Genomic DNA, 41478 nt, shown 5'->3' with positions numbered 1-41478 from the left:
TATTAACAGAATTATCGGTGCGTATGAGACCGGTGCGACTTTGGAACAATCAACCACGCTGAGATTCAAACTATTCAGCAATAGCCCCCAAAAAGTCTCATACCGTCATTTCGACAGGAATCGACAAACAACCATGAGCCGGCTTACCAATGCCAATCACAGTACTGTTCAACTGCTGAATGAAGAAAACCCGGATGCTGATTCTGAAGAAGTTCCTAAATTAAATCCATTGCGTTTGGATGACAACCTCCGCAGCCTAAATCCGATTCCGGGATCAAACAACCTGCTTGCAATTACAAATTCCAACACACTTTACCTGGTTGGAAACAAACAAATTCTTTGGAATAAATCATTGGAATCCGAACCGATCGGTTCTCCAGTTTTCATCGGCAATGGAATTTTCTTAAGTACTAAAACCGGCATCCTGGGCTTCGACCGTGCAGGAAATAACCTGGCAGGTTTTCCAATCTCATGTAATAATGTTTCAAGCAACTTATTCTCCTATTACTGGAATGGTAAAGACTATATTTCCTTTGTGGCAGACGGACAGGTCCAGGGCTACGGAACGAATGGGAAACAAAGTTTTAAAGTCGGAGTGAACGGAACACTGCAAAAAGAGGCTCAGTTGGCTATTCAGGGAAAAAGAGGCGAATTAATTGCTCACATCTGTACCAATTCCAATTGGTCCAGTATTTCCATCAAGCGAAAACGCGTTATCAAATCTCAAAATTTAAGCGAAGGTGAATGGCATCTGGTAAAAGCGAACGGAACCATCAGTCTGCTCGGCCTGACTAAAAAACAATTTGTACGTTTAACTGAAAACGGAACCAGAGCAATGCTGGTAGGCAATGTCTCTTCTATTCTGAACTCCCAATCTTTCGGAGATGAACAGCTGTTCTTCCTAAACCAGCAGAATACTATTTATGTGATTAACGGTACCGGCACGATCCTGGGCCAGTTTAACGCTACGATTACCAATATTGATGACGCTTCCCTGGTAAAATTGCCAAATGGCAAAACTGTTGTTGGTATTATAGATGGAATTGCCAATAATTGTTATATTTATACGATACGTGGAAATGAACTAAATAAAGAAAACTACGAAGGCTCCAATAAAATTGTTTTCCAAAAACAGGCAGATGGAACGATTTTGTTAGTTTCGCAGGCTAATGGCTATTTAATTCGTTATCCATTGAACTATTAAAAGACTACTTATGAAGAAACAGTTACGTAAATTAACTTTCTTAGCTTTTTCATGCGTTACCGCTATGACCGCGTTTTCCCAAAACTATTTGGGTGTACACAGCAGTAACTATGCCGGAGTTATGGGATTAGACGTGCAGCCTGCCAGTTTCGTTGACGGAAGATTTATAGTCGACATCAACCTGGCAAGTGCAAATGTCGGAGCCTGGCAAAATGCCAAGTATTTTAAAACGGATGTAATGCCGAAATGGTGGTTGAAATCTTTCAAGAAAGACACCATGTGGATGCAGCCCGACAGTACTTTGTACGACCGTTCCATTTTTGATCTTTACGATTATACCAAAACAGGAATTAAGACAAGAGGTGTTTATTTGAACTATCAAATTGACGTTTTGAACTTTGCCTTCCACATCAATCCTAAAATTGCTGTTGGTTTTGCAGCTAAAAGCAGGATGATCACAAACATTGATGATATCGACCCGAAACTGGCGAAATTAGCCCAGGAAGGATTGGATTTCGCCTCACTTTGGAACCTTCAACTGAACGATAAATTGGTTACTGCCAACATGATGGCATGGAATGAATATGGTATCAATTACGGTCAGGTAGTAATGGACAACGGACCGCATTTCCTAAAAGTCGGCGGACGTGTAAAATTACTTCAGGGAGTTGCTTCAGCGTATACCTATACGGACGAACTGGATTATGAGCTTTTAAATAAAGACACCGCAACAACTTTAAGAGGAAACGTAAAATATGGTTACTCGGATAACCTGGACGACGACCTGAAAGATTTTAACGCCAGTACTTTCTTTAAATCCGCATCAAAACTAGGTTTTGGTCTGGACCTGGGAGTTGTGTACGAATGGCGTCCGAAATACAAAGAATTCAAATACGAAATGGATGGCGAAACAGATCTTTGGATGCGCAACGAGAATAAATATGAATTGCGTGCCGGAGTTTCCGTTTTAGATATCGGTGGTATGAAATTTACAAAAGGCGGTCAAAGCCGTGACTTTTCTGTAAACACAACTACTCTTGACCTTCGTATTTTTAAGGATGCAAACTCCTTTGCTGCATTCGATTCAATCGTAGACAGCTTGATTACAAATGATCCGGGATGGACAGAAAATGAAGGAGTTGGCCAGTCTTACTACATGAATACGCCAACTGCATTGAATATCCAATTGGATTACCACATTTGGAAATGGTTCTACATCAATGCGACAGGTAACATTAACATGATCGGTAAGAAAAATCCTTCACGTGTAAAAACTCCGAATCAATTTGCCATCACACCGAGCTTCGATTACGCCTGGTTCGGGTTATACGTACCGATCTCGGTAAATAATTACTCAGGCTGGAAAGCTGGTATTGCTTCCAGATTAGGACCTATTACAGTTGGAGTTGTCGATTTCAATTCGCTTTTTGCAAGAGGAAAAGTACGCGGAACAGAGTTCTTTGTAGGACTTCGTTTACCAATCCTTTACACGAAACCGGATGACAGAGACGGCGACAAAGTTTCCGATAAGAAAGATGAGTGCGTTGAAACTCCTGGAGTTTGGGCATTCAAAGGTTGTCCGGATACAGATGGTGACGGAATCAAGGATGTGGAAGACTTATGTCCTGAAACTCCGGGATTAGCAGAATTCCAGGGATGTCCTGACCGTGACGGTGATAAAATTCCTGATAAAGACGATGCATGTCCTGATTTGGCAGGTTTAGCAGCATTCAGAGGATGTCCTGATACGGATGAGGATGGGATCATTGATCCGAACGACAGCTGTCCTACTGTGAAAGGTTTACCGGCATTCAACGGTTGTCCTGACAGAGACGGTGACGGAATCCAGGATTCTGAAGATGCTTGTCCGGATCTTCCTGGTCCATTGGCTTACCAGGGATGTCCTGATACAGATAACGATGGATTATTCGACAATGTAGATAAGTGTCCTACAATCTACGGATCGAAAGAAAACGAAGGTTGTCCTTGGCCGGATACAGATGGTGACGGATTGTATGATAAAGATGATGATTGTCCTACAATTCCTGGTGTTATTGAAAATCGCGGATGTCCTAAGATCGAGAAAGAAGAACAAGAGATCCTGAATACTGCATTCGAAAACTTAGAGTTCCAGTCAGGAAAAGCAGTCATCCTTGCAACTTCATTCAAATCATTGGATGACCTGGCAGCATTGCTGATCAAGAAACCAGAGTGGAAACTGCAAATTGCAGGTCACACAGATAGTAAAGGTGATCCAAAGAAAAACATGAAACTATCTAAGGACCGTGCTGAAGCCGTTAAGAAATACTTAGCTGCTAAAGGAGTAGATGCAACTCGATTGAAAGCAGAATGGTATGGTCAAACCAAACCAATCGCAACGAATGCAACGCCGGAAGGTCGTCAGAAAAACAGACGTGTAGAAATGAATGTGATCTTCCAATAGGAAATCACTGAATATCAACAAGTAGGGCTGCGATTAATCGCAGCCCTACTTGTTTTTTATTTACCCAAGACTTCTTTCCGGTGGGCCAATCCCCAATAATGCAATTCCTCTATCACCTTCTCCAGCGACTTTCCATGTTCGGTAATCGTGTATTGAACCGTGGGTGGAAAGGTATCAAACACTTCGCGGGTAATCAGTTTATTGGATTCCAATAACTTCAATTCACGCGACAAAGTTTTATCGGTGATCCCGGAAACTTCTCTTCCAAGCTCCTTGAACCTTTTCGATCCGGTTGACAATGCGAATAAGATTAATAGTTTCCACCTTCCTTCCACTGCTTCCAGCGCATCTTTGATCGATAAAATATTCTTCGGGCATCCACCTGTTGACAACATAACTCCTTGTTTTAATCCATTACTCCCATTTTGGATAGTGCTATCCAAACGGAAAGTGCTTTCGTTTGGATAGCAAACCTACATACTTTTATCCGAAAATTAAAACAGAACAGTTTATGAAAAAAACAACACACATATTACTTTGGATCGCACAAATACTTCTATCGTTAAGTTTAATTTGGGCTGCATATGTCAAATTGTTCCGGTCAATCGAACAGTTGGAAGTCATGTGGCCGTGGACAGGTGAAGTTTCACCGGAACTGGTAAGATTTACAGGAATTATAGATCTTTTTGGAGCACTGGGAGTACTTCTACCCGCTTTATTCCGGTTCAAAACCATTCTTACCCCAATTGCGGCTGCGGGTATCGTTTTATTAATGATTAGTGCAGGTATTTTTCATATTTGCCGCGGAGAAGCCTCACAAATCGGGTTCAACATTGTATTCGGTGCCATTGCCGCTTTTGTTGCATACGGAAGATTTAGGCTTGTTCCAATTTATAGCAAATAGAACAAATAGCAAAAAGGTCGATTTTAGTGAATCGACCTTTTCTACAATATTTTCCTTACGACCGCGCTAACGCTTACGCAATAGCTTCAGCGAAGGCGCAACGCTTGTCTGTATCAAATCGAAAGCAGTGCTTTCTCTTATTTCATAAGATTCACATGCCCCACGTATTCAAGGCGATGGTCTTTATCCCGTTCTTTCACAACAATTTTCCAGGTATAAGTACCTTCCTTGCAAAGCTGTCCTCCGTAAGTTCCGTCCCAACCTACTTCTATGCTGTGGGATTCAAACAAAACTTCTCCCCAGCGGTTAAAAATCAGCAAAGTATAATTTTGTCCGTCAAATGCGGAATTAAGAACCGGGAAGAAGACATTATTGTGTTCATCTCCATCCGGAGTGAAAGTATTCGGTACATAAAGAATCAGATCATCCACCACAGAAACTACCGCAACAGCACTGTCCATACAGCCTCCCTCTCCATAAGCATATAAAACTACATGGTACACGCCGGGTTCTTCCGTAAAGGCATGTAGCGGACTTATCTGAGTCGAAGTTGTTCCGTCTCCGAATTCCCAAACATACGACGTGGCATTCGATGATGTATTCGTGAAATTAAATACCGGGTATAAAACGGTTTGCTCGTAAACGTCCACATTAAAAGAGGCATTTACCTCCGAAGTAATCGTAATCATATCGGTCTGAGTAATCGATCCGGTACAACCACTCGGATCAGTAACTGTCAAAGTCACATCATAGCTTCCCGGTGAAGTAAATTGTTGGGTAACAGATCCACAACCGACCTGGGTTCCTCCTCCTTCAAACGTCCAGACACAATTGGTTGAAGACGAACTGCTGTTTGTGAAAGTAATCTCAATGGGTGCACATCCTCCCGAAATATTGCTGGTAAAGTCAACCGGCAGGGAAGTATAAGATACCACAACCGGTTTGATGTCAGCACACCCACCCGGACTTAACAAACGTATGTAATATGTTCCTGCAGCAGTAACTGCATTCGGATTGGCAAGCGGAACAGTGCAGGCTGCATCGGTAAAATATCCGAGTGTTCCCGAACCTGCATTGATCGTAACTACTCCCGGAGCCGTTAAATCCACTGTAGCAGGCGAACAAACTGCAGCCGGATTGGTAACTGTGATTTGCGGTCCTGGTACCACTGTTACAGTTGTTGTAACTGTAGAATTACAACCAACCAATGAAGTCAAAGTACACTGATAAGTGAAGGTTCCTGTTGTAGTCGGAGTAATCGACAAGGTGTTTGAAGTTCCGAGTACTGTTCCGGGAGCAGATGTTTCCACCCAGGAATAACTCGCTGCTCCAACCGGTGCCGTGAGTACAGATGTTTGATACTGGCACACATCCGGAGGCGAAACAATATCCATCGGAGCACAGGTTGCATCCAGGTAAGCATAGGCATAGTGCGCTCCCTGCGAACAATCGCCGACTGTAAATCGAATGGTAATACAAGAACCGATATAAGGAGTTAAATCAAGCATCACCGGGGTCCAATTTTTATAGAACACTCCTGAGTTACCAATTTGCGTAAAGCCCGGAATTCCCGGTCCACCCGTTACCAATAAATTACCACAGGCAATCGGGTTCCCAAAGCAGTCCTGGGCATCAATTTGAAAATAAGGTTGCTCCTGGGTTAAATGCGGAACTGTATCCAATATTAAATCACCGTCAATATCTTCAAGTGTATATGCATTTTGCAATACTGCCGCATAGTAATAGGTAAACAAAGCATTGGATGATGTAACCTGGAATTTTTGTTCGATCCGTGAGCCTCCAAAAGCACCGTTCGGTCCGTCTCCTAAACGAATTGAATTCGTATTTCCCGAAATCAACGGACAAACCTGATCAATCGGAGCCTGGATATCTGTTCCTCCAGTGGTAATATCGTGTTGTCCTGAGTTCATTGTAAAGAACATCGGGGTATAAATAGGTGTTAAATCCCCTACCGAACCGATCTGCATGGAATGTCCCCATGAACCGGACCAACCTGAAGTGCTTCCCAAATCAAAACCGATATTGGTACATGCCGGTTGAGTAACTGAAACCGGAGGTGACGGAACAACATTTGTAATCTGGATCGCATAATCAAACCCTGTTAAATCGCCGTTATCAATCCAAAACAAGTAACATTCGCCAGGTATAGGATCAAACGGAGCTCCAAAGGTCCCGGAATTATCTCCAAAAATTTGTGTTGAGGCCACAACATCAAGTGTTGCAGCATTATAAATCGTGATTTGCGGTGCTACCGGATTTCCCGTACCTCCCGGAGTAAATGAAAGGGTTGTCCAAATCGTCGCACTTGAAGTTGCACAATAATAATAGAACCAATCCGGTCCATCATCAAAAGCTGAATTAGGATCATCAAAATCATTCGTTGCAAAAACCGTCGAACCAAGTGAATTAAACGGTAATGAAGAAATCGGAAAGAGCGTTGCCCCAAAATCATCATCACCACCTTGAGAAAAGGCAGCAAGACTAAAAAGAGAAAAAAACGCTATAAGCGTGTAGTACCTAAGAATAATATTTTTCATAACGGAAAGAGGTGGTATTCGATTTAATTTGCTTTTGGATTTTTATAGATATAATACATTTCCATCCGTTGAATGAACAGATAGATCATCTTATGGGTTGTGGCTTCTTTGAATGTGATCGAAATATCGGACCCATTGATATCAACCCCCGTAATCGCATTCAGGGATTCCATATAATTTTCCAACTCAGCTAAAACAACAGTTTCAAGCGGAGATTTCAGGTGGTAAACAACAGTTGCAGATCCAACCCCCGAAACATTCGGGTTAGCATAGTCAATATCTGCATGTGTTTCAATCTGTTGACCGTATGCTGTGAATGCAGAAAAGAAGAATAACGCAGCAGTAAAGTACAAACAGTTAATGAAATTTGTGTTCATTAAATGATTAATTTAGTTCAGTTCCGCAAAGTTGACGAAAAAAACACTCTTAGGTTGTCTTTTTCTATAAATTAATCTCTTTTTAACAATCGTAACCCAACTCAATATGAGTCATTTCCAGTTAAATGAATAGAACTAAATCGATTTTAACAAACAATAACCAAAACAGCCTTCCATTGCACAAAATTGCGTTCATTGTTGTTTATGACTGTACTTCCATCGAATCGTCAACGTTTGCTGACTCTTACTTCAGCAAATTCACATGCCCTATATACTCGTTGTGCTTATCCTTATCTCGTTCCTTAATCACAATCTTCCAGGTATAAACACCTTCCTTACACAATTGTCCCAGGTACGTTCCATCCCAACCGAAATCTACGTTATGTGATTCAAATAATACTTCTCCCCAACGATCAAAGATTAACAAAGTATAATTTTGTCCGTCAAACCCGGAACTGAAAACCGGGAAGAACACATTGTTGAATTCGTCACCATCCGGAGTAAAAGTATTCGGTACATAGAAAATCAATTCGTCTACAACGGAAACAACTGCAACCGCACTGTCCAGGCATCCCGCCGGATTTGTAGCGTAAAGAATAATCTGGTATACTCCCGGTTTGTCATCATAAGTATGTGTAGGATTGGTTTGATTGGAATTAGTTCCATCTCCAAATTCCCAGCTATAAGAAGTTGCATTTATGGAAGTATTCGAAAAGTGGAAGACCGGGTTTAAAATAGTTTGTTCGTACACATCAACTCCAAAAGACGCTTCTACTTCCGGGAAAATGGTAATCATTCCGGGATTCGTCAGGGAATTGGTACAGCCGTTTGCATCCGTAACCGTTAAGGTCACATCAAATGAACCTGCGGTAGTAAACTGATGAGTAACAGGACCGCAACCCGATTGAGTTCCCCCGCCTCCAAATGTCCAGACGCAATTTACAGAACCGGCCTGATTGTCGTTTGTGAAGGTAATAGAAACCGGTGCACAACCGGATGCAGTGCTGCTTTGGAAGGATACTACCGGCAAAGGATTGATCGTTACCGAAACCGCATCTGTCGACTGGCAGCCCAAAGCATTTGTTACTGTAACAGTATAGGAATTAGTTCCTGCAGTTAGGGTACTTACGGTCGGATTCGAAACGGATGCATCGTTTAAACCCGTAGACGGACTCCAGGAATAGGTATTTCCTGCAACCGGAGCAGAACCAACCTGGTTTCCTGTCAGTGAATTGATACATAAACTAATGTCATTTCCGGCATTTGCAACAGGATTGTTGCTCACTCCGATAGTGAATGTCATGCTTGCCCCAGAACAACCATTCAATGTCGGGATGACTGTTACGGTTCCGCTAATTGGAGTTGTACCCGGATTTACGGATGTAAATGCAGGAATATCACCTGATCCGCTTGCTCCTAAACCAATGGATGTATTGGAATTCGTCCATGCATATGTTGCTCCGGTCGGAGTTGACGAAAATGAAGGAATAACCACATTATCTCCCGGACAAACCAATACATTCGAAACCGGGTCCATAACCGGGTTGGGGTTAACAGTTATTGTAATCGATCCTGTGAGTGTATTGCTGCAAGAAGCCGGAGCTGCCGATTGAGCTGAAACCAAGGTATAGGTTGTCGTAGCATTCAATACTCCAGTATTTATTGTTGCATTTCCAGCGGCATTCAGAACTACGTTCGAGTTGCTTGTTCCATTTGAATACACGACTGTCGCATTCGGTGTTCCCGAAATCGTAAAGGTTGTAGCATTTCCTGCACAAAGTGTAGAAGCTCCCGAAATCGTTGCAGTTGGTAAAGCATTAACCGTCACTGTTTCGGTCTGTGAACAGCCATTGCTGTTTGTATAGGTAATGGTTGTGGTTCCGGCTGAAACTCCTGTTACCAAACCAGTATTCGAAATTGTCGCAACAGCCGTATTCGAAGAAGTCCATGGAGTGGTCGCATTTGCAGTTGGAGATCCCGTTAATTGAGTAGTTGCACCTGCACATAAGCTAAAAGTCCCTGTAATTGTCGGCAACGGATTGATTGTGACAACTGCAGTACTTTGACAAGAAGACGAATTCGTAAAAGTAATTGTTGTTGTACCTGCTGAAACTCCTGTCACCAACCCTGTATTAGAAACGGTTGCAACCGCAGTATTGGAAGATGTCCATGGATTGGTCGCATTCGGGGTTCCTGTAGCCGATAATTGTGTGGTTGCTCCCACACAAGCACTCAATGTTCCACCTATTGCCGGATTTCCAACTACATTCAGGGTCATTGTATTGGAACAACCATTGGAATTCGTATAGGTAATCGTTGTCGAACCAACGGATACACCGGTAACTAATCCGGTATTGGAAACGGTAGCAACGGCAGTGTTCGAAGAAACCCATGGATTGGTTGCATTTGCGGTTCCCGAACCTGTCAGCTGAGATGTTCCGCCAATACACACATCTGAACCCGTCACTGTTGGCAGCGGATTTACGGTTACAACTTCGGCATCCAGGCATCCGCTGGAATTTGTATAGGTAATTGTCGTGGTTCCGGCACTTAAAGAAGTAACTAATCCGGTATTGGAAACGGTGGCAACTGCTGTATTCGAAGAAACCCACGGATTGGTCGCATTAGCAGTTCCTGTTCCGCTTAATTGAGTTGTGGCTCCGATACAAACCGTCAGGTTACCGGAAATACTTGCTCCCGAAGTGATTGTTATTACCTGCGTGACAGGACACCCATCAGAGTTCATATAAGTAATTGTACTGGTTCCGGGTGCAACTCCGGTTATCAAACCTGTTGATGAAACAGTAGCAACTGCCGTATTCGAAGAGGTCCATGGACTAGCAGCAGCGGGTGTACCGCTTCCGGTTAATTGAGTAGTAGATCCTGCACAAGCTGTGAACGTTCCTCCTATCGTTGGAGTTGGATTTACCGTAATGTTAAAGTTCTGCGAAGTTCCGGGACAACCATTCAACGTGGGTGTTACGGTGATAGTTGCCGTTACCGGTGAAGCTGTTGCATTCGTTGCTGTAAATGCGCCGATGTTACCAGTTCCGCTTGCTCCCAAACCGATGGATGTCGTATTATTCGTCCAATCAAAAGTGGTTGTAGCAGTATTATTTCCGGTGAAAGTAACCGCTGTGGTAGATGCATTCGCACAAACGGTTTGCGGTGCCGGTGCATTCACTGTCGGAATAGGATTTACAGTAATGGTAAAGTTTTGAGGCGTTCCGGGACAACCGTTTAATGTTGGTGTTACTGTAATGGTCGCAATAACCGGTGAAGCAGTTGTATTCGTTGCTGTAAATGCCCCGATGTTACCTGTTCCGCTTGCTCCCAAACCAATGGATGTCGTATTATTCGTCCAATCAAAAGTGGTTGTAGCAGTATTATTTCCCGTGAAAGTAACCGCTGATGTAGATGCATTTGCACAAACTGTTTGAGGAGTTACCGTATTTACCGTAGGTAATGGATTTACCGTAATGGTAAAGTTCTGCGGGGTACCGGTACAACCATTCAACGTGGGGGTTACTGTAATAGTTGCCGTTACCGGCGAAGCTGTTGCATTCGTTGCTGTAAATGCTCCGATGTTACCAGTTCCGCTTGCTCCCAAACCGATGGATGTGGTGTTGTTTGTCCAGTTGAAGGTTGTTGTGGCGGTATTGTTTCCGGTGAAAGTAACCGCTGTTGTAGATGCATTCGCACAAACGGTTTGCGGTGCCGGTGCATTCACTGTCGGAATAGGATTTACAGTAATGGTAAAGTTTTGAGGCGTTCCGGGACAACCGCTTAATGTTGGTGTTACTGTGATCGTCGCTGTAACTGGTGAAGCAGCTGCATTTGTTGCTGTAAATGCTCCGATGTTACCTGTTCCGCTTGCTCCCAAACCGATGGATGTCGTATTATTCGTCCAATCAAAAGTGGTTGTAGCAGTATTATTTCCCGTGAAAGTAACAGCTGTGGTAGATGCATTTGCACAAACTGTTTGAGGGGTTACGGCATTCACAGTTGGAGTCTGAGTAACTGTAATGGTTGCCGAACCTGACTGGTTTTGCGAACATCCCATTGTACTGGTCACACTTACTAAATTGTAGGTAAATGTTCCTGCGGTTGTCGTTGGAGCTGTCACTGTTGCGGTCGTTCCGGCTCCGCTGCTCACTGTTTGGTTTGCTCCGCCGTTGATGTTGTAGGTAAAAGTATATGGAGCTGTTCCATTTGCCCCCGTAAAGGTAATTGTAGGTGCCGTTGCATTCTGACAAACCGTTGTTGTTCCTGCAATGGTTGCAGTCGGGAGCGGATTCACTGTAATAACCACATTATCTGTTGAAGTACAGCCACCAATCGGGTTGGTTGCAGTCAAAGTATAAGTTGTTGTTGCAGTTGGTGAAACTGTTGGATTTAATGTCGTTGAATTGGTCATATTTGTCGTAGGCGACCAGGCGAAAGTTGTTGGCACAAAATTATTGAAGGTAATCGACCAATCAGTTAATGTTCCCACATCTCCGGTTGCCAGGTCGTACACCTGCAAGGTCCAAACCCCATTGACAGCGCATGAATTTAAAAGCGAAAATGCCTGCTCAGGAGTAAAACTTCCCGAAAAAGGTGCAGTTCCGGTGGTAATCGACGGCGCTCCGGTCGGTACAAATGTGGTATTTGTATAGTTAGCTCCTGCCCCGCCATTATCAGAAGAAAGATCAATGGTACTACCATTCGGACAGCGAAGCCAAATCGTAATATCACCGTCATAGGTATGGGTAATATTTGCATTGACCGAAACTATCGGCAGAACTCCGGCTGTTTGTGGCGTAATTCCACTAACCGTTATGGTTGAATTAACCGGGGTTACACTTCCGTCGTTCAGGGGAAAATCTGTTGTATTTGTAAATGTGACCGGATTATTCACTCCGGAGGGCGCAAGGGTTGCATTTAAATTCACGCTTCCCCCGGGACAAATCGATTGGTTAGTCGTTACAACATTAACCGCCGGACTTGCATTAACAATTACGGTAACCGGTTCGATTTCATAACAGCCATTCGCGTTCAGGATTTGAATATAATACGTCCCGCTTGCAGTAACAGCCCCCGGAGCTGCTATCGGCACCGTACAGGCCGCATCCGAAAAATATCCGATTGTCCCGGAACCTGAATTGATTGTGACCACACTTGCACTTGTCAGGTCAACGGTTGCAGGTGAACAAACTGCAGGCGGATTGGTAACAGTAATTTGCGGTGTCGGCAAAACGGTAACAGAAGTCGTCAACGTAGAATTACAACCTGCCAGGGAAGTCATCGTGCATTGATAATTGAACGTTCCGGTAGTTGCTGGAGTTACCGACAAAGTATTTGATGTACCTAAAACCGTTCCCGGAGCAGATGTTTCAACCCAGGAATAAGTTGCGGCGCCTGCCGGAGCTGTTAAAGTTGATGTCTCGAATTGACAAATATTCGGCGGAGCAACAATACTCATCGGTGCACAGGTGGCATCCAGGTATGCATAGGCATAATGCGCCCCGATAGAACAGTCTCCAACGGTAAACCGCATAGTTACACAAGATCCGATGTAAGGAGTTAAATCAAGCATCACCGGGGTCCAGTCTTTCCAATATGTTCCGCTGGTCCCAATTTGAGTAAACCCCGGTATTCCGGGACCTCCGGTAACCAATAGATTCCCGCAGGTGATGGGTGTTCCGGCACAATCCAATGCTTCTATCCGAAAGTACGGCTGTTCCTGATCTGTATGGGCTGTAGAGCCTGAAGCTCCACCATCCTGGATCACCAATGCGTAATAGTAAATAAACAGTGCGTTAGATGCTGTTACCTGGAATTTTTGTTCAACGCTCGCTCCTCCATAAGCTGCATTCGGTCCGTCGCCTAATAGCAACGAATTAGTATTTCCCGGTATTTGAGGACAAACCGTTTGAATTGGAGCCTGTACATCCGTTCCCGGAGTGGTTATTGTATGATGCCCGCCTGTTGTATTGTAAAAAATCGGTGTATATGTTGGTGTTGGCTGCGGAGCAATCCCGGTCTGCATGGAATGTCCCCATGAGCCAAGCCACCCGGAAGTTGATCCGCCATCAAACCCGATGTTCGTACAAGCCGGCTGTGTTGGGTTTACCGGATGTACTGGAACTGTATTCGAAATTTGGATATTATAGTTAAATCCCGCCGGACCTCCGACACCGTCATTATCCACCACGAAATAGTAGCACTGGCCGGCTGTCGGTGTAAAAGGAATTCCATAAGTTCCTGAAATATCGCCAAACACCTGGGTTTGACCATACAAAAATCCGGTTCCGTCTATAACCGATATGGACGGCATTACCGGGTTTGCCAAGCCTCCGGGTGTAAATGTGATTGTCACCCATAAAGTTGCATTGCTTGGAGCACAGTAATAATAATACCAGTCCGGACCATCATCAAATGTTGTTCCCGCAGCATCGAAATTATTCACGGCACCGATTGTGGAACCCGAAGCATTCAACGGAACGGAAATTGGAACTGAAGTTGCTCCTGCCTGGGTATCTGCACCCTGTGAGAAACCTGTGAAACCTAAAAAAATAAATAGAGGGAGAATAAAGTAACCCCAAAAAGTAGTTGTTTTCATAACCGGAGAGAGTAGTATTATGGTTTACCTGTTTTTTGGCTTATTGATGTATAACATCTCCATTCGCTGAATGAAGAGATAAATCATTTCGTTGGTGGTCGGTTCTTTGAACTCAATGGAAATATCCAACCCATTGACCTCAACCTGAGTGATCGCATTCATGGATTCGAGGTAAATTGTTAGTTCATCCAATACAGTAGCTGCCAGTGCCGATGTCAAATGGTACACGATTGTTGGAGATCCGACTCCCGTTACATGCGGATTCGCATAAACGGCATCTTCGTGTTTTTCAACCTGTTGGCTATAACTAGGGAACGCGAAAGATAAGGAGAGCGTAGTAGTAAAGCACAAACAGTTAATGAAATGATTTTTCATTAAATGAGTATTTTAGTTCTTGACAAATGTGACGAAAAAATTTAGCACTAGTTGTCTCTTTTTCAAATAAATTCCATTTTTTAACAGTTTATTTTAAATTTTATGTGTGATAATTCACATTAAAATCACGCTGTTCGTCTTTGTTTTCAAGGCATTCGTCGAAATAGGATCAGCATCAGCAAACAAATTGTAATTTCGTAGTATGATAGAAAAAATCATTCAAAAAAGACTAAATCACTGGTTACTAAGCATCTTATCCGGAATCCTTCTAACCGTTTCATTTCCTGAAACCGGAAGTATTACTCCCTTAGCTTTTGTTGCATGGATCCCATTGCTGCTCGTAGAGTCTTATTTTCACTCAAAACGCAAAGCGTTCAGCCTATTTATACAAGCTTATCTGACCTTCTTCATTTACAATGTCGGAACTACCTGGTGGGTTTATTACGCCAGCGAGGAAGGCGCATACCTGGCTTTTTTTGCAAATAGTTTGTTAATGTCCATTGCCTTCCTGCTTTATCACCTTCTAAAACGAAAATTGGGTGTCAAATGGAATGGCCCAATCCTCATTTGCGTTTGGCTGAGCTTTGAATTTTTACATTTCCATTGGGAATTATCCTGGCCGTGGCTGACTTTAGGAAATGTTTTCGCTCCACGGGTTTCATGGGTGCAGTGGTATTCCATTACCGGTGTACTGGGGGGATCATTGTGGATACTGGTAATGAACCTGCTTATTTACAAATTGGTCGTTCAACCCAAAAAACTGCTGAAAAACTCGTATTTCATTAGTGCAGCAATCTTGTTGTTTGCTCCGCTCTGTTTTTCCTGGATCCTGTATTTTTCAAAAGACGTCAAGGGGACACCTTACAATGTGGTGATCATTCAACCGAATATTGACCCGTATGGCGAGAAATTCGTACTGGACAACGGTGAACAATTAAAATCAATTTTAGACCAGGCCGACCAGGTTGTTTCCAAAGAAACACAAATGGTTATCGCTCCGGAAACATCGCTTTATCCGACTGCAAAAATTTACGAAACCGGTTTGCGTAAAGAAGTTTTCTTTCACGTGATCAATGAGCACCGCGCTAAATGGTCAAATGCAGGGTTATTGATCGGAGCAACTACTTTTAAGGTATTTGAGGGTAAAAATTCCCCGGCCAGCAAGTTTATCCCGCAATTGAATTCCTATGTGGAAGATTACAATTCCTCTGTGCTTTTCGATAATACTTCAAATCCCAAGATCATTCACAAGTCAAAACTGGTTTTGGGAGTAGAAAAAATTCCGTTTGTAGGGATTTTCCCGTTCCTGGAAGACCTGGCGGTTGAAATGGAAGGCGGCTCCGGAAGTTTGGGCACAGAGACCGAGCCTAAGATTTTTGAGAAAAACCGGGTAAAATTCTCACCGGTAGTTTGTTACGAGTCTATTTACGGGGGTTTTATGGCAAAACAGGCTAAAAACGGCTCTCAATTTATAGCAATCATTACCAACGATGGCTGGTGGAAGGACACCCCAGGGTACAAACAACATTTTCAATTTGCGCGCTTAAGAGCGATTGAGAACAACAAATACGTCGTTAGGTCTGCAAACACCGGTAAATCAGGAATTATATCCAACCGCGGGGATGTTTTGAAGGAAACGAAATGGTGGGTAAAGGATCAATTTAATTATACGATCCAGCTCAATTCCAAACGAACGCTTTACCAGGCTTTGGGTGATTTCATCGGTTATTTTGCATTGGTTGGATTCGGAATGTTCATTATACTGCGTATTCTCCGCATTTTCCAGGGAAATAAAAGATAATTGCCCCACTCTTTTTTTACCGCAACTACACAAATACCGGCTATTCAAATGCCAGGAAACCGTATTTATCCCTTTTATTCGACGCCGCAAAGATAACCTGGCGTGTTTTGTAATTCACACTGGAAAGCTTCAGGCAGACGAATGCACCGATTGCATCATAGGTGGAGAACATGCTCCGCTCCGTTTCACCGTTTTGAAGATTAACACTCGTTCTTGCAAGACAATATTCCCTGTATCTCAAAGAATTCGAGAACGCAATCCGGGTTCCTCGGTACCCTCCTACCTGGTCGTAATTTTGAATATGATCATTAAAAAAGATAACCAGGTTTCCTTTACTGATATAACTAATCAATGAGGAATATTGGCCAAAGTCATTGACTGACTCCTGCTTCTTAGGTATTTTCCGGAACCAGTTGAGCTCTCCCTGGTTTGAAATGGAATAAACAACGCAGTCGTTGTAATTGTAATAGTTCGTAACCTGGCTCATTCCTCTTGAATCGGTGGTGTTTACCTCATAAATGTAATACTGCTCTGCAAGTACGGTAATGGATCCGTCGGGAAGTAAAATAACATTCCTGAAGGCATAATTAAGCAATTCATTATTGACATTCTGGTAACTGTAAATATCATCCGACTGTGGATTTTCCTGTTCCAGTATTTCTTTCGGGAACTCCAAAAACTTCGGCAATCCCAGTTCATTGGATTTCAGAGAAAAAGCAGCGTAAAAAACACCTTTCGCACCTTTGGAATCTTCGCCTCCCCAGGTACCGGTTACCATTGCCGTTGTATCGGAAGATGTAATCATAAAATTATAGACCTTTCGCTGTTCCAAATCCAGTTCGTACATCCTCGTGGAATCCTCCGGGCTCATGTGGATCAAAACAGATTTATCCACCTGACCGAAATCCTTCCAGAAACTGTAATATGCTTTGGAGAAAACGGAGATTCCCAGGAAATAATCCCCTTTATCGGTTAAATGTCTTGCTTCAACAGCTGAAAGCCTGGAATCGTAAGGTATTTCGTATTCACCTTCCCGCACGGAAATCATTTTCTCATTCAACACATTGTACCCGAAACGATCATAGGTTTCTTTCTTTGCCGGAATCAGGTAATCCACCACCAAAAATTTGTTTCCCGGGGAAACTTTCGTAGTAACCAACACATTCCTGCTCCAGCCTTTCGGGACCACATAAGAAGCAACTACCAGCGGCGGACCAAGCGGATCCACATCGTCGTCATATTCCTGCATGTATAAAGTAACCGAAGGACCTATCTTATCCGAAAAAAGTCCGAATAAACGGTTTGAGAACAAAAACATATCTTCCAGTGTGACCATTTTCTGATCAATCCGGGGTTCTATTCTTTTGGAAAGGATTTCTTTACCATTTTCGAACCGGGAAATTTTAGCTGAAGGCATCAATGAAGCATTCGCATAATGGAATGTAAAAAAAACTCCGTTATCCTTCGGCAAAACAGCCAGTGTATTGACCCGGGCCAAATTCTCAGGTCCCCAGTCGATTTGAGGCGGAACCTGGGCCCAAAGAAAATGATTCAGTAATAGAAAAACAGTAAGTTGAATGAATCGCAAGGCTTTTTTTCTGTAATATAAGAAAAACCTAAAAGCGTACTCCATTCCGGACAAAATTAATATCCAATAAAACTTAAAAGATTCCTTAAACCAGTTTTACCCCGGTATAATTGGAAGGAGTGATCTCTTTCAAACGTGCTTTCATGGCATCATCCACCTCCAGCGTGTCGATAAAATCATGAACCGTCTGACGGGTCACTTTTTCATTTTTGCGTGTCAATCCTTTCAATGCTTCGTAAGGTTTCGGGAAACCGATACTTCTCAAAATAGTTTGGATAGCTTCAGCCACTACCGCCCAGTTATCTTCCAAATCCTGCTCAATAGCTGCCTGGTTCAAAAGTAACTTATTCAAACCTGCGATTGTTGCTTTGAAAGAGATCAAAGAATGGGCAAGCGGCATTCCGATTGCTCTCAAAACCGTTGAATCCGTCAAATCACGCTGCAGCCTGGAAACAGGTAGTTTTGCTGAAAGGTGTTCATAAAGTGCATTCGCAATCCCGATATTCCCTTCCGAATTTTCGAAATCGATCGGGTTTACTTTATGCGGCATAGCTGATGAACCAACTTCGCCTTCTTTCAATTTCTGCTTGAAATATTCCATGGAAATGTAAGTCCACATGTCGCGGTCCAAATCCAGGATTATGGTATTGATGCGCTTCAGGCAGTCAAATAAATTAGCCAATTGGTCGTAGTTCTCGATCTGTGTTGTCAACTGACTTCTTGTCAAGCCCAATTGTTCGTTTACAAATTTATTGGAGAAAGCTACCCAATCCGTTTCAGGGAAAGCCACCTGGTGTGCATTGAAATTCCCGGTTGCACCACCGAATTTAGCAGCGTATGGGATTGTTTTCAAAATTTCCAGCTGTGTTTCCAAACGGTAAACGAAAACCCCCATTTCTTTTCCAAGTATTGTCGGAGAAGCCGGCTGACCGTGAGTTCTTGCCAATAGAGCAATTCCCGACCAGTTGTTCGTATATCCTTTCAGAACAGTGATTAATTCATTCAAGGCTGGAATGTACACCTCATTCACTGCTTCTTTTAAGCTCAACGGAATGGAAGTATTGTTGATATCCTGTGATGTCAGGCCGAAATGGATAAACTCCAGGTAATTTTCCAATCCCAGGTTTTGCATTTTATCCTTCAGGAAATATTCCACCGCTTTTACATCGTGGTTGGTTGTTTTTTCAATGTTCTTAATCTCCAATGCATCTGCTTCGGAAAAAGCAGTAACGATTTCTCTCAACTGAGGAAAAATGGAAGACGGTACTTCTTTCAACGGGCCAATTCCCGCTTCTACCAGGGCAATAAAGTACTCAACCTCTACATGAACTCTGTATTTGATCAATCCGAATTCGGAAAAATAAGGAGCCAGCTCGCTAACTTTTGAGCGGTAACGTCCATCAACCGGACTAATTGCTGTTAACGAGGTAAGAGACATTGAATTACTCATAGGATCATTTTTGAAAGGTGCAAAGATATACGTTAATTACGAATTATGAATTAGGAATTACGAATTCACACCCACTCTATAAAATGACAGCCGCAGTTATTTGATTTTAAGCATTTGATCTCATTGCACCTAATTGAGAAAAGAACTTGGTTTTGATTAAATCAGCTGTTGCTGATTAACTCGGATCCAATAATTAGGAATTCGTAATTAGGAATTCGTAATTTTGAGATATGCGATTCATCAAAAACCTTTTTATTGGTTATAAAGCTTATGTCAAGGCTTTTCGCTTAATCATCGATTATAAACTGTACTTCTACATTATTTTTCCGGCTGTCCTGATGCTGGGAATTTACCAGCTTGGTTTCAGGATCCATCTTCACGAACCGAAAGCAACCGCTACAAGCATGAACGGTATTATCTGGTACCTGATCAAATTGCTTTTTGAGATCCTGGTAGCCACCACCCTGATGCGTTTCGCCAAATACCTCGTCGTCATCCTTTTAGCGCCGTTATTCTCAAAGATTTCCCAAAAAGTGGAATTCATCCTGACCGGAAACCGGTACCGATTCAATTTTAATCAGCTGGTCAACGACATCAGGCGCGGATTGAAGATCGGAGTCCGCAACATCATGTGGGAAGTATTCTTTTTCACCGTTATTTTCCTGGTAGGGCTCATCGGCTGGGGGGATTTCAGCGTTAGTCCCGTGCGCCATGTGCTATTCTTTATCAGTTTCTATTACTACGGTTTTTCATTCATGGATTATATTCACGAGCGTCTGCAGATGAATGTGCAGGAAAGTACGCAATTAGCCAGGGAAAATCGGGGAATAGCGCTTTCTATCGGGTCGGTGTATTCCATTTTGATCTGGAATTTTATTGATTTGAACACGCTTTTCGACTGGTCTGGCTTCGGAGCTGATCCCGGACAATTCCTGCTTACTTTCGCTACCAATCTGATGCTTTGGTTTTGCGCTTCTTTTGCACCAATCTGGGCCATAGTTGCGGCAACTATTGCCATGCACGACCTGCTCGACCTTAAAACACACCGGAAAGACGAAGTTGCAGAAAACACGATGGGTTAAAAAGGTTCAAAGGGTTCAAAAAGTTCAAAGATTGAAACAATTGAACTTTTCAATTTTTTTGAACTTTTGAACAATCAACCAATAGGTTGTATTTCCAATTTTTTGTCTTATTTTGTCTTCGAATTATACAACAACAACATATGAAAATCCTATTCGGAACTTTATTATTACTACTCTGCGCAACCAAATCGTTCGCTTTTACTTCCATTTCGAAGGATAGCGTAACCGGAATTATTGACAAATCCGCGGCTTTGATCAAGATTGACCAGGGAAAACAACTGGTTGCAGAAAATAAAATCCGTGAAGCCCTGTTGGTATTCCGTGAAGCCGCCATTAAAGATCCGAATACGTGGAAAGCTTCTTTCTGGATCGCTTTCTGCCACTACAGGCTAAAAAATTTCGGATATGCCAAACAATACGGTTTGGATGCTATTGCGAAAGGACCGGACGATGTGGACGCCGAAGTTTATGACATCCTGGGAACAGCTTGTCACAATATGAATGAATTGGACGACGCTGAAAACTATTTCCAAACTGCCATGAAGTTGCTTCCCAAAGCACGTATCAAAGAACTCAACACCGAGAACAAACTGGCTTCCGTACAGTTTGCCAAAGCGAACAAAGCTGCAAACTTAAGAGTCCCTTTAATGGGTGATGTGAATTCCGGGTATAATGATTATGCTCCTGTTTTCACTGCTGACGGAAAACGCATTTATTTCACTTCCAGAAGAGCCAATACAACCGGAGGAATGATGAACCCGGACGACCAGGAATATTTCGAAGATGTTTACACCGGTATCTGGAATGAAAAAATGTTGAAATACGATAGTGTAAATAACAATGTAGACCGCATCAACGGACCCGGATTTGAATCTATGGCATGGCTCTCCAAAGATGGTCTGCATGCAATCGTAACTATGAATAATACGGCTACAAAAGCTAAAAAAGTGACCGGATCTTCCGATATCGCCGAAGTGGAATTTACCAAAAAAGGAAAGTGGAACGTGCCGAAAGTCATTTCCAACAAATCTATCAATACCAGTTTCTTTGAAGGTTCAGCAACGCTTACTGCCGACGGAAATACGATGTATTTTACTTCCGACAGAAAAGGAGATAAGCGATCTACGGATATTTACGTGGTGCAGCGTAACGGAAAGTCCTGGGGAGAAGCAAAAATCCTGAGTGACAGCGTAAATACAACCATGCGTGAAACAACACCATATATTTCTCCGGACGGAAGATTCTTATTCTTCAGTTCCGAAGGTCATATCGGAATGGGCGGATTAGATGTGTTTGTTTCCGAGAACACAGGCTCCGGATGGACAAAAGCGAAAAACCTGGGTCCGTTGGTAAATTCTGTAAACGACGACACACATTTCGTAATCTACAAAGAATTAGGAAAAGCATATCTAAGCGGACTAACCGTAAATGACAAGAAAAGTAGTATTGACATTTACGAAATTGATTTAAGCAAATTGGTATTGCCGGTAAAACTTTAATCACTCATTGAACGAATTGAACACATAAACGTACCTGATTGGGTACGTTTTTTTTTACAGCTAACTATGAAAAAATTAATACCAATCTTATTGCTTCTTCCGGTCTTCGGATGGAGTCAGAAAGAAACCAAATCGGATCGCATGCCGCCTGTAGCTTCAGCGATGGCGCATGCTCCCATTCAGAAGGTGACCGTATTTAAGGAAGGAGCGCAGGTTGAGCATTCCAGGGAATTGAACCTGAGTTCCGGAAAACAACTTGTCATCTTCCAAAAACTAACAGATTACCTGGACCCGAGTTCTATTCAGTTGAAATGCTCACAGGGAGCGACCATCCTGAGTGTGCGAACCCGCAAAAACTTCGACGATAAAACCATTGCGGAAACGGAATTAAGCGAAAAAAACGACCGTAAAAAAGTATTGGAGAAACAAGAACGCAGCTTACGTGATGAATACAAAGTATTGCTTTTGGACGAACAACTTCTTCTGAAGAACAACAGTTTGAGCAGCCAGCAGCAGGCTATGAAAATTGCGGAGCTTAAAGAAGCCTCGACTTTCTTCCATGCAAAACTGTCCGAGATTAATACGCGGAAATCACAACTGGATTCCGAAATCGAAGCAGTTGTTCGCAAGATCAATACCATCGAACAGGAAATCAATACCCGCAAAGGATTGCCCGTAGTAAACTACACAGAAATAGAAGTAGAACTGGATGTGGAAAAAGCCGGGAATATTGATTTCGATTTCACTTACATCACCCACAAAGCATCCTGGAAACCTTATTACGACATGCGCAGCAACGGAGTTGGTGCTCCGGTACTATTGGAAGCAAAAGGATTGGTATCCCAAAATACCGGCATCGACTGGAAAAACGTAAAATTAATCCTTTCCACAAACGATCCCTACGACAATACCCAGGAACCAAAAATTGATCCGTGGTATGTGAATTATCACACTCCGGCTCCGAGAAAGCAGGTTATTGACCGGTACATTCCGGAATACAACTTCGACGGAGAAACCATCCATGGAGAGGTCACCGACGCAACGACCGGAGAACCTTTGGCTTTTGCAAAAATTTCCATGAATAACAATCCGCTGAACAGTTTTACAACAGATGCAACCGGGCATTTCTCCTTCTCAGTTCCCAGGGGCGAAAGGAGTTATACGATTTCGTATTTAGGATACAATTCACAATATGTCAACATCAACGCGCCTTACATTAAAACACAGTTGTATCCGGAAGCAGTTGCCATGGAAGAGCTTAAATCAACAACCGAGGATGTTATTTATTCTGCAGCTCCTATAAGCAAAGGATCTGTAAGCGAAAGCTATATGTATGAATCGGACTTAAGTGAAATCCGGTTAACTTCTGCAGATCGCAAAACCCGTTCAAAAGGTAAAAGAGAAACTTCTGTAGCAGCTTATGATGCAAACACCACCGGAGCATATGCAGTTTCCATTGCCGAACAAGTTGAAAAAGACCTGCGCATGGAATTCCAGATCGAAACGCCGTTCTCCGTTCCTTCCGATGACGCGGATCACCGGGTAGCCATTGCAACCTATCAAATGAAAGCAGATTACGAATACCATGCTGTTCCTAAACTGGACGAGTCGGTTTATTTGGTAGCACAGATTTCCGGCTGGGAGAAATTGAATTTGCTAAATGGTGAATCGAATCTTTATTTCGACAGAACATACATTGGGAAAAGCTACATTGATGTAAACTCCTCTAAAGATACATTGAGCTTCTCCTTAGGAAAGGATAAGAAAATGGTAGTTTCCCGTAAACGCAGTGAAGAAATGAGTAAAACACGTCTTCTTGGAAACCGCTACAAATACGAAGTAACCTGGGATTTCACCATCCGGAACAACGGCGGAGCAGCCATTCCGATGATTATTAAGGACCATTTTCCGATCTCTGTCAATGAGGACATCAAAGTGAAACAAGGCTCCTACGAGGGTGCTGTTTTAGACGAAAAAACAGGAATTCTGACCTGGAAATTCACGACCAATAAAGGTGAAACGAAACAATTTAAGTTTGATTACCAGGTGGATTATGGGAAAAACCAACCAGTATACCTGGAGTAATTTGCAGGACCTTATAAAACTTCAAAAGCATCCGTCAACTGACGGATGCTTTTACCTGATTATGAAGAAAAATTACTATTACACACCAACCTGCCATTGACACTTGTAGAAACCAAAAACCTTGCGGCGTAATGATATTTTGTCAAACACAGAAAGAGTGGCAATAAATATGCTGTTACTTAAATAAATCTTGGAACTTAGTAGTAAGTTATAGACGTGTCTATTAGTGTTTCAGCCTTACGAATTTAGAAAAGGAAATGTTAATATTCAAGGTGTCATCATTAAATCGCGTGAATATGTGATAAGTGGTTAATTTTAAATCTAAACGGCTTAATCTGATTACAAACGATTGAAACACTTCCAGAAATCGGGGTAACTCTTTGATACTGAGTCGGCATTTGTTAGAATCGTGTTACCTGATGCAATGGTTCCGGCGATACCGAGGCACATCGCGATACGGTGGTCGTGATGCGAATCAACCTCCGCTCCATGCAATTTTCCTGTTCCGTGTATCAGCATTAAATCATCCTCCAGCTCAATCCGCAATCCCATCTTTCCAAACTCGCTTTGCAATGCTGTTCCCCGATCACTTTCTTTATGGATCAGTCGTTTTGCCCCGTGAATCCTTGTTATTCCATTACATTTGGATGCCAAAACAACCAGTGCCGGAAACAAGTCCGGACAATCTGAAGCATCAAATTCAAAGGCTTGAAGATTCGAACCGTCAACCCGGATTGCACCTTCACCTATAGACAGCCTGCATCCCGCACTCATCAAAGCCTTCAGCAACTCTTTATCGGCCTGCAAACTACGCATATTCAGTCCTGATATAACAAGCGGGTGACCGATCGCCGCAGCAACCAACCAGTAACTTGCAGAGCTCCAATCCGATTCAATGGAATAATCAGCTGCCCGGTAATTCTGATTTCCGGCAATATGGAAGACATTTGCTTCGTTTTCAATGGTTATCCCGAATTGCTCCAATGTATGGATAGTCATTTGAATATAAGGTCCCGATTTCATATCAACAACCCGCAAAGTGCTTGACGTCTCACTTTTCGGAAGTGCCATGAGCAAACCCGAAATAAATTGAGAACTCAATGAACCGTCAACTTCCGTGTCTCTTCCTTTGAGCGGTCCTTTTACTTCTATGGAAAGAAAGCCCTTATTAGTTGAAACTTCAGCGCCGAATTGAGGCAGTACCTCATCAAAGAAATTCATCGGTCGGGATAACAAGCTTCCTCTTCCCGTAAGCCGCACTTTTTGATCAAATGCTGCAGAAATACAGGTCAGCAAACGCAGCCCCAGTCCGGATTCACCAGCAGACAATTCCAGGTTCTCCGGAATATTTTTTATTCCAGTAATAGAAACAGTGTGAGTAGTTAAAGAAGAATTCTGTTTCGCATTCTCATTCTGTATAACCGCTCCCATTTGCCGAACAGCCTGCAGCATAGCCAGTTCATCGTCACTTTTACCAATTCCGGTTAAACGGGATGTTCCATCAGCCAATGCTGCACAGAGAATTGCCCGTTGTGCATCGCTTTTTGATGCCGGAATTTCAATGGTTCCTGAAATCAATCCGGGATGAATTACCTGCTTCATTGTTCTTCTTTATCGGACGAATTGTTCATCACACGGACCTGGTGACGAATAGATTCCTGGTGAATGGCATCCATTACCTGGCGTACAAATCGATCACTCAATTTATATTCATCTGCCCTGCTCAACCTGGCAGAAATAAGTTTCTTCCAATGTTCAGGCTGTAAAATAGTGACATTGTGTTCCTTTTTGAAAATCCCGAGCTCCTCGCTCAACTGCATTCTGGCTGTCAGGATATCAAACAAACGGTCATCCAAATCCCCGATCTTTTCACGGATCACCGAAATATGCTCGCTGTCGAGTTTTTCGGAACTCTGAGACCGGAGAACTAATGAATCCAATAAGTTGCCCAGGTTTTTTGGTGTCAACTGCTGTGCAGCATCCGACCATGCAGCATCCGGATTCCGGTGCGTTTCGATGATCAGTCCGTCAAAATTCAGGTCCATTGCTTTTTGAGAAACTTCCAGGAGTAAATTCCTATTACCGGTAATATGGCTTGGGTCATTGATAATCGGAAGATCCGGAAGACGTTCGTGCAACGCAATGGGGATTTCCCAGTTAGGTACATTGCGGTATTTAGCATGTTTATAAACGGAAAATCCGCGATGAATTGCTCCCAATTCTGTTATTCCTGCTTTTTCCAAACGCTCAAATGCCCCGATCCATAATTCAAGGTCCGGGTTCACCGGATTCTTTACCAAAACGGGAATTTTCACTCCTTTCAACGCATCCGCAATTTCCTGCACCGCGAAAGGATTTACGGTCGTTCGCGCCCCTATCCAAAGGATATTTACTCCAGCCTTTAACGCTTGTTCCACGTGTTTGGTATTGGCTACCTCCGTTGTAACCGGAACTCCCAATTCTTTTCCCGCATTTACCAGCCAACTCAGGCCTATCTCCCCGACTCCTTCAAACGAATCCGGGCGCGTACGTGGTTTCCAGATCCCTGCTCTCAAAATATCGATATCGCAAAACTCTTTGATCTGCAATGCGGTTTCCATCATTTGTTCTTCGGTTTCCGCGCTACATGGTCCGGCAATGATAATCGGCCTTTTTCCTCCTTTTTGAATGATGCTGTTCATGGTAGAACCAAATTACCTAATAATTACGAATTTCCGGTTCCGAATTACGAATTATCTCAACCGACTTAACTACCAATTCATGCTATCCTACCCCTATAAACAGCAAGCAGATTATTTCAAAATAAGCTTGCGAGTTAACAACTCCTTAACGAAGGAAGCTTTAAATTTGCAGGCATGAAAGCAGAGGCGTTAGCATTTGATGCTAAAAAAACAGTTTATCCCATTTTATTCGCTGTTTGTTGTGGTCATTTTCTGAATGATTTGATGCAGGCTGTACTCCCTGCTTCCTATCCGATTTTAAAGGATGCTTACAACCTAAGCTATACGCAAATCGGATTCATCACTTTTTCATTTCAAATCACCTCTTCCCTTTTACAACCGGTTGTAGGCACATTTACGGATAAAAAACCGCAACCTTACTCATTTACGGTCGGAATGCTGTTCGCTTTTTCCGGGTTGATCACACTTTCTTTTGCTTCTAATTTTGTAACGATTCTTTTAGCGGCTTGTCTGATCGGTATGGGATCTTCGATTTTTCATCCGGAAGCTTCCCGTGTTGCCTATTATGCATCCGGGGGAAGAAGAGGATTTGCACAGTCTATTTTCCAATTAGGAGGAAACGGCGGAAGTGCGGTTGGTCCGCTGCTGATAGCCTTCATTGCGATTCCTCTGGGCCAATACACCATTGCTTTTTTTGCTTTTTTCGCTGTTTTGGGAGGAATTATCCTGTTCAAAGTGAGCAGTTGGTACAAGGGTTATCTGACCCACAGTTCCTTCAAGAAAAACGCCTATAATGAAGAACCGCTTGGTTTGTCCCAGACACGCATTGTCCTCTCCATTATCATTCTATTAGTCTTGATCTTTTCGAAGTATTTCTTTACTGCAAGTATTTCAAACTATTACGTGTTTTACCTGGAAGAAAAATTCGGTTTATCCGAAACTGCAAGCCAGATGCATTTATTCCTGTATTTGCTTGCTTTTACATTAGGGACTTTGTTTGGCGGACCATTGGGTGATAAATTCGGACGAAAAAAGATCATTTGGTTCTCTATCCTGGGAGCAGCTCCATTCTCACTGGCCTTACCTTATATTGATAGTCTTCTCTGGACGAGTGTATGCATTGTATGTGCCGGGGCAATTTTAGCTTCCGCTTTCTCCTCTATATTGGTTTATGCACAGGAATTACTGCCGGGAAGAATCGGGATGGTATCCGGGTTATTTTACGGATTTGCTTTTGGAATGGGAGGATTAGGATCTGCAATCCTTGGCGGGATCATCGATAAAACGAGCGTAACATATGTATACCACTTGTGTTCTTACCTGCCTTTGATCGGAATGGTAACAATCTTTCTACCGAATATTAAGAAGCGTAGGGCGCAGAAATAATTATCAATTAGGAAGTTTTCAATTATCGAGAGACTCCCTATGCTGAAGCGTAAGTATTCAGCATCCCTCCTGATAATGGCGTCATTAATAATTGATCATTTCTTAGAAGGCGCCTGATAAAATTCCTTCAGATAAGCCGGTTCAAAGTAAGCCACATCTTCAAACTCCTGTTTCAGGAACTTTTGATAAGCCGCATGGACCTGTCCTTTAGCAGAAGGTTCCAGTTCCAAATCGAAGAGGATATCCCGTTCGTTCCAAAGCTCTGCCATCTTTTTTGCTCCATCACCGAAACAAACAAAGGGTTCAAACTCCGTATAGGAATTCTCATCCAGGATATCGGCACTTACCGGTTTCAGGATATCTTCCTCAAAGTTCGTGATCAGCGAGAAAACTTCCATTCTCCGGGCATCTATCATCGGGCACAGATTGGAATCCGGGTATGCCACCCTGGCTACTTCTGCCATAGACTCAAGCGTACCGATAGAGATCAGGGGAATATTCAGCGCATAACACAACCCTTTCGCTGTTGAAACTCCAATCCGAAGCCCGGTGTATGAACCGGGTCCGGCCGAAACCGAAACAGCGGATAAGCTTTCAGCGGTAATTCCCTGCAGCTCCAATACATTTTGAATAAGGATGGTTAATTGTTCTCCGTGTGAGTAACCTTCGTCTTTGAATTCACGGATTTGGACCAGTTCTCCATCCGAAGATAAGCTAACCGAGCAAACCTTTGTTGCAGTTTCAATATGTAAAATGTAACTCATTCAGGCAGAACTTCCAGTTTGAAACCAATTCCATGAATGTTGGAAATAGCGATTTTAGGATCCATAGAAAAGTACTTTCGAAGTTTCGTAATGAAAACATCCATACTTCTTCCTGCAAAGTAATCATCCTGACCCCAAACGGCTGTCAGTATATTTTCTCTGGGAACAACCGCATTTTTGAATTTGCACAGAATTTTCAATACCATTGCTTCTTTTTTAGTAAGCGTCTTTTCAAACTCAGGATGTTTTAAAGTAAAATTCTCCGTATCGAAGACATAGGTTCCGATATGAACAATTTTTTGTTCGGGTTCGTCCTGTATATTTACCCGCTTCAAAAGTGCTTTTACACGAACAGAAAGCTCATCAAAAGAAAAAGGTTTGGTCAGATAATCATCTCCTCCGGCATTGAAACCTGCAATTTTATCTTCTGTCATTGCTTTTGCCGTAAGGAACAGAATGGGAATATCCTGGTTCATTGTCCGGATTTCACGTGCAAGTGTGAAACCGTCTTTTTTCGGCATCATAACATCAAAAATACACATATGGAATTCATCTTCCGAAAAGCGCATGTGGCCGTCCATACCGTTTGTACACAACGACACCTGATACCCTTCTGATTTTAACTGGTCCGAAATTACAAACCCAAGATTGGTATCATCCTCAACCAATAATATTTTAGCCTTTGATTTCATTCTAAGATGATTATTTCCGTGAATATACTAAGAAAACGTTTCGGAAAAATGATCCCGGGAAATTAGCAGATGGAATCGTCTTAAAAAGATAAGAGCTCAGGACGGGCGTCCCAAGCTCTTATCACACTAATCAACCTAACCTACTACTACTAGGGCAAAGATAAGCCATAATCTCATTGCTTTTTCACTTTTTCGAGAGACTTACAAAAAAGGACAAATAAAGGATTTAAAGAATGCTTTAAACGAATGTATTGTCCTTCCGTTAAATAATTAACCGATCAGTCAATTAAATCTTAAATTGAACCGATTAATCAACAAATACTCCCGATAAAATAATTGTTACCCGGGTACATTGCCTTTTTAAGATTCCAAGAAAGGCGTTTTTTTTGACGTAAAAAAAACGTGCTTTTTCATGTTGAATGGATGAAATGATTGATGAACGGATTTTTTAACAATTTCACAACATCAAAACTTGTACAAGACTTATTTTGACTATCTCGTTTTAGTTTTTTGTAATATAATTGGCGAATAATCAACCCACTCAAAAATACTTTCTTACCTTTGAATGGATCTGGAACTCATTAAGAATGGATAAAATTTTAATAGTTGATGACGAAGAAGATATCCGTGAAATACTCGGATATAATCTCAAGAAGGAAGGTTTCAACGTTTTTCTTGCAGAAAACGGCCAAACAGGAATCAGGCTTTGCAAGGAAGAAAAACCCGACTTGGTCATTCTGGATGTTATGATGCCTGGAATGGATGGAATTGAAGTGTGTGAACAAATCAGGAATACTCCCGGATTAGAAAATATACTCATCTGTTTTCTAACTGCCAGGAATGAAGATTACAGCCAGATTGCGGGCCTTGACGCGGGTGCTGATGATTATATTTCAAAACCCATTAAACCCCGTGTTCTTATCAGCAGAGTACATGCATTATTAAGAAGAAAAGAAGCCGTTCAGGCAAAACCCGCAGGAACTCCTGACCTGGTGATAAACCGGGAAAAATACCTGGTTATCAAAAACGGCGAAACACTTCATCTGCCTAAAAAAGAGTTTGAACTGCTCGCGCTTTTGGCTTCCAGACCTGAAGTTGTTTTTGAAAGGGATGTGATCCTGGAACGCGTTTGGGGAACAGACATTATAGTGGGCGATCGTACTATTGATGTTCACGTAAGGAAACTAAGGGAAAAGATTGGCGACGATTACATTCAGACCGTCAAAGGAATCGGATATAAATTCAAAAATACCAGCTCATGAGCTGGTATTTTATTATGATGACTAAAAGCTAAATTGCACTTGCAGTCTCAGCAACTGACCATATTGATGATTATCTCTTAGTACGAAATCTTCAAATCTTCTTTTCGAAATTGTATACATCGCTACAAATTCAAAATATTTGTTCATTTGCCACTCTACCCCGAATTCATACTCCTGAACACGATAGCTTCTCGCATCCAGCTCGTGCTTTTTGCCTCCGTCATAATATTGTGCCTTTATAAAAGGAATCAATAATTGTTCTTTAAATTTAAACTGGTAATTCAGCAAAACATATCCCCCGTTTAATTTTTGATTTTCAATGGAATCACTAAACTTATTAAATTCAGGCCCAGTTCCTATATTATACTCTGCCTGAATTCCAAAGGGTTTCGGATACATCACAAAAGTCGCAGCAATCCGCTCATCTTTATACTCGCTTTTGGCATTTTTTTTAACGCCGGGACTGGTACTTAACAGAACAAATTTTCCGGTATAAGCTTGAATACCCATTTCAAAAATTTGACTTTTCACCCGAAAAGGATAAGAAAACCTTCCTACCACATGTGGTGTTTTATTTCGTTCACTTTGATTTGCTGTCTGACCATTGTAAACTCCAATAGCACCAACCCCATAATCACCGCTTCCTTTTAACCCGTCGCTAACCAGTGAACTAAATAGTTCTCGTCGTTTCTTAGGAGCCCAATAAAAGAACACCCCCAAATCGCGTTCATTGGAAACAGCACTGTTCAACGGATCATTTCTATCCAGTGTCAATCTATTCTGACTGGACTGCATGTTCTCAAACCCGAAAGGAACCTTACTCTGTCCGATTCTAAAACGATAAACATTATCCTTATCGATTCCGACATCAAAGTAAGCATCTCTCAATTGCCCTATATGATTTGAACTCCCTACACTGGACGCAAAGTCAGGTTGAATATAAAAATAAACCCGTTGACTAATTTGACCATAAAAAATGATTCGTAATCGTCGTATAAAAAAACCTCCATTTTCACCCCATGATTTATCGCATTGCTCACACTTTAACTCCGGATTAGTTTCCAATAACCGATTGTATCGAACCTGACCATACCCTCTGATTGCAAACCTGTCATACCAACTTTTACTTTTAATAATTCTCACTGAAGAATCACGCAATTTGAAGATTGAGTTGATACCCAAAAAAGAGCTGTCTCCAAACTCCGGATTATTGTTTGCCCTTGCTGAACTTGAAAAAATCATCCAGAAAATGATTAATGAGGTAGAAAATCTTAACATTGCCATTTTTTAAATTCGAGGGCAAAACTAATGGCTTCACATTGATTTAACTCAAGACAAATAATAGTTTAATTTTTTGATAACATTTTTAATATTCCGGTAACATTGGAATCCACTTCGTAAACTTTCCGTAGCAAAACCCCCTGTTAAATGCCCACCTATTCATTAGCAGAAAAACACTTCTTAACATTTAGTTAACATTGAAGCTGTCTTAATCGCCTCAAATACTGACACTTTGCGGAGTCTGACAGACATTGGGTAGTAAAACCTTTCAACTTTACCATTTCGTTAACATTTGCATTCCGCGAAACATCCTCCATAAAGTCGGATTACATTTGCGCCATCAATATTAAGTTTAAACAAATGGCATCAGGAATTTTAAAGTTTTTCTTACCAAAAGACAAAGTGTTTTACTCTCTATTTGAAGAGGCTTCTCAGAACCTGGAAGCAATCGCAGGTAAATTGGTATTATGTGTCAACGAATCTGATTACAACAAGAGAGCATCCATTATTAAAGAAATGGAAGATTTGGAACACCAAAACGACGATTTAACACACAAGATCTTTGTGGAATTAGGAAGAAATTTCATCACTCCATTTGATCGTGAAGATATTCACTCATTAGCTACATCACTGGATGATATCGCAGATTACATCTATGCTTCGGCAAAAAAGATCAACTTCTACAAGGTTGATCCGAACGATTCCGGTATCCTGAAAATGGCTGATGCAATTCACGATGCGGTTTTAGCTGTTAATGCTGCCGTAAAGGAACTTAGAAACCTGAAAAACACACAAAAAATTGTAGAGTGTGTAATCAAGATCAATTATGTTGAGAACCAGGCAGATGATATTTTTGATCTAAGCATTGAAAAGCTGTTTGATTCGGATATTGATGCGAAAGACCTGATCAAAAAACGTGAGATTTATCAAATCATGGAGGTTGCAACAGATAAGTGTGAAGATGCAGGAAATGTAATCGAATCCATCGTTGTAAAATACGCTTAATATTCAATGGTAAACCAATAAGATATGTTTTCATTATTAATTGCCATCATTATCCTTGCCTTACTTTTCGATTTGGTAAACGGATTCCATGATGCCGCAAACTCAATTGCCACAGTTGTTTCCACCAAAGTACTGACTCCTTTCCAGGCAGTTATATGGGCTGCGGTTTTCAACGTTGTTGCTTTCTGGGTATTCGATATGAGTGTTGGAAATACTGTAGCAAAGACAGTAGATAACAGTGCTATTGACCTTTATGTGATCCTTTCCGGATTGATCGCTGCGATGATCTGGAACTTATTGACCTGGTGGCTGGGAATTCCATCTTCCTCTTCTCACACATTGATCGGTGGATTTGCCGGTGCGGCAGTTGCTCATGCCGGATTCGGTGTCATTGCTTCTTCAGAAATCATCAAAGTAACTTTGTTTATTTTCCTTGCGCCTTTCATTGGAGGTGTCATTGCTTTTGTCATTGCTTTGATTACCGTAAGCAGAAGCTTTGCTAAAAAAATGATCTCCATTCTTGTTCTTTCTACCGCTACTTACTTTATCATGGATTACATGGTAGAATACCTGGATGTAAAACCGGTTATGATGTGGATCGTAATGGGAATGATCATCTTGTTTATTCTTACTTATACCTGGTACCAATTGGTTCACGGAAAACGCCAGACGGCTTTGAAAGAATCAAATATGTACAAGAAACTGCAGTTACTTTCTTCCGCAGCATTCTCTTTGGGACATGGTGGAGCGGATTCACAAAAAGTAATGGGGATTATTTGCGCGGCTTTGATGGTATTTGCCAACTCGCAGCGAAATGACCAGGGACAAATCATAGGAGATATTCCTAAGATGTTCCAGATTTCGGAAGTGTTCCAGATCGAGTATGAAGACGCAAATGGTAAAAAAGCGAAATTCAAACCTGAATATACACAAAACATTGATTCTCTGAAGATCGAGAAAGAAGACCACATCCTGATCTATACCAAAGGAGATGATTTTTATGATGCGAAAACACATGATGTTATTTTCAAAGGAAAAAAATTGAACAAGAAATACCTGGAGGCTGCTATCTTCAAGGATTATGTCGATAAGGACGGGAATTTGTTGAGCGGACATAAACTCAAAGACAAAGTAAACTCCGAAACGATGCCTGGCTGGATTGCTTTCTCCTGTTACCTAATGATTGGTCTTGGAACCATGATGGGTGGCTGGAAGATCGTGAAGACAATGGGAACAAAAATCACGAAAGTAACCCCATTGGAAGGTGTTTGTGCCGAAACGGCAGGAGCTTTGACTCTATTTACGGTTTCCAACTTAGGAATCCCGGTTTCTACCACACACACTATTACAGGTTCCATCATCGGGGTCGGTGCAACAAAACGTTTAAGCGCCGTTCGCTGGGGTGTTACTATTAACTTACTTTGGGCATGGATCTTAACGATCCCGGTTTCAGGTTTGTTAGCCGCCGGAATTTACTATATTACGAAGTTGTTTCATTAAACTCCGATAATTTACGATAAAACTCTCATCCTGGTGGTGGGAGTTTTTTTTGTAACCAACTTTTCATTCCCTCGTTTAGGGAGGTAAATCTACGAACACATGAAAACAACACTTCTATCCATCTCAGTGATCACTAGTGCAATCCTCTTTTCTTTTTCAAAACCCAAAAAACCCATCCTGGACCTGGAAGGAATGAAAAAAGCGATGAAATCAGGCTATGCTTATGTTCCGTCGGGATTTACACTGGTCGACAAGGACTCCGTAAGCTGCCAGGGATTTTTTATCATGAAAGAAGAGGTGAGTAATTTTTCCTACCGGGAATACTTATTCGATCTAAAGCAAAACGATCGCATCGAAGAATACAAACAGGCTCTTCCGGATACTACGAAATGGAATACATCTTCATTTGCCCTTTCTAAGTACGCTCAATATTATTTCAGTCACCCGGCGTACCGTCAATATCCTGTGGTCAATGTTTCAAAACTTCAGGCCGAAAAGTATTGCGAATGGCTGACCCGGGTTTGGCGAAAGAATACCGGAAATGAATCGATCGTTTTCCGTCTTCCGACAAGAGCCGAGTTTCTTCGTGCGGCAAACGGAAGCAGCATAGACCGTCCTTATGCATGGAACTCACCGTATTTAAGAGATGGAGCGGGAAACTTCCAGTGCAATTTCCTTCCCATTGATGCCGGGGCAATCTCCCGTGACAGCATTACCGGAAAATTCGTTGTAAAAAATGCACGAGTGGATTTTCTCGCTCCCGGATCCGATAATGGCGACTTAACCGCTCCTGTGCGTTCATTCCGTCCAAACGAATTTGGAATTTACAACCTGAACGGAAATATTTCCGAAATGGTGGCCGATGAAAATATCGCTGTAGGCGGTGACTGGAATTCTCCGGGCTTCGACATCCGAAACCAAAGCACTAAAAAATTTACAGAAGCAAATCCGACGGTTGGTTTCAGACCGGTGATGACCTTCTTAGAAGGTTCAAAAAAGTAAAAAGGTTCAATGGATTCAAATCAAACATTAGCGTCATTAAAAATTGAACTTTTGAACTTTTGAACTTTTGAACTTTTGAACATACAATTTGAACTATCTTTGCAGAAACGCAAAAAATGACACTTAAAGAAACCCTTTCAGCAGTTGAAACTTTTCACGACGCATTCAATATTCCGAATAATTATCAGCCGACAGCTCAATTATCGGAAGCAGATATTACACTTCGCTACAACCTGATGAAAGAGGAGAATGAAGAATACCTGGAAGCAGCAAAGAATGGAGACATTGTGGAAATTGCAGATGCCCTGGGCGACCAGTTATACATCTTGTGCGGGACAATCCTTAAACACGGCTTACAGGATAAAATTGCAGAAGTTTTTGCTGAAATTCAGCGCTCTAATATGAGTAAACTGGATGCTGACGGAAAACCGATTTACCGTGAAGACGGAAAAGTATTGAAATCAGAATTGTACTTCAAACCGGACATTCTTTCTGTATTAGAAAAGTAAATGAAACGATTCAACGTTCGTGTTTACGGCATTTGCATTAATGAAAGGAATGAAGTACTGCTTTCCGATGAATCCCACCAGGAAGTCAGTTTTACCAAGTTTCCCGGAGGCGGACTGGAATTCGGAGAAGGAACTTTAGACTGTCTGAAACGTGAATTCCTCGAGGAGTTCAACCTGGAAATCGCAGTTGAAGAGTTATTTTACCTGACAGATTTTTTCCAGGTTTCGGCATTTTCCGAAAATGACCAGGTTATTTCCATCTATTATTTGATCAAAGCCGACACGGACGAGCTCGATTACATAATCACAAATCATTTGGGGGCGGAAAAACTGCACTGGGTGAGACTTTCGGAATTAACAGAAGAATCTGTAACTTTTCCTATAGATCGAATAGTCGTGAGCAAACTCATATCCTAAGGAATTACCCCATTAACTTCTTATATAAAACAAAAACAGGAACCCTTTTGGAGTTCCTGTTCTATTTAGAAGTTTCTTATTTTAATCAAACACCACGTTGAATTCAACTCGTCTGTTGATTGCCTGACCTTCCGGAGTATCATTTGTTGTTTTTGGCTGAGACTCACCGAATCCTTTTGCATGAATTCGCGCAGACTCAACACCTTTTGAAATCAGGTAAGTCGCTACCACCTGAGCTCTTTCCTGAGAAAGTACCAGGTTTTGGTTATCCTCCCCTACATTATCAGTGTGTCCCAGGATATCCAATCGGTAGTCCGGATTTTGTTTCATTACGCGAACTACTTCATCCAAAACTGGAAGGGAAGATTTCAACAAAGTACTTTTTGATGTTTCGAACTGAACTCCTCTAAGTGCTTTCGCCATAACTTCCTGAACAGCTTTTTCAACTACCGGACATCCTTTGTTGGAAGCCAATCCTGCCGTTTGAGGACATTCATCGTCTTTATCCGCAACTCCGTCTTTATCACTGTCAGGACAACCATTTGCGGAATAGACACCTTTCACATCCGGACAAGCATCGTAAGAATCTGCTATCCCATCCGCATCACTGTCCTTGATCGCAACTCCCTTGGAGTCAACAAAACTTCCTGCAGGCGTATTTGCTTCCTGGTCAATACTATTCGGAACTCCATCTTTATCATCATCACGTGCCTGCTCTTTTAACGCTGCAAGCTCAGCTTTCATCTGGTCTAACTCTTTTGAATCAGGACCAGCCGCTCCATAAATTGTCGGAGTCCAATCGGCATGTGTTTTATTTTTACCTAAATAGTAAGAAACACCAACACTTAGATTCAGCATGTAGCCGTCAATTGCTCCGTTCTTGTTTACCCGCTGCATGTCAAATGTATTGTTTTGACGCGCGTGAAATATGAATGAAAGATCGCCGTTCAAAGACCATTTTTCATTCAATTTAAGCTGCGGGGTTACACCGAAAGTAAAATTGATCATGCCATCAGCTCGTTTCGATAACGATTCTGTATTTGCGACTCTTGGCGTATTGTCTGACCACAGGCTTGAGAAACCGAATCCACCGTGAACCAAAAGCCCGATGCGCGGCATTACTTGCGGAAAGTGAAGCATATCCCCTGCGTTAACAACCCCTTCAAGAGAAGTTCTTACATAATAACTGTTGTAAGGCCGATCGATGAAGTCCAGGAAATCATAATTCACACCTAATCTGATCCCTGCACGATTTGTAAACATGTATCTGGCGTGGACACCATAGTGATGAATTTGATAAAGGCGGGTAGGTGCTACAGATGGCGCCATACCATCGTGTGCACCGATGGATGCACCCAATGACCATTTGTTCATGCTCTTCACATCGGTTTGAGCATTTAGTGTAAATGGTAAACAAGCTAAAAGTAGATGATAAATCTTCATGGTACAGGATATTTCTTTTTTAGTTTTGCTGCAAATATACTTAAAGAATACTCTAAGTTTATCGTTAAACAATTGAATTTTAAAAAGGTTTACGCTGTAGACATGCCAAATATCTAAAAAATAGTTGATTGTTCAAAATTAATAGCACAAAATAGCAGATTATTAGTTCTACATTATTTTTCAGTGTATAAATCGTAAATTGTCTTCCACATTTTTGACAAACTTCAACATCAACGTTAACTTACTGATTACAAGTTCAATTCAACAAAACAAAAAAACATACAGGGCGTTTTTTTAACAAAACCCTTAAAAAATAAATATATTTGTAGCAGTCAACTAGCTGTTTGATCGTAAAATTGGTCTGAAGATCTTTCCTGTTTTAAATCCGTTCTTTAATACAAATAGCAAGCTGAACAACTGGTTTATATGTGGAATGAGCGATAGAGATATGAAGTTTCAACTTCTGTGCGGATTATGATTTAGATTTGATGAAACCGGATGAGAAATTATTTAGCTGAAGTAAAATGAGAAGAAAATGATGTCCCAAAGAATTCAAACTAAGAACGTATTAATTACCGGTGGAGCAGGTTTCATTGGCTCTAACCTCTGTGAATATTTCTTACAAAAAGGTTATCAGGTGAGTTGTTTGGATAATTTTTCGACTGGATATAGACATAACATTGAACCTTTTTTAATAAATCCTAATTTCAAGCTGATTGAGGGAGATATTCGTGATTTTGAAACCTGTAAAAAAGCCTGTGACGGACAAGATTATGTATTGCACCAAGCGGCTTTGGGCTCTGTGCCACGTTCCATAAATGATCCTATAACCACCAACGAGGTGAATATCTCAGGTTTTCTGAATATGCTTGTTGCAGCCCGGGATGCTAAAGTAAAGCGATTCATTTATGCTGCCAGCTCTTCCACCTACGGTGATTCTGAAAACCTTCCCAAAGTAGAAGAAATTATAGGGAGCCCCTTGTCTCCTTATGCGATTACCAAATACGTAAATGAATTGTACGCCGATATCTTTGCCAAAACTTACGGTATGGAATGTATTGGACTGCGTTACTTCAATGTATTTGGAAAAAGGCAGGATCCAAACGGAGCATACGCTGCCGTAATCCCTTTATTTGTAAAACAACTTCTGAATCATGAAACTCCGATATTAAATGGTGATGGAAGTTCTTCCAGAGATTATATTCACGTAGACAATGTGGTGTATATGAACGAACTGGCAATGTTTACCAGCAAACAGGAGGCACTTAACCAGGTATACAATACCGCAGTGGGAGAATATACCACTTTGCTGTCCTTGTTCAACCAATTAAAAGATGGACTGTTAAAATACGACCCGGAAATTGCCAATATCACCCCTCGTTTTGGTCCGGAGCGTCTGGGCGATATCCCCCACTCTTTAGCCAGTATTGAAAAAGCAAAACGATTATTGGGTTACACCCCAAAACGTGATGTAAAAACCGGTTTAAACGAAACTATCAAATGGTATTGGGAGAGTTTGAATTTAGAAGGGTAAACAGGCCCCTAAGACACATTTTTTTCCATTACCTTTGTCTTTGCAGTATAAAAACAGTTTCATGAGTTCGTTTAGTTTGACCACTATCACACCTGCACAACAAGTTCCCCATGATAAAGCTAATTGGTATGTTATTAAAACAAAACAAAACGCTGAAAAACGGGTACAGGAACGACTGGAGACCAGCGGATTTACTGTTTTTTTACCGCTGTATCAAACGATTCGCCAATGGAGTGACCGCAAAAAGAAAATAAAAACCCCACTTATTCCAAGTCATCTCTTTGTGTATTGCTCTGCAACTGAATTACGAACCATATATACTACCCAAGGAATTGTATCTGTATTGAGTGAATTTGGCAAACCGGCAGTGGTACGCGAACATGAAATAAACAACTTGCGTATCGTTTGTTCCTTAAATCTGGAGCCAAACTGTGTTTCGCTTGAAAAATTACAGAAAGGTGCCGAAATGGAAGTAACGGAGGGTCCTTTTACAGGTTTGATTGGCGTTGTAACCAAAAACAGCAAGGGTATGCATGTACACATTATCTTTAAAAATTTAGGCATCGCTATCGTTTTAAAACACACACGATTACTTCCTCTTTCAAAGAAATAAAACGCTAATCCTCAGTAAAAGCCACAAAAACAATAAAGATTTTCTCGTATCTTCGCAAAATACCAGCTTGGCGGCACTTTTCAATGGATCGTTCATGTGCTGTAGTTCCCTAGCAGGAACAGTCTGTTGTTTTGCACGTGACAGACAATGGCGAAGCCGTGCGAAACATTTCATGTATACTCTTAACTCAACTATATATATAACGTTAACATAATTTTGAATTTCATTAATCAAACTTGCAAAACAATTCAAACAAACAAATAGCAAGGAATGCTATATTCCTATATTTCAGAATGTTTCTGACAATGAGTGTAACACTATACACTTCTCGAATTGTACTGGAACAACTTGGAGTTTCAGATTACGGAGTATATTCCTTAGTCGGCGGAATAGTTGCTTTATTTGGGTTTTTGAATTCTTCCATGTCATCAGCTACACAGCGATACCTGGCATACGATTTAGGAAAACAAGATGTAAAAAGATTACAAAAAACCTTTAGTGCTACGCTTACGATACACATTGGTATTGCCATCCTCATTTTAATTGTTTCTGAAACATTAGGACTTTGGTATATCAATTTTAAAGTTGTTTTGCCTCCAGATAGACTTTTTGCAGCAAATGTCACCTATCAATTTTCGGTACTAACTACACTCATAAGTATCATTCAAGTACCTTATGATTCACTTATTACTGCTTATGAGAAAATGAATGTTTATGCTTATATCAGCATTATTGAAGTCAGCTTGAAATTAGGATTGGTGTATCTTTTAGTTTTTTATGGAGGTGATAAATTAATTGCTTTTGCTGCTTTGACTTTTATAGTATCAATATTAATCATAATCACTTACCAAATTTATTGTAGAAAAAAAATTAGTGCATCTAAGTACAGCTTTGAATATGACAAAGTATTTTTTAGAGAATTAATTAGTTACTCAGGATGGAACCTTTTCGGTGGTCTAGCATCCGTGAGTAGAGGGCAAGGAATTAACATTGTTCTTAATATATTCTTTGGAACAGTAGTAAACGCAGCATACGGACTGACCTTACAAATTCAAAGTGCAGTTAATCAATTTGTAACCAACTTTCAAAAAGCAGTTAACCCTCAAATCATTAAAACTTTTTCAGAAGGAAATATTGAAAGAATGCATAAACTAATCATTCAAAGTTCAAAGTTTTCTTTTTTATTGATGCTACTCTTAGTCGCTCCAATCCTATTTAATACCGATTTCATTCTAAGTCTCTGGCTAAAAGACCCACCCAAAAACACCATGGTTTTCGTTCAATTAAGTTTAATTGGAGTTTTAATAGATTGTATATCTGGCCCATTAATAGTTGCTGTACAAGCACGCGGAAAAATAAGGAACTATCAAATAATAATTGGAAGCTTAATTATTTTGACATTACCAATCGCAGCTCTTT

30 protein-coding genes are annotated in these 41478 nt (G+C 41.5%); 17 read left to right on the top strand and 13 right to left on the bottom strand.

Annotated features, from left to right (window positions below; all coding sequences use genetic code 11):
* Positions 1 to 1204, top strand: a 1204-nt coding sequence (locus tag QZT69_RS17815; protein WP_294679288.1) for a hypothetical protein, incomplete at its 5' end; no start/stop codon positions are given.
* 10 nt (positions 1205 to 1214) lie between these two features.
* The gene (locus QZT69_RS17810) at positions 1215 to 3647 is read left to right on the top strand and encodes a DUF5723 family protein (protein ID WP_294679281.1); all 2433 of its coding nucleotides are present in this window, start codon (positions 1215 to 1217) and stop codon (positions 3645 to 3647) included.
* 56 nt (positions 3648 to 3703) lie between these two features.
* On the opposite strand, the gene QZT69_RS17805 is transcribed toward QZT69_RS17810, so the two are convergent.
* Entirely contained in the window at positions 3704 to 4042 is a 339-nt protein-coding gene (locus tag QZT69_RS17805; RefSeq protein ID WP_294679274.1) for a helix-turn-helix domain-containing protein, read from the bottom strand.
* 116 nt (positions 4043 to 4158) lie between these two features.
* On the opposite strand from QZT69_RS17805, the gene QZT69_RS17800 reads away from it, so the two are divergent.
* Positions 4159 to 4551 carry a DoxX family protein gene (locus tag QZT69_RS17800; RefSeq protein ID WP_294679267.1) on the top strand — a complete coding sequence of 131 codons (393 nt, stop codon included), beginning with the start codon at positions 4159 to 4161 and terminating at the stop codon, positions 4549 to 4551.
* 137 nt (positions 4552 to 4688) lie between these two features.
* On the opposite strand, the gene QZT69_RS17795 is transcribed toward QZT69_RS17800, so the two are convergent.
* From QZT69_RS17795 to QZT69_RS17780, 4 genes are all read right to left on the bottom strand, one after another.
* Positions 4689 to 7109, bottom strand: coding sequence for a PKD domain-containing protein (locus QZT69_RS17795; protein ID WP_294679260.1), 2421 nt, complete (start codon positions 7107 to 7109; stop codon positions 4689 to 4691).
* A gap of 23 nt (positions 7110 to 7132) precedes the next feature.
* On the bottom strand, positions 7133 to 7486 hold the full coding sequence (locus tag QZT69_RS17790; protein ID WP_294679258.1) for a hypothetical protein: 354 nt from the start codon (positions 7484 to 7486) through the stop codon (positions 7133 to 7135).
* Between the two features lie 244 nt (positions 7487 to 7730).
* The gene (locus QZT69_RS17785; protein WP_294679256.1) at positions 7731 to 14090 is read right to left on the bottom strand and encodes an Ig-like domain-containing protein; all 6360 of its coding nucleotides are present in this window, start codon (positions 14088 to 14090) and stop codon (positions 7731 to 7733) included.
* Positions 14091 to 14114: 24 nt separating this feature from the next.
* Positions 14115 to 14465: a hypothetical protein gene (locus QZT69_RS17780; RefSeq protein ID WP_294679249.1), complete on the bottom strand. Its 351-nt coding sequence runs from the start codon at positions 14463 to 14465 to the stop codon at positions 14115 to 14117.
* 202 nt (positions 14466 to 14667) lie between these two features.
* Here QZT69_RS17780 and lnt point away from each other — a divergent pair, with 202 nt between their 5' ends.
* Positions 14668 to 16266, top strand: coding sequence for an apolipoprotein N-acyltransferase (lnt, locus tag QZT69_RS17775; RefSeq protein ID WP_294679243.1), 1599 nt, complete (start codon positions 14668 to 14670; stop codon positions 16264 to 16266).
* A gap of 40 nt (positions 16267 to 16306) precedes the next feature.
* Here lnt and QZT69_RS17770 read toward each other — a convergent pair whose 3' ends face one another.
* Both QZT69_RS17770 and purB read right to left on the bottom strand, forming a co-directional pair.
* Positions 16307 to 17854, bottom strand: a complete 1548-nt coding sequence (locus QZT69_RS17770) for a hypothetical protein (protein ID WP_294679236.1) — start codon at positions 17852 to 17854, stop codon at positions 16307 to 16309.
* 85 nt (positions 17855 to 17939) lie between these two features.
* Positions 17940 to 19292, bottom strand: coding sequence for an adenylosuccinate lyase (purB, locus tag QZT69_RS17765; protein ID WP_294679294.1), 1353 nt, complete (start codon positions 19290 to 19292; stop codon positions 17940 to 17942).
* A gap of 242 nt (positions 19293 to 19534) precedes the next feature.
* Here purB and QZT69_RS17760 point away from each other — a divergent pair, with 242 nt between their 5' ends.
* The 3 genes from QZT69_RS17760 (at position 19535) to QZT69_RS17750 (ending at position 23970) form a co-directional block, all read left to right on the top strand.
* Complete coding sequence (locus tag QZT69_RS17760; protein ID WP_294679229.1) at positions 19535 to 20386, top strand: EI24 domain-containing protein; 852 nt, start codon at positions 19535 to 19537, stop codon at positions 20384 to 20386.
* A 140-nt stretch (positions 20387 to 20526) separates the two neighbouring features.
* On the top strand, positions 20527 to 21885 hold the full coding sequence (locus QZT69_RS17755) for a hypothetical protein (RefSeq protein ID WP_294679222.1): 1359 nt from the start codon (positions 20527 to 20529) through the stop codon (positions 21883 to 21885).
* Positions 21886 to 21951: 66 nt separating this feature from the next.
* Positions 21952 to 23970, top strand: coding sequence for a mucoidy inhibitor MuiA family protein (locus tag QZT69_RS17750; RefSeq protein WP_294679216.1), 2019 nt, complete (start codon positions 21952 to 21954; stop codon positions 23968 to 23970).
* 339 nt (positions 23971 to 24309) lie between these two features.
* Here the strand turns inward: QZT69_RS17750 and aroA are convergent, their stop codons facing one another.
* Together aroA and QZT69_RS17740 are read right to left on the bottom strand one after the other, a co-directional pair.
* A complete protein-coding gene (gene aroA, locus QZT69_RS17745) occupies positions 24310 to 25572 on the bottom strand; it encodes a 3-phosphoshikimate 1-carboxyvinyltransferase (protein WP_294679209.1) in 1263 nt (420 codons plus the stop codon).
* Positions 25569 to 26651: a chorismate mutase gene (locus QZT69_RS17740; RefSeq protein WP_294679202.1), complete on the bottom strand. Its 1083-nt coding sequence runs from the start codon at positions 26649 to 26651 to the stop codon at positions 25569 to 25571. The genes aroA and QZT69_RS17740 overlap by 4 nt, the downstream gene beginning before the upstream one ends.
* Positions 26652 to 26825: 174 nt before the next feature.
* Between QZT69_RS17740 and QZT69_RS17735 the strand changes: the two genes are divergently transcribed.
* Complete coding sequence (locus QZT69_RS17735) at positions 26826 to 28037, top strand: MFS transporter (RefSeq protein ID WP_294679185.1); 1212 nt, start codon at positions 26826 to 26828, stop codon at positions 28035 to 28037.
* A 95-nt stretch (positions 28038 to 28132) separates the two neighbouring features.
* Here the strand turns inward: QZT69_RS17735 and tsaB are convergent, their stop codons facing one another.
* Both tsaB and QZT69_RS17725 read right to left on the bottom strand, forming a co-directional pair.
* Entirely contained in the window at positions 28133 to 28801 is a 669-nt protein-coding gene (gene tsaB, locus QZT69_RS17730; protein WP_294679168.1) for a tRNA (adenosine(37)-N6)-threonylcarbamoyltransferase complex dimerization subunit type 1 TsaB, read from the bottom strand.
* Positions 28798 to 29493, bottom strand: a complete 696-nt coding sequence (locus QZT69_RS17725; RefSeq protein ID WP_294679151.1) for a response regulator transcription factor — start codon at positions 29491 to 29493, stop codon at positions 28798 to 28800. The genes tsaB and QZT69_RS17725 overlap by 4 nt, the downstream gene beginning before the upstream one ends.
* A gap of 587 nt (positions 29494 to 30080) precedes the next feature.
* Here QZT69_RS17725 and QZT69_RS17720 point away from each other — a divergent pair.
* Entirely contained in the window at positions 30081 to 30755 is a 675-nt protein-coding gene (locus QZT69_RS17720; RefSeq protein WP_294679143.1) for a response regulator transcription factor, read from the top strand.
* Positions 30756 to 30776: 21 nt separating this feature from the next.
* Here QZT69_RS17720 and QZT69_RS17715 read toward each other — a convergent pair whose 3' ends face one another.
* Positions 30777 to 31898: a porin gene (locus tag QZT69_RS17715; protein WP_294679136.1), complete on the bottom strand. Its 1122-nt coding sequence runs from the start codon at positions 31896 to 31898 to the stop codon at positions 30777 to 30779.
* Between the two features lie 498 nt (positions 31899 to 32396).
* Here QZT69_RS17715 and QZT69_RS17710 point away from each other — a divergent pair, with 498 nt between their 5' ends.
* From QZT69_RS17710 to QZT69_RS17690, 5 genes are all read left to right on the top strand, one after another.
* Positions 32397 to 33041 carry a DUF47 domain-containing protein gene (locus QZT69_RS17710; RefSeq protein WP_294679130.1) on the top strand — a complete coding sequence of 215 codons (645 nt, stop codon included), beginning with the start codon at positions 32397 to 32399 and terminating at the stop codon, positions 33039 to 33041.
* Between the two features lie 24 nt (positions 33042 to 33065).
* Entirely contained in the window at positions 33066 to 34541 is a 1476-nt protein-coding gene (locus QZT69_RS17705; RefSeq protein ID WP_294679122.1) for an inorganic phosphate transporter, read from the top strand.
* A 99-nt stretch (positions 34542 to 34640) separates the two neighbouring features.
* A complete protein-coding gene (locus QZT69_RS17700) occupies positions 34641 to 35543 on the top strand; it encodes an SUMF1/EgtB/PvdO family nonheme iron enzyme (RefSeq protein WP_294679113.1) in 903 nt (300 codons plus the stop codon).
* A 116-nt stretch (positions 35544 to 35659) separates the two neighbouring features.
* The gene (locus QZT69_RS17695; protein WP_294679111.1) at positions 35660 to 36052 is read left to right on the top strand and encodes a nucleoside triphosphate pyrophosphohydrolase family protein; all 393 of its coding nucleotides are present in this window, start codon (positions 35660 to 35662) and stop codon (positions 36050 to 36052) included.
* Positions 36053 to 36469, top strand: a complete 417-nt coding sequence (locus QZT69_RS17690) for an NUDIX hydrolase (RefSeq protein ID WP_294679104.1) — start codon at positions 36053 to 36055, stop codon at positions 36467 to 36469.
* A gap of 81 nt (positions 36470 to 36550) precedes the next feature.
* On the opposite strand, the gene QZT69_RS17685 is transcribed toward QZT69_RS17690, so the two are convergent.
* The gene (locus QZT69_RS17685) at positions 36551 to 37912 is read right to left on the bottom strand and encodes an OmpA family protein (RefSeq protein ID WP_294679102.1); all 1362 of its coding nucleotides are present in this window, start codon (positions 37910 to 37912) and stop codon (positions 36551 to 36553) included.
* Positions 37913 to 38447: 535 nt separating this feature from the next.
* Here QZT69_RS17685 and QZT69_RS17680 point away from each other — a divergent pair.
* The 3 genes from QZT69_RS17680 to QZT69_RS17670 form a co-directional block, all read left to right on the top strand.
* Positions 38448 to 39446: an SDR family oxidoreductase gene (locus QZT69_RS17680; RefSeq protein WP_294679096.1), complete on the top strand. Its 999-nt coding sequence runs from the start codon at positions 38448 to 38450 to the stop codon at positions 39444 to 39446.
* 61 nt (positions 39447 to 39507) lie between these two features.
* Positions 39508 to 40059 carry a UpxY family transcription antiterminator gene (locus QZT69_RS17675; protein ID WP_294679088.1) on the top strand — a complete coding sequence of 184 codons (552 nt, stop codon included), beginning with the start codon at positions 39508 to 39510 and terminating at the stop codon, positions 40057 to 40059.
* A 305-nt stretch (positions 40060 to 40364) separates the two neighbouring features.
* Positions 40365 to 41478: MATE family efflux transporter (locus QZT69_RS17670; RefSeq protein ID WP_294679086.1), on the top strand; the 1114-nt coding region annotated here is incomplete at its 3' end.

The sequence above is a fragment of the uncultured Fluviicola sp. genome, assembly GCF_902168135.1.
Lineage (GTDB): Bacteria > Bacteroidota > Bacteroidia > Flavobacteriales_D > Crocinitomicaceae > Fluviicola.
Note: the sequence above shows the minus strand (reverse complement) of the source record. Positions and strands in the feature narration are given on the sequence as shown.

Bases quoted from the DNA above. Each gene is read 5' to 3' on its own strand.
- QZT69_RS17800 (WP_294679267.1), top strand. From the start codon at position 4,159: ATGAAAAAAACAACACACATATTACTTTGGATCGCACAAATACTTCTA.
- lnt (WP_294679243.1), top strand. From the start codon at position 14,668: ATGATAGAAAAAATCATTCAAAAAAGACTAAATCACTGGTTACTAAGC.
- QZT69_RS17720 (WP_294679143.1), top strand. From the start codon at position 30,081: ATGGATAAAATTTTAATAGTTGATGACGAAGAAGATATCCGTGAAATA.
- QZT69_RS17740 (WP_294679202.1), bottom strand. From the start codon at position 26,651: ATGAACAGCATCATTCAAAAAGGAGGAAAAAGGCCGATTATCATTGCC.
- QZT69_RS17755 (WP_294679222.1), top strand. From the start codon at position 20,527: ATGAAAATCCTATTCGGAACTTTATTATTACTACTCTGCGCAACCAAA.
- QZT69_RS17725 (WP_294679151.1), bottom strand. From the start codon at position 29,493: ATGAAATCAAAGGCTAAAATATTATTGGTTGAGGATGATACCAATCTT.
- QZT69_RS17735 (WP_294679185.1), top strand. From the start codon at position 26,826: ATGAAAGCAGAGGCGTTAGCATTTGATGCTAAAAAAACAGTTTATCCC.
- purB (WP_294679294.1), bottom strand. From the start codon at position 19,292: ATGTCTCTTACCTCGTTAACAGCAATTAGTCCGGTTGATGGACGTTAC.
- QZT69_RS17680 (WP_294679096.1), top strand. From the start codon at position 38,448: ATGATGTCCCAAAGAATTCAAACTAAGAACGTATTAATTACCGGTGGA.
- QZT69_RS17760 (WP_294679229.1), top strand. From the start codon at position 19,535: ATGCGATTCATCAAAAACCTTTTTATTGGTTATAAAGCTTATGTCAAG.
- QZT69_RS17750 (WP_294679216.1), top strand. From the start codon at position 21,952: ATGAAAAAATTAATACCAATCTTATTGCTTCTTCCGGTCTTCGGATGG.
- QZT69_RS17785 (WP_294679256.1), bottom strand. From the start codon at position 14,090: ATGAAAACAACTACTTTTTGGGGTTACTTTATTCTCCCTCTATTTATT.
- QZT69_RS17780 (WP_294679249.1), bottom strand. From the start codon at position 14,465: ATGAAAAATCATTTCATTAACTGTTTGTGCTTTACTACTACGCTCTCC.
- QZT69_RS17705 (WP_294679122.1), top strand. From the start codon at position 33,066: ATGTTTTCATTATTAATTGCCATCATTATCCTTGCCTTACTTTTCGAT.
- QZT69_RS17790 (WP_294679258.1), bottom strand. From the start codon at position 7,486: ATGAACACAAATTTCATTAACTGTTTGTACTTTACTGCTGCGTTATTC.
- QZT69_RS17810 (WP_294679281.1), top strand. From the start codon at position 1,215: ATGAAGAAACAGTTACGTAAATTAACTTTCTTAGCTTTTTCATGCGTT.
- QZT69_RS17710 (WP_294679130.1), top strand. From the start codon at position 32,397: ATGGCATCAGGAATTTTAAAGTTTTTCTTACCAAAAGACAAAGTGTTT.
- aroA (WP_294679209.1), bottom strand. From the start codon at position 25,572: ATGAAGCAGGTAATTCATCCCGGATTGATTTCAGGAACCATTGAAATT.
- QZT69_RS17685 (WP_294679102.1), bottom strand. From the start codon at position 37,912: ATGAAGATTTATCATCTACTTTTAGCTTGTTTACCATTTACACTAAAT.
- tsaB (WP_294679168.1), bottom strand. From the start codon at position 28,801: ATGAGTTACATTTTACATATTGAAACTGCAACAAAGGTTTGCTCGGTT.
- QZT69_RS17700 (WP_294679113.1), top strand. From the start codon at position 34,641: ATGAAAACAACACTTCTATCCATCTCAGTGATCACTAGTGCAATCCTC.
- QZT69_RS17695 (WP_294679111.1), top strand. From the start codon at position 35,660: ATGACACTTAAAGAAACCCTTTCAGCAGTTGAAACTTTTCACGACGCA.
- QZT69_RS17675 (WP_294679088.1), top strand. From the start codon at position 39,508: ATGAGTTCGTTTAGTTTGACCACTATCACACCTGCACAACAAGTTCCC.
- QZT69_RS17690 (WP_294679104.1), top strand. From the start codon at position 36,053: ATGAAACGATTCAACGTTCGTGTTTACGGCATTTGCATTAATGAAAGG.
- QZT69_RS17795 (WP_294679260.1), bottom strand. From the start codon at position 7,109: ATGAAAAATATTATTCTTAGGTACTACACGCTTATAGCGTTTTTTTCT.
- QZT69_RS17805 (WP_294679274.1), bottom strand. From the start codon at position 4,042: ATGTTGTCAACAGGTGGATGCCCGAAGAATATTTTATCGATCAAAGAT.